Annotated in this window: 35 protein-coding genes (1 of these 35 running past the window's edge); 15 read left to right on the forward strand and 20 right to left on the reverse strand. The window is 62.5% G+C overall.

What is annotated here, in order from left to right:
- The 4 genes from Q8O69_RS17220 to Q8O69_RS17235 all read left to right on the forward strand — a co-directional run.
- Positions 1–65 carry the 3' portion of a cysteine hydrolase family protein gene (locus Q8O69_RS17220; RefSeq protein WP_305593439.1) on the forward strand. Its footprint begins 490 nt before the window's first position, so 65 of the gene's 555 nt are visible here — the last part of the coding sequence; its start codon lies off the left edge, out of view; it ends in the stop codon at positions 63–65.
- 8 nt (positions 66–73) lie between these two features.
- The gene (locus Q8O69_RS17225) at positions 74–811 is read left to right on the forward strand and encodes a hypothetical protein (protein WP_305593440.1); all 738 of its coding nucleotides are present in this window, start codon (positions 74–76) and stop codon (positions 809–811) included.
- A 73-nt stretch (positions 812–884) separates the two neighbouring features.
- Positions 885–2,336: a catalase gene (locus Q8O69_RS17230; RefSeq protein WP_305593441.1), complete on the forward strand. Its 1,452-nt coding sequence runs from the start codon at positions 885–887 to the stop codon at positions 2,334–2,336.
- A 16-nt stretch (positions 2,337–2,352) separates the two neighbouring features.
- The gene (locus tag Q8O69_RS17235; RefSeq protein ID WP_305593442.1) at positions 2,353–3,219 is read left to right on the forward strand and encodes an alpha/beta fold hydrolase; all 867 of its coding nucleotides are present in this window, start codon (positions 2,353–2,355) and stop codon (positions 3,217–3,219) included.
- On the opposite strand, the gene argE is transcribed toward Q8O69_RS17235, so the two are convergent.
- From argE to Q8O69_RS17275, 8 genes are all read right to left on the reverse strand, one after another.
- Positions 3,216–4,379: an acetylornithine deacetylase gene (gene argE, locus Q8O69_RS17240; protein ID WP_305593443.1), complete on the reverse strand. Its 1,164-nt coding sequence runs from the start codon at positions 4,377–4,379 to the stop codon at positions 3,216–3,218. The genes Q8O69_RS17235 and argE overlap by 4 nt on opposite strands.
- The gene (locus Q8O69_RS17245) at positions 4,372–5,046 is read right to left on the reverse strand and encodes a DUF1028 domain-containing protein (RefSeq protein WP_305593444.1); all 675 of its coding nucleotides are present in this window, start codon (positions 5,044–5,046) and stop codon (positions 4,372–4,374) included. The genes argE and Q8O69_RS17245 overlap by 8 nt, the downstream gene beginning before the upstream one ends.
- 113 nt (positions 5,047–5,159) lie before the next feature.
- Positions 5,160–5,579, reverse strand: coding sequence for a RidA family protein (locus Q8O69_RS17250; protein WP_305593445.1), 420 nt, complete (start codon positions 5,577–5,579; stop codon positions 5,160–5,162).
- Positions 5,580–5,651: 72 nt separating this feature from the next.
- Positions 5,652–6,971, reverse strand: a complete 1,320-nt coding sequence (locus Q8O69_RS17255) for an NAD(P)/FAD-dependent oxidoreductase (RefSeq protein WP_305593446.1) — start codon at positions 6,969–6,971, stop codon at positions 5,652–5,654.
- A 298-nt stretch (positions 6,972–7,269) separates the two neighbouring features.
- Positions 7,270–7,899: a transcriptional regulator gene (locus Q8O69_RS17260; protein WP_305593447.1), complete on the reverse strand. Its 630-nt coding sequence runs from the start codon at positions 7,897–7,899 to the stop codon at positions 7,270–7,272.
- A gap of 219 nt (positions 7,900–8,118) precedes the next feature.
- On the reverse strand, positions 8,119–9,249 hold the full coding sequence (locus Q8O69_RS17265; protein ID WP_305593448.1) for an FAD-binding oxidoreductase: 1,131 nt from the start codon (positions 9,247–9,249) through the stop codon (positions 8,119–8,121).
- Entirely contained in the window at positions 9,249–10,202 is a 954-nt protein-coding gene (locus tag Q8O69_RS17270; protein ID WP_305593449.1) for an ornithine cyclodeaminase family protein, read from the reverse strand. Before Q8O69_RS17270 ends, Q8O69_RS17265 begins: the two co-directional genes overlap by 1 nt.
- 99 nt (positions 10,203–10,301) lie before the next feature.
- Positions 10,302–11,249: a GlxA family transcriptional regulator gene (locus tag Q8O69_RS17275; RefSeq protein WP_305593450.1), complete on the reverse strand. Its 948-nt coding sequence runs from the start codon at positions 11,247–11,249 to the stop codon at positions 10,302–10,304.
- Between the two features lie 119 nt (positions 11,250–11,368).
- On the opposite strand from Q8O69_RS17275, the gene Q8O69_RS17280 reads away from it, so the two are divergent.
- The 3 genes from Q8O69_RS17280 to Q8O69_RS17290 all read left to right on the forward strand — a co-directional run bounded on the left by Q8O69_RS17280 (position 11,369) and on the right by Q8O69_RS17290 (position 13,199).
- The gene (locus Q8O69_RS17280) at positions 11,369–11,839 is read left to right on the forward strand and encodes a nuclear transport factor 2 family protein (protein ID WP_305593451.1); all 471 of its coding nucleotides are present in this window, start codon (positions 11,369–11,371) and stop codon (positions 11,837–11,839) included.
- Between the two features lie 37 nt (positions 11,840–11,876).
- Entirely contained in the window at positions 11,877–12,197 is a 321-nt protein-coding gene (locus Q8O69_RS17285) for a GIY-YIG nuclease family protein (protein WP_305593452.1), read from the forward strand.
- A 66-nt stretch (positions 12,198–12,263) separates the two neighbouring features.
- On the forward strand, positions 12,264–13,199 hold the full coding sequence (locus Q8O69_RS17290; protein ID WP_305593453.1) for a glutathione S-transferase family protein: 936 nt from the start codon (positions 12,264–12,266) through the stop codon (positions 13,197–13,199).
- Between the two features lie 33 nt (positions 13,200–13,232).
- Here the strand turns inward: Q8O69_RS17290 and Q8O69_RS17295 are convergent, their stop codons facing one another.
- From Q8O69_RS17295 to yejK, 3 genes are read right to left on the reverse strand one after another with little or no spacing between them, the layout of a single operon-like run.
- On the reverse strand, positions 13,233–13,550 hold the full coding sequence (locus Q8O69_RS17295; protein WP_304864749.1) for a glutaredoxin domain-containing protein: 318 nt from the start codon (positions 13,548–13,550) through the stop codon (positions 13,233–13,235).
- A gap of 46 nt (positions 13,551–13,596) precedes the next feature.
- On the reverse strand, positions 13,597–14,415 hold the full coding sequence (locus Q8O69_RS17300; RefSeq protein ID WP_305593454.1) for a polyphosphate kinase 2 family protein: 819 nt from the start codon (positions 14,413–14,415) through the stop codon (positions 13,597–13,599).
- Positions 14,416–14,417: 2 nt separating this feature from the next.
- Positions 14,418–15,425, reverse strand: coding sequence for a nucleoid-associated protein YejK (gene yejK / locus Q8O69_RS17305; RefSeq protein ID WP_305593455.1), 1,008 nt, complete (start codon positions 15,423–15,425; stop codon positions 14,418–14,420).
- 377 nt (positions 15,426–15,802) lie between these two features.
- Between yejK and Q8O69_RS17310 the strand changes: the two genes are divergently transcribed.
- A complete protein-coding gene (locus tag Q8O69_RS17310) occupies positions 15,803–17,413 on the forward strand; it encodes a M28 family metallopeptidase (RefSeq protein WP_305593456.1) in 1,611 nt (536 codons plus the stop codon).
- 90 nt (positions 17,414–17,503) lie between these two features.
- Here Q8O69_RS17310 and Q8O69_RS17315 read toward each other — a convergent pair whose 3' ends face one another.
- Both Q8O69_RS17315 and yjeH read right to left on the reverse strand, forming a co-directional pair.
- On the reverse strand, positions 17,504–18,829 hold the full coding sequence (locus Q8O69_RS17315) for a TAXI family TRAP transporter solute-binding subunit (RefSeq protein WP_305593457.1): 1,326 nt from the start codon (positions 18,827–18,829) through the stop codon (positions 17,504–17,506).
- A gap of 195 nt (positions 18,830–19,024) precedes the next feature.
- Positions 19,025–20,302 carry an L-methionine/branched-chain amino acid transporter gene (gene yjeH / locus Q8O69_RS17320; RefSeq protein ID WP_305593458.1) on the reverse strand — a complete coding sequence of 426 codons (1,278 nt, stop codon included), beginning with the start codon at positions 20,300–20,302 and terminating at the stop codon, positions 19,025–19,027.
- Positions 20,303–20,573: 271 nt separating this feature from the next.
- On the opposite strand from yjeH, the gene Q8O69_RS17325 reads away from it, so the two are divergent.
- From Q8O69_RS17325 to Q8O69_RS17345, 5 genes are all read left to right on the forward strand, one after another.
- Entirely contained in the window at positions 20,574–20,993 is a 420-nt protein-coding gene (locus Q8O69_RS17325) for an Lrp/AsnC family transcriptional regulator (RefSeq protein WP_305593459.1), read from the forward strand.
- Between the two features lie 2 nt (positions 20,994–20,995).
- The gene (gene sbcD / locus Q8O69_RS17330) at positions 20,996–22,216 is read left to right on the forward strand and encodes an exonuclease subunit SbcD (RefSeq protein WP_305593460.1); all 1,221 of its coding nucleotides are present in this window, start codon (positions 20,996–20,998) and stop codon (positions 22,214–22,216) included.
- Positions 22,213–25,647, forward strand: a complete 3,435-nt coding sequence (locus Q8O69_RS17335) for an SbcC/MukB-like Walker B domain-containing protein (protein ID WP_305593461.1) — start codon at positions 22,213–22,215, stop codon at positions 25,645–25,647. Before sbcD ends, Q8O69_RS17335 begins: the two co-directional genes overlap by 4 nt.
- Before the next feature lie 162 nt (positions 25,648–25,809).
- Entirely contained in the window at positions 25,810–26,601 is a 792-nt protein-coding gene (locus tag Q8O69_RS17340) for an ABC transporter substrate-binding protein (RefSeq protein ID WP_305593462.1), read from the forward strand.
- A gap of 36 nt (positions 26,602–26,637) precedes the next feature.
- Positions 26,638–27,957 (forward strand): AarF/ABC1/UbiB kinase family protein, encoded by a 1,320-nt coding sequence (locus Q8O69_RS17345; protein ID WP_305593463.1) that lies wholly within the window; start codon positions 26,638–26,640, stop codon positions 27,955–27,957.
- Here the strand turns inward: Q8O69_RS17345 and Q8O69_RS17350 are convergent.
- Together Q8O69_RS17350 and Q8O69_RS17355 are read right to left on the reverse strand one after the other, a co-directional pair.
- Positions 27,954–29,096, reverse strand: a complete 1,143-nt coding sequence (locus Q8O69_RS17350) for an ABC transporter substrate-binding protein (protein ID WP_305593464.1) — start codon at positions 29,094–29,096, stop codon at positions 27,954–27,956. The two genes, Q8O69_RS17345 and Q8O69_RS17350, sit on opposite strands and share 4 nt — an antisense overlap.
- A 121-nt stretch (positions 29,097–29,217) precedes the next feature.
- Positions 29,218–30,012, reverse strand: a complete 795-nt coding sequence (locus Q8O69_RS17355) for an ABC transporter substrate-binding protein (protein WP_305593465.1) — start codon at positions 30,010–30,012, stop codon at positions 29,218–29,220.
- A gap of 172 nt (positions 30,013–30,184) precedes the next feature.
- Here Q8O69_RS17355 and Q8O69_RS17360 point away from each other — a divergent pair, with 172 nt between their 5' ends.
- Together Q8O69_RS17360 and Q8O69_RS17365 are read left to right on the forward strand one after the other, a co-directional pair.
- Positions 30,185–31,552 carry a hypothetical protein gene (locus Q8O69_RS17360; RefSeq protein WP_305593466.1) on the forward strand — a complete coding sequence of 456 codons (1,368 nt, stop codon included), beginning with the start codon at positions 30,185–30,187 and terminating at the stop codon, positions 31,550–31,552.
- A 235-nt stretch (positions 31,553–31,787) separates the two neighbouring features.
- Positions 31,788–33,026: an SLC13 family permease gene (locus Q8O69_RS17365; RefSeq protein WP_305593467.1), complete on the forward strand. Its 1,239-nt coding sequence runs from the start codon at positions 31,788–31,790 to the stop codon at positions 33,024–33,026.
- A gap of 103 nt (positions 33,027–33,129) precedes the next feature.
- Here the strand turns inward: Q8O69_RS17365 and rlmF are convergent, their stop codons facing one another.
- The 5 genes from rlmF to Q8O69_RS17390 form a co-directional block, all read right to left on the reverse strand.
- Positions 33,130–34,149: a 23S rRNA (adenine(1618)-N(6))-methyltransferase RlmF gene (rlmF, locus tag Q8O69_RS17370; protein WP_305593468.1), complete on the reverse strand. Its 1,020-nt coding sequence runs from the start codon at positions 34,147–34,149 to the stop codon at positions 33,130–33,132.
- Between the two features lie 114 nt (positions 34,150–34,263).
- Positions 34,264–34,560, reverse strand: coding sequence for a winged helix-turn-helix domain-containing protein (locus tag Q8O69_RS17375; RefSeq protein ID WP_305593469.1), 297 nt, complete (start codon positions 34,558–34,560; stop codon positions 34,264–34,266).
- A 47-nt stretch (positions 34,561–34,607) separates the two neighbouring features.
- On the reverse strand, positions 34,608–35,981 hold the full coding sequence (nhaD, locus tag Q8O69_RS17380; protein WP_305593470.1) for a sodium:proton antiporter NhaD: 1,374 nt from the start codon (positions 35,979–35,981) through the stop codon (positions 34,608–34,610).
- 213 nt (positions 35,982–36,194) lie between these two features.
- Positions 36,195–37,658, reverse strand: coding sequence for a Na+/H+ antiporter NhaC (gene nhaC / locus Q8O69_RS17385; RefSeq protein WP_305593471.1), 1,464 nt, complete (start codon positions 37,656–37,658; stop codon positions 36,195–36,197).
- Positions 37,659–37,759: 101 nt separating this feature from the next.
- Positions 37,760–40,515, reverse strand: a 2,756-nt coding sequence (locus Q8O69_RS17390) for a valine--tRNA ligase (protein WP_305593472.1), incomplete at its 5' end; no start/stop codon positions are given.

Consider the following 40,515-nt stretch of genomic DNA (forward strand, 5'->3'; position numbering starts at 1 on the left):
TGGCGGCGCTCAGCTTCGGCTACGCGCCGGTGATTTCCACGGCTGAGTATCTGCAAAAGCTCTAGGAGACCTTATGACACACAGGACGGCTATCGCCTTGGCAGCGCTGCTGGTCAGCCCTGCCTGGGCGCATGAGGCAGGTGGTATCCATAGCGAGAAAAGTACCCAGGTCGAAGCGGCCTTCGACCTGGTGCATACCCATGTGTTCAAGGACGGCAGCGACCTGGTGTTCGAGCAACTGGTCGACGGCCAGGCCGGCAGTCGTTTGCCCACAGCCAAGGGCAGCTTTGCCGGTGCCGAGGTCTACAGCTATGTCTGGCCGACCAGCCTGAACAGCGGCGCGGTCGGCTTCGAAGACGACTCGGGCATCCTCGCCCTGGCGCTGACCTCGCATCCGGATTTCGACGACACGCCGCAGCTCGATGAGAACGGCGACGGCGACAAGGCCAACGACGGCGGCCTGTGGCACTCGCATTGGGTTGTACTGACCAAGGAACCCAGTTGCGGCCCCAGCGGCCTCAAGGTGCGCGACATTCCCGAAGGTGCCAAGCCCAAGCTGCCGCCTACCTGGCCGGGCGTGCCGATCTACATCGACTCGCCCGGCTACGACCTCAGCGTGAAAAACGATGCCGCGCAGATTCGCGTACCGCTGTCTGCGGTCGGCTTTCCCGCCAGCTTCAACTACGACGGGGTGACCGCCGCGCTGCAGGTCAATGCCAATCTGCACGACCCGCTGTTGTGCGTTTCCAGCGTTTGGGATGTGGCCTCCGGCGACCTGTCGCTGCCGGCAACCTGGAAGTCCATGGACTAAATCATTTCGCGAAGCTGCCTCTGGCCATCATCGCCGCTGGCTGTCTAGCTCAACCGTTTGAGGAGCACCTGTCGTGTCGAAGAACAAACTGACCCATGCCACCGGTGCGCCGGTGGTCGACAACCTCAATATCCAGACCGCCGGGCCGCGCGGGCCGGCGCTGCTGCAGGATATCTGGCTGATCGAAAAGCTCGCGCATTTTGACCGTGAGGTGATCCCCGAGCGGCGCATGCATGCCAAGGGTGCCGGCGCTTACGGCACCTTCACCGTGACGGGCGACATCAGCCGCTACAGCCGCGCCAACCTGTTTGCCCACATCGGCAAGCAGACGCCGCTGTTTGTGCGTTTCTCCACTGTGGCGGGGGAGCGCGGTGCGGCCGATGCCGAACGTGATATCCGCGGTTTTGCCGTGAAGTTCTACACCGATGAGGGCAACTGGGACCTGGTTGGCAATAACACTCCGGTGTTCTTCTTTCGCGATCCGATGCGCTTCCCAGACCTCAATCATGCGGTCAAGCGCGATCCGCGCAGCGGCCTGCGCAGTGCCATCAACAACTGGGATTTCTGGAGCCTGCTGCCCGAGGCGCTGCACCAGGTCACCATCACCATGAGCGAGCGCGGCATTCCGCGCAGCTACCGGCATATGCACGGTTTTGGCAGCCACACCTTTAGCCTGATCAACGCTGATAACCAGCGGGTCTGGGTCAAGTTTCATCTGCGCTGCCAACAGGGCATCGAGAACCTCAGCGATGCCGAGGCCGGTGCGGTGATCGGCGGGGACCGTGAAAGCCATCTGCGCGATCTGTATCAGAGCATTGAACATGGCGACTTTCCGCGCTGGACGCTGTGCATTCAGGTGATGAGCGAAGAGCAGGCGCAGCGTCATCCGCATAATCCGTTTGACCTGACCAAGGTCTGGTCGCATGGCGACTTTCCGTTGATCGAGGTCGGCGTGCTAGAGCTGAACCGCAACCCGGACAACCACTTTGCCGAAGTGGAGCAGGCGGCCTTTTCGCCGGCCAACATCGTTCCTGGTATCGGCTTTTCGCCAGACAAGATGCTGCAGGCGCGGCTGTTTTCCTACGGCGACGCCCAGCGCTATCGGCTGGGTGTCAACTTCAACCAGATCCCGGTCAACGCCCCGCGTTGTCCTTATCACAGCTACCACCGCGACGGAGCCATGCGCATCGATGGCAACCAGGGCTCGACCATCGCCCATTACCCCAATAGCCAGGGCATCTGGGAGGATCAGCAGGAACTGCGCGAGCCGCCGCTGCCGCTCGACGGCAGTGCAACCAACTGGGATCACCGCGTCGACGAGGATCATTACCAGCAACCCGGCGACTTGTTCCGCCTGATGAGCCCGGCGCAGCAGCAGGCGCTTTTCGATAACACGGCCAGAGCGCTCGGTGATGCACCCGACACCATCAAGCAGCGGCATATCGGCAACTGCAGCAAGGCCGATCCGGCCTACGGCGCTGGCGTGGCGAAGGCGCTCGGGCTGGCGAATCAGAGCATTCTTTGACCTGGAGCGAGCAATCATGAGCTTTTCCACTTCAGCCAGCTCAGTAGCCAATCAGTTCGTCGAGGTCGGCGGCCGCCGTCTGGCTTATCGCGTAATCGGCGAGGGCACGCCGCTGGTGCTGTGCCTGCGCTTCAGGGGCGTCATGGACGATTGGGACCCCGCCTTCCTGGATGCGCTCGCCGCGCGGGGCTTGCGGGTTTATATCTTCGACTACAGCGGGCTGGGTTGGTCCACGGGCCAGCCGAGTTATGACCCAGGTTCATTGGCCAAGGACGCCATCGAGCTGATCGGCGCGTTGCAGCTTGGCAGGGTGGTGCTGGGTGGTTGGTCAATCGGCGGCGTGGCGGCGCAACTGGTGTTGTTGCAAGCGCCGCAACTGCTCAGCCATCTGCTGCTGATTGCCACCACACCGCCCGGCCATCTGGTCAAAACCGGTGAGCCACAGTTCTACCAGCTGGCCGCTCGCGACAATGATTTCGAGGATTTCGTCAGCCTGTTTTTCGAGCCGACCTCGGCGAGCAGTCGCGAGGCAGCGCTGCGTTCGGCCGAGCGTATTGCCCAACGCAGCGAAGGACGCTGCACGCCGGTGCCTTATGCCTGGGCCGCGCAGTCCCTGGGCGACGGGCCGCGCAACCCGATGTTTCCGCTGCAGGCGGCGCTGGATGCGCTCAAGCAAACGCAAATCCCGGTGCTGCACGTGGGCGGCGACCACGACATCGTTTTCCCCGTGGAGAACTGGTACGCGCTTAATCGCACCTTGCCCACCCTGCAGCTGCTGACCTTGCCCAGCACCGGGCATGGCCCGCAGTCGCAATATCCCGAGGCCAGTGCGGCACATATCGCGGCGTTTATTTCAGGGGAGCGCGCTGCTGATCAGGCCTAGGCACTTTCCTGCAGCCAATCGGCCAAACGCGCCAACAGCGCATCGCAGCCATCGAGCTGCTGCAGGCTGACAAACTCATCCGGCTTATGGCCCTGCTCCATGCTGCCGGGGCCGCAGACCACGGTGGGGATGCCGGCCTGGTGGAACAGGCCGCCTTCGGTGCCAAAGGCCACGGTGGTGTAGTCGCGGCTGCCGCTAAGCAGCGCCAGCAGTTCGGCCGCTTCGCTATGCGGATCGGTGGCCAGGCCGGGGTAAGCCGACAGCGGCTGGAAGTCGATGGTGCTGGCGCTGCTGCGTTGACGCATCTGCGGCAGCAGTTCTGTTTCGGCGTAGGTGCGCAGTTCATCGGCGACCTGTTGCGGATCATCGCTGGGCAGGGCGCGTACCTCGAAGTCGAACTGGCAGTCGGCTGGGACGATATTCAGTGCGCGCCCGCCGCTGATCAGCCCGGTTTGCACCGTGGAGTAGGGCGGATCGAAACGCGCATCCTGATGCTCGACGGCGCTCAAACGCTGGCCGATTTCACCGAGCCGGTTGATCAGTTTGGCGGCGTATTCGATGGCATTCACCCCCTGTGGCGCGTAGGCCGAATGGCAGGCCGCGCCCTGCACCTGGCAGCGCATGGCCAGTTTACCCTTGTGGCCGAGCACCGGTTTGAGTTCGCTGGGTTCGCCAATAATGCACAGCACGGGTTTGTTGGGGCGCTGCTGCAAGTCGGCCAGCAGCGAGCGTACGCCCAGGCAGCCGACCTCTTCGTCGTAGGAAAACGCCAGATGCAGCGGCAGGCGCAGAGGCTGGGCGAGAAAGCGCGGCACGGCGGCCAGCACGCAGGCGATAAACCCCTTCATATCGGCGGTGCCGCGGCCGTACAGCTTGCCGTCGCGTTCGCTTAGCTCGAATGGCGGCAGGGTCCAGGTCTGGCCATCCACGGGGACCACATCGCTGTGCCCGGACAGCAGCACGCCGCCACGGTCCAGCGGGCCGATGGTGGCGTACAGGTTGGCCTTGCTGCGCTCGGCGTTGTAGTCGATCTCGCAGGCCACGCCGAGCTTGTTGAGGTAGTCGCGAACGAACTCGATCAGCGCCAGGTTTGAGTCGCGGCTGACGGTGGGGAAGGCCACGAGTTCGGCGAGCAGGTCACGGCTGCTTGGATTACTCATCGCCAGGTACGCCGTAGCTGGGGGCGCGGGTTGGGTCGAGGGCGCGGATTACGTAGTCCTGCATCTGCGGCCGATAGGCCTGCCAGAGGTTGTCCAATTGGCCAATCGGGTTGTCATCGGCCCAGTCCACGCGCAGGTCGATCAGCGGCCAGGTGAGGTCGTCCACCACCTTGAGCGCCGCCGAATGCACCGGTCCGGCTTCGCCACCGGCCGCCATGGCTGCGTGCATGGCCGCGAGCAGGCGGTCGGCCAGCAGCCCTTGGCTGTGTTCGAAGGCATCAATCATGGCGGCGATCACTGCGGGCGAGGCCAGCAGGTTGCCGGCCGCCACGCATTGTTCGCCGGCCAGGGCGTTATGCAGCCCCAGCGCTTCGCTGCCGGAGAACAGCGCGCTGCGGCCCTGGCTGTCGAGCAGCGCGACCTGGCGATACTGGCTGTAGCCGTTGCGACTGAGCGCCTGATCCAGCGCCGCCGCTGGCTCCAGCCCGGCTTCCAGGGCATCGAGAATCTGCGGGCCGAGGGCTGGCAGGGTGATGTTCTGGCTGGCCACCGCACCAACCCCGGCGCGCAGCCAGGGACAACGTGCGCCCACGGCAATGCTCGATGAGCTGATGGCGATGCCCAGCTGGCCGGTTTCGGCGCAGCGACCGACGATGGAAAAGGTCATTGCTTACTCCTGGGAATCTGTCGGGTGGATCGGGGCGCGTAGCTGGCGCTTTTTACGTCCACCGTATGGCCAATGGTGGATGGGTGAAGCGTCATCCACCCTACTTATCTCGCTTATGGCTGGCTGTCCGGGATGACCGCGATCACATCGATCTCCATCAACCACTCGGGCTGACCGAGGCCGCTGATCACCAGGCCGGTGGAGATCGGGAACACGCCTTTGAGCCACTTGCCGATTTCCTGGTAGACCGGCTCGCGGTAGCGCGGGTCAATCAGGTAGGTGGTGGTTTTGACGATATGCGACAGGTCGCTGCCGGCTTCTTCGAGCAGCTGCTTGACGTTCTTCATGGCCTGCTCGGCCTGGGCGCGTGGGTCGCCGAGGCCGACCAGCTTGCCGTTGAAGTCGGTGCCGATTTGCCCGCGTACATACACGGTATTGCCGGCGCGCACGGCCTGGCACAGGTCGTTGTCCAGGCTCTGGTTGGGGTAGGTGTCTTTGGTGTTGAACATGCGGATGCGGGTATGGGTAGGCATCGACGTGCTTCCTGTAAACAGAGTGGTTGAGGAGGCCCCGCAGGGCCTCGGTCGGCAAGCTGGGTAGGGCGCTCAGTCAGCGAGCTGCCGCGCGTTGCTATCGCGATAGGCCAGGTAGGTGCGCTGGGTGGCGATATGCCCGGCGACGTGTTTGGCGTCGTGCCACACGCCCCAGATAAAGCTCGAACCGCGACGCGACAGCCACGGCAGGCCGAGGAAGTACACCCCCGGCTCACTGGACACGCCGCGCTGATGCTGCGGCTTGCCCTTGGCGTCGAAGGCGTTTACCTGCAGCCAGCTGAAATCCACGGCATAGCCGGTGGCCCAGATGATTGAGGTGACGCCGGCCTTGGCCAGGTCCAGTTCCAGCAGCGGCTTGGTCACGCAGTCCGGCTCCGGATAACTGGCGCGGGCTTCCGGCTCTTCGGGCAGGTCGAGGCCATTGCGGGCGATATAGGCGTCGGCCGCGTCCAGCAGCGCCAGGTAGTTCTTATCGCCGTTCTTGAGGTTCTCCAGCAGGTCCTGCTGGAAGGTCACCACGCCGTTGTCGAAGGCTTTGGTCAGCCCGACCAGGGTCATGCCCTGATGGGCCAGACCACGAAAGTCCACGGTGTGGCCGCCACGGGTGCCGCTGACGGCGATGGTCACGTGCTCCTTGCCCGGCTGGGCGGCTTCCGCGTCCCACTCGCCGAGCACGCCAAGCCACCAGCAGAAGTCACGGTTGCGGTAGCTGCGCGGCGGGCGATCATGCGGGCCGACCGAGAGGTAGACCTTGCGCCCGGCGCGCTGCAGTTCATCGGCGATTTGCACGCCTGACGAGCCAGCACCGACCACCAGCACGGCACCGTCCGGTAGTTGCTGCGGGTTGAAGTACTGCGCGGAGTGGATCTGCGTCAGTTGCTCGTCCTTGGGCGCAATCGGCGGAATCACCGGGCGTTGGAACGGCCCGGTGGCGCAGACCACGCGGTTGGCCTGGATCACGCCGGCGGAGGTTTCAATGGTGAAGCCTGGACGGTCGCTGTTGCGCACCACGTTCTTCACTTCCACGCCGGTACGGATCGGCGCGTCGAACTTCTTGGCGTAGGCCTCGAAGTAGGCGGCCATACGTTCTTTCGGCGCGAAGGCGTCGGCGTCGAGCTCGTCGAATTCCAGCCCCGGAAAGCGGTCGTGCCAGGCCGGGCCATTGGCTACTAGCGAATCCCAGCGGCCGGTGCGCCAGGCTTCGGCGATACGATTGCGTTCCAGCACCAGGTGCGGCACGCCGAGTTTGCTCAGGTGCTCGCTGATGGCCACACCGGCCTGACCGGCACCGACCACCAGGGTGTCGATTTCTGTTCCTTCAAGGCTCACGCCGGTGTGCATGTGCAAGGCGCTTTGATTCAGGTCGGTCATGGCAGGGGTCCTCTGATTCCGATCGTTGTTGTTCTATTGCGGCTGACGGTGGGGCTTGGCCGCATTCTGTTCGGAGCAGAGGAATGGCGAAATTATGATTTTTGTAGTCGCTGGCAAGGTAAAAGCGTGCCCGCCCGCAAAGCACCGCTGCGGCTTGGTAGAGGGCTTGGGCTATAGGTTTTTTAGCGCTAGGGGCGACAAATTAGATGGTGTTGCGAGCGGCTGGCGCACTTGCCACGTTGGCCAGTTGCCGAGTGGGAGTGAGCGGTGGATCAGCGTTGCACTGATCCGTCGGGTGTTAGTCGCCCTTGATCTCTTTGAGGTGCTTGTACACCGTCGCCCTGCCCATATTCAGTACGTTGGCCACGTAGTTGGCGGCGCTTTTGCCTTTGAATGCGCCTTCGGCGTGCAGGGCTTCGACTAGCTCGCGTTTGTGATCGCGGGTCAGCAGGTTGAGGCCGAGCTGACGTTGCCGTAGCCAGCTGTGCAGGAAGGTGTTGATGCGCTCCTGCCAGTCGTCGCGGAACAGTGCGTCGGGCTGTGGCACCAGCTTGCTGGAGGAGAGAAACAGCTCCAGCGCCTGCTTGGCGGTTTCAAACATCGAGATATTCAGGTTGATGCACAGCACGGCGATGGGCGTGCCGTTGGCGTCGCGCAACACGCTGCTGACCGAACGAATCTTCTGGCCATCCCAGTTGAGCTTTTCATAAGGGCCGATGGTGCGTTCGTCGACTTCACCGCTGAGCATGTCCTCTAGCGCTGCGTCATCGCCGATCACGCGTTTGGAGATGTTATTGGCGATGTAGTCGACCTTCTGCGTGCGCAGGTCGTGCAGCACCACTTCGGCGTGGGGGAAGAACAGCGTGGCGATGGCGTCGGCGATGGTGCGGTAGTTGTCCAGCTCGGGGGCAGGGCGGGGCGGCGTCATGCGGCTAACTCTTCGGGCTTGGGAGGCGTTGCGAGTGTGCCGCAAAGTGCCCGAGGCGTCATCCTCGGGCGCTGCGAGCAGCTATCGGTGCAGGCTGTTGAAAAACGTTGGCGAGGCAGCCAGCGCAAGGCAAAAACAGGCGAAAAAGCGGAGTTTACAAGCTGTAAATGAGCATTTTGAGCCTGTTTTTAACGCCGCGATGGCCACGCAGGTAGTTTTTCAACGGCCTGCCAGGCGGGCCGGCGAAAGCATGGCCTCGGTCAGGCCGAACTGGCGCAAGTGTTCGGGCAGTGGCTCGCCACGGGCCAGGGCGGCGCAGGCCATGCCCATGGCTGCGGAGGTCTGGATGCCATAACCGCCTTGGGCGGCGACCCAAAAGAAACCCTCCACCTGCGGGTCGAAACCGCCGACCAGGTCGCCATCGGCGACAAAGGAGCGCAAGCCTGCCCAGGTATGCGCCGGGCGGCGAATGCTCAGGCTGGTGTGTTCCTCGATCTGGTAAATACCCAGGGCGATATCCAGCTCTTCCGGTTGCACATCGTGAGGTTCGACCGGATCGGCGTTGGCGGGCGAGCCGAGCAGCAGGCCGGCGTCTGGCTTGAAGTAGAAAGATTCGTCCAGGCTGACCACGCAGGGCCAGGCATGGCAGTCGATGCCTTCCGGCCCGTTAAAGGTAAAGGCCGCACGTCGTTTGGGAATCAGGCCGATAGGCGCTACGCCCGCCATCGCGGCGATCTGGTCGCACCAGCCACCAGCGGCATTGATCAGCACCTTGGCGCGGTATTGCGTGTTGCCGCAATCAACCAACCAAGCGTCGCCGTCGCGTTGGATGCGCAGCACTTCGCAGTGGCTGTGGATTTCCCCGCCCTGCTGGCGAATGCCGCGCAGGTAGCCCTGGTGCAGGGCATCGGTGTCGATATCGGCGGCGCTGGGGTCGAGCATGGCGGCCTGCACCTTGTCGCGGCGCAGCACCGGCACCAGGGCGCAAGCTTCGTCAGCGCTAAGCAGGCGCATATCCGCCACGCTGGCTTTGCCGCTGTCGAATTGACGTTGCAGCTCGGCGGCGTCGCCGGTGAAGTCCACCACCAGTTCACCACGCGGGGTCAGCAATGGGTGTTCGGCAAAGCCGGCGGGCGGCACGTCGTAGAACGCGCGGCTGGCGGCGGTTAGGGCGCGCACCTGGGTTGTGCCGTAGGCCACGGTGTAGAGCGCGGCGGAGCGGCCGGTGGAGTGGTAACCCGGCAGCTGCTCGCGCTCCAGCAGAATGGTTTTGCCATGGGCGGCGAGAAAGTAACCGGTAGAAGCGCCAGCAATACCGGCGCCGATGATCAGGTAGTCCGCCTGGTGCATCAGCAGGCCTCCTGCTTGAGCTGGTAGAGCGCGTGGGCCAGGGCAACATCTTCCAGGCCCAGGCCGATGGAGCGGAAAAATACCGAGCGGCGGTAGTCCGGGCGAGCTGCCTTACCACTGACGAGTTCGGCCAGATCACCCAGGATACTGGCACTGTTCCAGCCCAGCTCGCTGGCCAGAAGCATTTCCCCGGCGCTGTTTGGCGTGGTGGCGCGGTAGTCGCAGTAGACATCCATATTCAGCAGGCTGGCAGGCGTTACTTCATGGGCGCGCGGCGCGTTGGTGCTGATCGAGGTGATCAGCGCTGGTTTATCCAGCTCGGCTGGGTCCAGCAGCGGTTTCGCCGAGGAAGTGCAGAGCATCACCACGTCGGCATCGCGAATGGCATCCGCCTGGCTGGCGCACAGCTGGATACGTGAGTCGAGTTGCTGCAGCTTGAGTAGCTGCGCACCGGTTTTGCCGGCCAGGCCAGGCGAGTAGAGGCGGATGCTCTGCCAGGGGCGCAACTGCTTGGCGTAATGCACATGCGCCTGGGCCACTGCGCCGCTGCCGATTACCGCCAGGCGGCTGGCTTCGGGCGTGGCAAGGGCATCCACGGCCACTGCGGTGGTGGCCGCGGTGCGTGCGGTGGTCAGGCTGCCGGCATCGCACAGCAGCAACGGCTGGCCGGTTTGCATCGACATCAGCAGGGTCCAGGCGGTAATCAGCGGACCTTGCTCGCGGACGATATAGGGCGAGGTTTTCACCCCGTAAACGCCGGCCCCGGCCAGCACACCGAGGTAGTTGATAAAGTCGCCGCCGCCATTGGGGAACTCCACCAGTTGCTGCGCCGGCTGCAGCGCATTACCGGCGGCTAGCTCGCGGAACATCGCGACCATGGCCAGGTGCACATCGACCCGGGCCAGCAGCTGCTCAGCGGCGGTTTTATCCAGCACATAAGGGGTGGTCGACATGGGCAGCTCCGCAACGAATTAAACAATTAAATCCATTTTGGACTTTATGGTCTTCTTCGACAAGCGCTGGCGCGGCATCTTGATACGTTGCTGCGACGTTTAGTGTGCTTGGCGTAAGCGCTTGCGAAACGCCCCTGGGCTTTCCCCACAGAGTTGCTTGAACAGCTTGGCAAAGGTGGCGCGGTCGGCGTAACCGACCTGTTCGGCAATCTGCTCCAGCGACGCCGGGCTGCGCAGGGCACGCTGGGCGGCGCTGATGCGCACGCGCTGCAGGTAGTCATTGGGCGTCAGTCCGGTGCTGGCCTTGAAGCGCCGCAACAGGGTGCGCGATGAACAATTAGCCTGAGCGGCCAGGCGATTAAGGTCGATGGCTTCGCTGTGATGGCGGTGCAGCCACTGCAACACGGGGGTGAGTTGGCAATCACTGCTGGCCGGTGGCAGCAGCGGGGCAAAGCGTGATTGCAGGCCGCGCTGGCTGTCAAACACCAGGGCATTGGCCACCTGCTGCGCCAGGCCTTCGCCGCCATGCTGGGCGATCAGATGCAGGCACAGGTCTAGCCCCGCATGCGCGCCGCCGGAGCTGAGCAGATGGCCGTCCTCACAAACCAATTGCTCGATCTGCAGCTTGACCAGCGGAAAACGCTCTCGGAACTGGCTGGCCAGCGCCCAATGTGTGGTGGCACGGCGACCGTTGAGCACGCCAGCGGCGGCCAGGAGAAAGGCGCTGCTGCACAGGCTGGCCAGTTGCTGATATGGCGGGCGCTGCGCCAGCCAGGGCAGCAGGGCAGCGTTGTCGGCCAAAGTACTGTCGATAGCGCTGCCGCTGGCGGCGAGCAGAATCAGGTCGGAGTGTTCGGCCAGACTCAGGTCGCCATCGACCTGGATTTGCGCAAAGCCCAGATCGACCGCTTGCCCATCCAGGCTGATGCGCTGCAGCTCGAACAGCCGCTGCTCGGCCAGGCGGTTGGCCAGGACAAAAGCGTCCATGGCCATGCTTAGGCTGGAACATACGGTTTGCGGGCAAACGTACAGGGCGATCTTCAGCATGAGGTGCTCAGGCGTGATGAGGTTTGGCGATTATTGACACAAGTATGTCTTTTGCGCCAATCGCGCAGTGGCGATTTAACGACAATACTGCTCGCACGTCCCCTATCGGAGTTCGCCCCATGAGTCATCCCAACGCCGCGCTGATCATCCGTTTCTACCAAGCCTTCCAGCAGCTGGATGCCGAGACCATGGCCAGCTGCTACAGCGCGGACGTACAGTTCAGCGACCCGGTGTTTACCGACCTGCGCGGTGCGGCGGCCGGCGATATGTGGCGCATGCTCTGCGCCAAGGCTCAGGGTTTTTCCCTGACGTTTGATGGCGTGGCGGCGGATGATTATTCCGGGCGGGCGCGCTGGGTGGCGACCTATACCTTTAGCCAGACCGGCAATCAGGTGGTCAACCATATCGAGGCCAACTTCCGCTTTCGCGATGGAAAGATCAGCGAGCACCGCGATCACTTCGATCTGTGGCGCTGGGCCGGCCAGGCGCTGGGTCTTAAGGGTCGCCTGCTGGGCTGGGCGCCGTTTGTGCAGAACGCCATTCGCCAGCAGGCGGGGAAAGGGTTAGCGGCGTTCCAGAAGAATCGCTAAGCTCGGCGGCCGTGTTAATTACCTGCCTACTCGACTGATGCCTGACTCTTCTAACGCGCCTGAGACACCTGCCGCCAAGCCCTGGTTTGTCTACCTGGTGCGGGCGGCCAATGGCGCGCTGTACTGCGGCATCAGCGACGATCCGCACAAGCGTTTTGCCAAGCACCAGAGTGGCAAGGGCGCACGCTTCTTTTATTCCAGCCCGGCGCAGGCGCTGGTGTATATCGAACCTTGTGCCGGCAAAGGCGATGCGCTGCGCCGCGAGCGGGCGATCAAGGCCTTGAGCAAGTTGGCCAAGGAAACCCTGGTGGCCGCCGCGCCTGTTATCGCTCTAGCTGATAACGCGCCATCAGGCTAAGCGGGTAGGCCGCAACGCTGTGCAGGGTTAAGCTGGCTCCTTTATCTGATTGCAGCGGAGCCTGTTATGCACGAGTTGATCCTGCACCATTACGATGCCTCACCGTTTGCCGAGAAGGCGCGCCTGATGCTGGGCTTCAAGCAGCTGTCCTGGCGCTCGGTGGAGATTCCGCGAATCATGCCCAAGCCCGATCTAGTGGCGCTGACCGGTGGCTACCGCAAGACTCCGGTGCTGCAGGTGGGTGCCGATATCTACTGTGATACCGCGCTGATTGCGCGTCGCCTGGACGCGGAGAAAGCGACTCCAGCGCTGTTCCCGGAGGGCCAGGAGTTCGTCGCGGCGAGCTTTGCCCAGTGGGTTGATTCGCTGATATTCCAGCATGCGGTGAGCCTGGTGTTTCAGCCGGAGTCGGTCGCAGTGCGTTTCGGCAAGCTGCCGCCCGAGGCGGTTAAGGCCTTTGTCGCCGACCGTGCCGGGCTGTTCAGTGGCGGCAGCGCCACGCGTTTACCGGTGGAGGTCGCCAAACACAACTGGCCGTCGCTGATGGCACGGGTGGAACAGCAACTGGCGCGCGAGGAGGGCGATTATCTGTTCGGTGAGCCGTCGATTGCTGACTTCTCCCTGGCCCATTGTCTGTGGTTCCTCAAGGGCACCGCGGTGACCGCGCCTCTGGTCGACGCCTATCCAAATGTCAGCGCCTGGCTAGGCCGCGTGCTGGGCTTTGGTCATGGCGCGTCCAGTGCGCTGAGTGCAGAAGACGCTATCGCCATCGCCCGTGCCGCGACGCCGGCGGCCTTGCCGGCCGAGCAGTTCGTCGAGCCCAATGGCTTCGCGGTCGGTCAGCGGGTGCAGATTGCCGCCACCGATTACGGCGTCGACCCGGTGGAGGGCGAGCTCGTGTTCGCCGGTGTTGAAGAACTGATCCTGCGCCGCGAGGATGAACGTGCCGGCACCGTGCACGTGCATTTCCCGCGTCTGGGCTTTGCCATCAAGGCGCTGTAAACACGTTTTTACGATCTGTTGCGCGCCGAGGTTTCAGTACGCGGCGCGCATCGCCTGTGGGTCGTAGCCGTGAATAAGGGTGCCCTTGATATCCAGCAAGGGCACGCCGCGCCCACCCAGGGCCTTGAAGGTCGCCTGGCCGGCGGGGTCTTTCTCGATATCGATTTCCCGGTAGGCAATCTGATCCTGCGCCAGTTGCTCGCGGGTTTTCGCGCAGTAGCCGCACCATTGCGTGGCATACAACACCACTTCGCCTGGTCGTTCGGCCAGCGGCGGTTGCAACCAGCGTTGCACAGTGTCCCAGTGCTGGAACAGTGCCAAGGCGCATAGCAGCAGGATGACTTTCTTCATGGGCGTTCCTTTGCCTTCTTGTGTTGAGGGTCTAGTGAGCCGTGCGCTAACTGCGCTGCAAATCTTCCAAGCTGAACGGCAGCGGGGTATTCGGCCAGTCCAGTTGCAAGCGTTCAAGCTCGCGGGCCAACAAGCTAGCCACCAGCCAGTCGCGCAGCCAGCGATGATCCGACGGAATCACATACCAGGGCGCGGCGTCGCTGTGGCTGGCGCTTAGCTGTTCGGCCCAGCGCTGTTGGCGCAGGTCAAATTCGCGATAGGACTGCAGGTCACTGCTGTGCAGTTTCCAGCGTTTATGCGGGTGTGCAAGACGCTCTTGCAGGCGGTGTTTTTGTTCATCTCGGGATAGCTGCAAAAAGCATTTCAGCGGCTGAGTCGACTGGCTGATCAGCTGCGCCTCGAAGGCCTGAATCGCCAGCTGGCGCGCGGGAAGTTCGGCGGCGCTGCACAGGCCATCCAGCGGATCGCTGATCAACCCTTCGTAGTAGCTGCGGTTGAATACCCCGAGCAGGCCCAGCCCAGGCAAACGCCGCTGGTAGCGCCAGAGAAAATCATGGCGCTGTTCGCAGGCATCGGGCTTTTGGAAGCAGTGGATACGCAGGCCCTGGGGATCGAAGCTGCTGATCACCCGGCGAATCACGCCGTCCTTACCGGAGCAATCGGTACCCTGCAGGATCAATAGCAGGGCATTACGCCGGTTGGCCCAGAGCATGCGTTGTTGCTGGTTGAGCCAGGGCCGCAGTTCGGCCAGGGCCAGTTTGGCCGTCTGTTTATCCAAGCCGAAATCGCGCGCCGGGTCCTGGGCAAAGGGTGCTGCCGGATCGCAGCGGCAGGCATCCAGCAGGCTATCCGGCAGGCGGCTCATGGTTAGTTCTTGCGGCGCTTAAGCTGATCGGTGAGCTGCGTCGGTAAATTGCGGATTACCAGGGTGTCGGTGCTTTCGTCGTACTCGATCTTCGAGCCGAGCAGGTGCGCCTCGAAGCTGATCGACAGGCCTTCGGCGCGCCCGGTAAAACGCTGGAACTGGCTAAGGGTGCGTTTGTCCGCCGGAAATTCCGGGGCCATGCCGTAATCCTTGTTGCGGATGTGATTAAAGAAGGCCTTGGGCCGTTCTTCGTCGATCAGTCCGGAGAGTTCGTCGAGGGTAATGGGCTCACCTTGTTTGGCCTGGTTTGCGGCGTAGCTGACCAAGGTCTTGGTCTTCTCGCGGGCCTGTTCTTCGGGCAGGTCTTCGCTTTCCACAAAGTCGCTAAAGGCTTTCAGCAGGGTGCGGGTTTCCCCCGGGCCGTCGACGCCTTCCTGGCAGCCGATAAAGTCGCGGAAGTATTCCGAGACCTTCTTGCCGTTCTTGCCCTTGATAAACGAGATGTACTGCTTGGAGTGGGCGTTGTTGCGCCACTCGGAGATGTTGATGCGAGCGGCCAGGTGCAGTTGGCTGAGGTCGAGGTGTTTGGCGGCGGTCACGTCGAGCGTGTCAGTAACGGCCACCCCTTCGCTGTGGTGCAGCAGGGCGATGGCCAGGTAATCAGTCATGCCCTGTTGGTAGTGGGCGAACAGCACATGGCCACCGGTGGACAGGTTGGATTCTTCCATCAGCTTCTGCAGCTGCTCGACGGCCTGGCGGCTGAAGGCGGCAAAGTCCTGTTCGTCGTCCAGATAGCGCTTCAGCCAGCCGCTGAACGGATAGGCCCCGGATTCCTCATGGAAAAACCCCCAGGCCTTGCCCTGTTTGGCGTTATAGCTCTCGTTAAGGTCGGCGAGCATGTTTTCGATGGCCTGGGATGCGGCCAGCTCGGTGTCGCGGGCGTGCAGCACGGCGGGGGTGCCATCGGGCTTTTTGTCGATCAGGTGGACGATGCAGTGGCGGATCGGCATGGGGCTAGGTCTTCAATTCAGTCGCAGGGGGATGGCTCCTGGGTTGTTGGCGAGGCCAATACGGAGCCGATCTACAAAATGTGCGCAGAGTTTACCTGAGTACGGGGCTCTCTCCATCTGTCCACGCGCCACACCGGGCTGTTAACGCCCTGGCGCCAGTTATTGCAGCCCGACAGGCACGGCGGGCGATGCTGGCCAATTGCTCCCATGTTCGTCGATAAGTTCTTATTTTCAAGAAATTTGTAGATATCGGTTCGCGAAGATGAATATCCACGTCTAGGTTATGTAGCGTCCACACGACGCAGTAAAGGGACGTATCGCGGCGGTGTCACAAGCGCTGCCGCACCTAAAAACTCCATATATGGATTGGAGGCAGCATGCATAACAAGATTGTGAAAAGCGGTCTGATTGTTGGAAGCCTACTGGCGGCGATCTCGGGTGAGGTGCTCGCAGAGTCGAACAAAAGTAGCAGCCAACTGTTCAATGCGTTTTGGAGCCCGGCCCGCTTGGGTCCTCTGGAATGTCGTTTTGGCCTGCTCAACAGCACTACATTGGGGTTGCCGCGTTGTATGCAGGCGAGCAACACCTCCATTCACCTGCAGATGTTCAAGGACATAGCCCAGGCCAATGGCGGCAATCGCGCTGCGGGCTTGCCCGGTTACCAGCGCTCAATCGACTACGTGAAATCCACCCTGGAAAGTGCCGGGTATCGCGTAGAGGTTCAGCCATTCCCCTTCACCGCCTATTACCCACAAGGGCCCGGCGAGCTGCAGGCTTTGGCGCCGACGCCAGCGGTGTATGAGTGGGATGTGGACTTTACCTACCTGTCGCAAACCGAAGACGGTGACGTCAGTGCGCCAGTGGCGGCTGTGGATATCGCACTGGGCGCGGGCAACCTGTCCAGCAGTGGTTGTGAGGCGGAAGACTTTGTCGACTTCCCCTCCGGTTCCATCGCCTTGTTGCAGCGCGGCAGCTGTAACTTCCAGCTGAAAGCGGAGAACGCTGCTGCGGCTGGTGCCTCGGGTGTGATCATTTTCAACCAGGGCGACACCGAGGACCGCAAGGGCCTGCTTAACGCCACTCTGGGTGATAGCTATGCCGGCGGTATCCCGGTGTTCTTCGCCACCTACGATGTCGGGGTTGGCCTGGCGCAGAGCGCAGAAACCCGAGTGCGTATGCTGGCTGATGTGGTGCGCGAGCGCACGCAGACCTTCAACCTGATCGCCGAGAGCCGTTATGGCAATGCCAACAATGTGGTGATGGCTGGGGCTCACCTCGACTCGGTGTATGAGGGCGCGGGCATCAACGACAACGCCTCCGGTAGTGCCGCGTTGCTGGAACTGGCGCTGCAGCTGCAGAAGGTGCGGCCGAAGAACAAGCTGCGTTTTGCCTGGTGGGGTGCCGAAGAGTCTGGGTTGGTTGGTTCGACTTATTACGTCAATCAACTCCCGGCCGAGCAGAAGAGCAAGATCAAGACGTACTTGAACTTCGACATGATCGCTTCGCCAAACTTCGCCTACTTCATCTATGACGGCGACGGTTCTGCGTTCGGTCTGCAAGGCCCACCCGGTTCGGCGGCCATCGAAAAACTGTTCGAGGAGTACTACAAGTTGCGCGGCCTGCCTTCTGAGGGCGACGAGATCACTTTCCGCTCGGATTACGCGCAGTTCTTCCTTGATGGCATCGCCTTCGGTGGTTTGTTCACCGGGGCCGAGGTGTTGAAGACCCCGGAGCAGGCAACCCGTTATGGCGGCACGGCGGGTATCGCGCTGGACCCTTGCTACCACGCCAGTTGCGATGACTTAAACAACATCGCCCAGCGTGCTCTGGAGATCAACGGCGACGCCATGGCCTTTGTGACCAGCTGGTTATCGTTCTCCACCAAGGTGGTGGATGACCAGATCGAAGCCGCCAAGACCGAGCGGAGTGTGGCGCGTAGTGCACAGAGCTACGACATCACTCACTGGGGCAAGCACTGGATCAAGTAATCGGCTGAAATGCAAAACCCCGCCAGGGCTCAGCTCTGGCGGGGTTTTCTTTGCCTGCAATAAATGTGGCTGGCGGTTTGCTCTAGCGGCTTAGCTGGCCGTCAACTGGCGCTGTTTTAGCGCATGCAGCCGCTCGATCATATAGCGCAGGTGCATGTGTAGTTGGTACAGCTCGCTGGAGTAAGACAGTGGCACTTCGACCCGCGCCAGTTCGTCTTCCAGGCGTTCCAGGCGGGCAATCTCAGCGTCCAGGTCGCTGGGCAGCTTGCCTTTGTAGAGCTGCTGGTCGATCTCGCGCAGGTGCTTGTACCAGCGGTAGATGCGTGCGCGGATGCGCCACTGGTAGATCGGTCCCACGGCCTTGAACAGTGGGAACAGCAGCACCAGCAGCGGGATGGCCAGGATGATGTAGCGGTCGGCCAGCGAGGCGATACGGAACGGCAGGTAGCGCTGCAGAATCGGCAGGCCCTTGTCGTAGTAGTAATCGGCTTCGCCCAGAGTGTTCAAGGACAGTGGCGGCTTGGCCGGGTAGCTGCCGGCTGGGTCGAGCAGGCTGCCGTTTTTCAGCACAGTCTTCGCTGCTTCGAGAATCAGCGGGGTGAGTGACGGGTGGAATTCTTCGCCGGCGACCAGGGTGGCGACCGGGCCGAGGGTGACGATGTCGCGATCCGGGCTGTTGTGTGCCATATCAAGCATGCCTTCGCCCACCTGTAGCTGGCTCAGGTACGGCAGGCGCGCCAGATAGGCTTCGGTGCGGCGCAGGCTGACCAGGCGCACCTTGGGTTCAGCCGCCAGGCGCTGAATTAGCGCATTTTCGGCGGGGCCGATAAAGAAGGCGGCGTCCAGTTGGCCGGCAATCAGCGCGTCGGCGGCGCGGCTGCCGCCCAACTGCTGCCAGCGCTCGGGGTATTGCGTCGGCTCGATTCGATTGGCTGCAAACAATGCTGCAGTCACGGCCTGGGTGCCGCTGCCCTGGGAGCCAACCGCCAAGCGCAGTTTCATCAGGTCGCTCAGGCGCTCGAATTTGACCTTGTCGCCGAGAAACAGCCACAGCGGCTCGCGGTACATCACGCCCAGGCCATTGAGCTTGCCGCGCGCCTCGTCGCTCAGGGTCAGTTCCTGGCCGCTCTGCACCAGCGCCAGTTCCACCTCGCCGCTGCCAAGTTTGTTCAGGTTATCTTCGGAGCCGGCACTCTCAACCAGCTCCAGGCTAAAGCCTTGCAGTTCCAGCTCAGCCTGCAGACGCTGGCCAAACGCATGGTAGCCACCACCCACCGCGCCGGTCGCCATACGCGCGTGCATCGGTGGCGGCGGCGCGGCGAAATAGAACAGCGCGCCGACCAAGCCAGCCAGCACCGGCACAATCCACAGGTTGGTAAGGATAAGGATTTTCAGGTCATGGAGAATGCGGCGCATGGTCAGTCCTTGTCATTAGCTGGGCTCAGAATAGCCGCAATGACTGGCCAAGCTAAATGCCCGCTTACGATCTGCTGCGCGTCGGCCCTGCTGCGTTAAAAACAGGCTCGGAATGCTCATGTACAAAAGTACACTCCGCTTCCTCGCCTGTTTTTGCCTTGCATGGCTCTAGCTCGCGAGATCGTAAAACTGTTCCTAAATGCCCTGCGTCTTCGGATCGGCCAGACGCATGCTGCGTTGCTCACGCCAACGATCCAGCAAAGCGAGCACCACCAGCAAGCCCAGGGCGTACCCGGCATCCATGCCCAGCATCAGCAGCACCAGGCCGCACAGTAGTGCACTGAATGCGGCCAGCCAGCGCCAAATGCCGCGCAGCAGTACCGCGCCTGCGGCCATGCTCAGCAGGTAGATAACTACGAAGTTGCCGTTGGCGTAGCGGATCAGGTCATCCACTGTCAGCTCGAGCATGCTGGCCAGGCTGGCGCATAGGGCGCAGCTGAGGATCACCAGCAGCAGGGCGCGTGCTGGTACGCCGTGCGGGTTGCGCTGCGCCAGGCTGGCGGGGAGTTTGCCTTCGTCGGCCAGGCTCCAGATCAGCCGGGCAAAGCCTTGCATATACACGTTCATCGAGGCAAAACAGGCCAGGTAACCCACCGTGGCGGCGATCCAGCGTGCCTTCTCGCCCAATAGCAGATCGAGCATGCGCGGCAGGGAGGCAGCATCGGTCGTCACATCGCCATAGCTATGCAGGCTCAGCACCGCCACCGAACAGGCCCAGTACACCAGGCCGGCCAGCAGCACGCCGAACAGCAGGGCCAGGGGGAAGTCGCGCTCGGGGTTCTTGAATTCTTCGCCCATATGGGTAAAGGCCTCTATACCGACAAAACACCAGAACATTACGCCCAGCGCTGCCGGCAGCAGATGCCAGGAACCGCTGATCGTAGGCAGCAGCGGCTGGCTGCTGATGGGTAGATCACCCACCCACCAGATCAGCGCGATGGTGGCGATAATCGCCACGGCAATCGCCCCCTGAATCATTCCGCTGGCCTTGGCCGGACGCTGACCGAGCAACAGCATGGCGACCAGGGTGGCCAACTGGATCGCCAGGGCCTGGCCACGGCTGAGATCAAACAGACCCTGCCAGAAGCCGCTGGCAATATTCAGCGCCGCCGGTAAACCCACCGGCAGCACAGCCAGAAACAGCAGCGCACTCAAGCGCTCCATCCGCGCACCAAAGGCGCGGCCAATCAGATGTGGCGCGCCGCCGGCATGGGGGAAGTGGCGGCCCAGCTGAGCGAAGGTAAAAGCCACCGGCAGCACCAGGGCGATCAGCAGCATCCAGGCCCATAAAGACGCCTCGCCGGCAGCGGTGGCGGCCAGCGCTGGGATCACGAAAATCCCGGTGCCCAGCAGCGAGGTACTCAGCAGGCCAATCCCTTGCAGCAGGCCCAATTCCTGGTTCAGACGACTCATGTTGTATGCTCTGGCGTTTTGCCGGCTATGGTAGGGCGCAGCCCTGCAAAACACCGCCGTAGAAGCGTCGGCGTTAACCGGCAGAATGACGGAATTGGCCGTCAAATTGCCTCGGACCTACTCACAGGCTGCTGCGCTTCGGCTAAACGGCGTTGAAAACCGCCTCGGAATGCTCATGTACAAAAGTACACTCCGCTTCCTCGGCTTTTTCGCCACCGCTTATCTCTAGCTCGCGAGCCTCTGAACAGGTCCTTATTGTCGAGAAAGACCTGTGGACAAGTTCGATCAGCAGATACTCGCCCTGTTGCGCGCCGATGCGCGTATGCCCGTCAGCCAGATCGCCCGCGAGGTCAACCTGTCGCGCTCGGCCGTCAGCGAGCGCATTCGTCAGCTGGAGCAGGCCGGTGTGATCAGCGGCTATCACGCCCAGGTGACGGCGCCGGGCGATGGGGCGATCAAGGCCTATCTGGAGCTGTTCTACCAGGGCGGGCGCTGTGAGCACTATGTCGAGCTGATGCGCGTATTTCCCGAGGTGCGCCGCTGCAGTGGCATCAGTGGTGAGACCGATATGTTGGTGTCCATTGAGGCCGCGTCGATGCAGCGCTTGAGCGAGATTCGCGGCGAGATCGAAGACTTTCCCGGTATGCAGAAAGTGAAGACCCATATGGTGGTTAAGGATTGGGTGTTCTAAACATGCGCATTCTGCATACATCCGACTGGCACCTTGGCCAGCACTTTATGGGCAAGACCCGTCAAGCCGAGCACCAGGCCTTCTGCGCCTGGCTGATCGAACAGGTACGCGAGCAGGCGGTGGATGCCGTGCTGATTGCTGGCGATATCTTCGACACCGGCGCGCCGCCCAGCTATGCCCGCGAGCAGTACAACCGCTTTATCGTCGAGTTGCGTGGCACCGGCTGCGAGCTGGTGGTGCTCGGCGGTAACCATGATTCGGTGGCTATGCTCGGCGAGAGTAAGACGCTGCTGGCGCAGCTCGGTACGCGGGTGATTCCCGGCGTCTGCGAGCAGCTGGATGAACAGCTGCTGGTGCTGCACCAGCGCGACGGCCAACCAGGGGCGATTCTCTGTGGCATCCCCTTTATTCGCCCGCGCGATGTATTGCTTAGCCAGGCCGGGCAGAGCGCCCAGGACAAGCAGCAGTCGCTGCAACAGGCAATCCAGCAGCACTATCAGAATCTCTATGCCCTGGCCGAAGCGAAGCGCGCTGAGCTGGGCGGCGACCTGCCAATTATCGCCACGGGGCATCTGACCACAGTCGGTGCCAGCGCCAGCGATTCGGTGCGCGAGATCTATGTCGGCAGCCTGGAGGCCTTTCCCACCAGCGCCTTTCCGCCAGCGGCCTATATCGCCCTGGGGCATATCCACCGGCCGCAGAAGGTCGGTGGCCTGGAGCATATCCGCTACTGCGGCTCGCCCATTGCCCTGAGCTTCGATGAAGCCAGGCAGCAGAAGGAAGTGCTGTTGGTGGAGCTGGATAGCAGCGCCTTGCGCCAGATCACCGCGCTGCCGGTACCGCGTTTTCAGCTGCTGCTATCGCTGCGCGGCTCGCTAAAAGAGTTGGAAGTGCAGATCAAGCAAGCGGCGGAGCAGGGCCGCGCCGAGCAGCCGGTTTGGCTGGAAGTGCTGGTCGGCACCGACGATTACCTGAGCGACTTGCAGCTGCGTATCGCCGCGCTGTGTGAGGGCCTGCCGGTGGAGGTGCTGCGTATCCGCCGCGAGCGCGGCAATGCCAGCGCCAGCCTGCAGGGCCAGGCCAAGGAAACCCTGGATGAGCTAAGCGTCGAGGATGTTTTCGCCCAGCGGTTAAGCAGCGAAAGCCTGGATAACGCCGAGCAACAACGCTTGCTGGGGCTGTATCAGCAAGTGGTAAGCGAGCTGCGCGAGGGCGAGCTATGAAGATCCTTAGCCTGCGTCTGAAAAACCTTAATTCGCTCAAGGGCGAGTGGAAGATCGACTTCACCGCCGAACCCTTTAAGGATAACGGCCTGTTCGCCATTACCGGGCCCACCGGAGCGGGCAAGACCACGCTGCTCGACGCTATCTGCCTGGCGCTGTACCACCGCACGCCGCGTATGAGCACGGTGTCGGCCAGCGCCAATGAACTGATGAGCCGGCACACTGCCGACTGCCTGGCCGAGGTCGAATTCGAGGTCAAAGGCGTCGGTTACCGCGCCTTCTGGAGCCAGCGCCGCGCCCGCGATAAAGCCGATGGCGCGCTGCAGGCACCCAAGGTTGAACTGGCCGCTGCCAGCGGTCAGATCATTACCGACAAGATCAACGAGAAGCTGCGCGAGACCGAGCGTCTGACGGGCCTGGATTTCGAGCGCTTTACCAAGTCCATGCTGCTGGCCCAGGGCGGTTTTGCTGCCTTTCTCGAAGCCAACGCCAACCAGCGCGCCGAGCTGCTGGAAGAGCTGACCGGCACCGATATCTACGGGCAGATTTCCCAGCGGGTGTTTGAGCAGTGCCGCGAGGTCAAGGTCGCCCTCGATCAGCTGCGCGCCAAGGCCGAAGGCGTCGAACTGCTAAGTGATGAGCAGCGTATTGAGCTGCAAACGCAGGCCGAGCAACTGGCTATGGATGAAGCGGCGCTCGGCACACAACAGGCCGAGTTGCAGCGCCAGCGCCGCTGGTGTGAGGAACTGAGCAAGACCCAGGCTCAGTTGCACGCCAGCCAGCAGGCCGAGCAGGCGGCGCAGCATGAGCTGCAACTGGCCCAACCGCAGCTGGCACAACTGGCCGCCAGCGAGCCGGCACTGCGTTTGCAGCCGCTGCACCATGACTGGCAGCAGGCCCGCCAGAGTCTGACGCAGACCGAACAGGGCCTGCAACAGAATGCCGCCGAACAGTGCCAGGTTGAGCAGGCGATTGCCGATCAGACCTGGCAGGCCCGCGAACATAGCGCGGCGTTGCTCGCTGACTGCCAGGCGCAGCGCCAGCAGCTGGCCGAGCGCCTGCAGCAGGTACAGCAACAGCTGTCCGCGCAGCTGCAGCATGGACGGCTGGGTGAGCAGCTGGGCAGTTGGGGCGAGCAGCTTAAGGCGCGGCAGCAGCTGGCTGAAGAAATCGCCCAGCTGCAACTCAGTCAACAGCAGCTGCAAGAAACCATCACCGCGGCGCAGACGCAACTGAGCCAGCAAACTGAGCAACTTGGCGCCGAACAGCTTCGTCTGCAGCAGGCGCGCGAACAGGAAAACGCCGCGCAGCAGCAACGCGATGCGCTATTGGCCGGGCGCAGTGAGGCGGCCTTACGTGAGCGCTGGCAGCAGCTGCATATCCAGGGCGGTGTGCTGACCCAGCTGGGTGAGTTGGCCGTGGCCCAGCAGCGCCTGACGGCTGAGCAGACCCAGCTGACAACCGCCCTGATTAGCTTGCGCGAGCAGCATCAGGCCAAGGCTGCCGAAGTGGCGCAGTTGCGCCTGCGCTACAAGGACCTGCAGCAACAGGTGCAGGCCCAGGAGAAACTGCTGGAGCAGGAGCAGCGTATCCAGGCCCTGGAAGCCCATCGTGCTCAGCTGCAACTCGGGGAGGCCTGCCCGCTGTGCGGTTCCGAGTCGCACCCGGCGATCAGCGCATACCAGGCCCTGGATGTGTCGGCGACCAAGGCGCTGCTCAATAGCAAGCGCACTGAGCTGGAGGCCCTGACCGAACAGGGTCGGCAACTGGCCGGCGAGCTGGAAAAGCTCGCCGCCCGCCTGGAGCAGCAACAGCAGCAGTTTGAACGGGGCCAGCAGACCCAGGCCGAGCAAGGCGAGCGCTGGCAAGCGCTTAGCGCGCAGTTGGAAACCCCGTTGGCCGATGCCGTTGCCCTGGCTAAGCAGCAGGCGCAACAGAACATTGAACTTCAACAACTGCAGCAGCAACTTGAGCAGCTGCAACAGCTCAATACCATTCTTGAGCAGCGCCAGCAGGCGCGCCTAAATCTGCAGCAGCGCTGCAGTGAACTGGAGCAACAGCAGGCGCTCAATCATCTGCAGCTGCAGCAACGCCAGGAGCAGACTAAGCAAGGCCGGTTACGTCTGCAGCAGCTGCAGGACGTTGCGCACAAGCGCAATGAAAGCCTGAGCCAGGACCTGGCCGAGTTCGGCTATCAGCTGCCGGACGACGCCAGCGCCTGGCTTGCCGAGCGCCAGGCCGAGTGGCAGCGCTGGCAACACAATCAGCAGCAAAGCCTGGATTTACAGCGCGAGCTCAGTGAGCTGGACCATGGCCTGCAGGCTGCTGTGCAGCAGGCGGCGCTCTGGCAGCAGCGTTGGGATGCATTGGGCCTGGCCGATCAACCGGCCTCGGCCAAACCCGCCGATGCGCAGGCGGCTTTGCAGCAGGCGCAGATTCAACTGGAAGAGACGCAGCGCCGTCAGCAGCAGTTAGCCGGTAGTCGTCAGGCTCTGGCCAGCCGCTTGCAGGATGATCAGGCGCGCCTGCAACAGACCGAGCAGCAGTGGACGACCGCTCTAAGCGCCAGCCCCTTTGGTGATGAGGCCGCTTACCTGGCCGCGCTGCTGGATGAGACCCAACGCACCGCTCTGCAGCAGTTGCGTCAGCGCCTGGACAAAGCCTTGAGCGATGCCCAGGCCCTGGCCAGTGCTGCCGCGCAGCAGCTTGAGGCTCTGCAGGCTAGCCCGGCTACCGCCTTCAGCCTGGCGCAGTTGGATGAACAGTTGCTGGCCCTTAACGCCCAACTAAAAGCCCTTAGTGAACGCCAGGGCGAAATCCGCGCCCAGCTGCAGGGTGACGACGCGCGCAGGCAAGGCCAGCAAAGCCTGTTTGCCGCGATCCAGACCAAGCAGGGCGAATACGATCTATGGCAACAGCTCAACAGCCTGATCGGCTCGGCCGATGGCGCCAAGTACCGCAAATTCGCCCAGGGCCTGACCCTGGATCATCTGGTCTACCTGGCCAATCAGCAGCTCGAACGCCTGCATGGCCGTTACCAGTTGGCGCGGCGCAGCAGTGGCGAGCTGGAGCTGGAAGTGATCGACACCTGGCAGGCTGATGCGGCGCGCGACACCAAGACCCTGTCCGGCGGCGAGAGCTTTCTGGTCAGCCTGGCATTGGCCCTGGCGCTGTCCGATCTGGTCAGCCACAAGACCAGCATCGACTCGCTGTTTCTCGATGAAGGCTTCGGCACATTGGACGGTGAAACCCTGGAAGTGGCTCTGGACGCCCTGGATAACCTCAATGCCAGCGGCAAGATGATCGGCGTGATCAGCCATGTCGAGGCGCTCAAGGAGCGCATTCCGGTGCAGCTGAAAGTCCACAAGGGTGTCGGTATGGGCTACAGCGGCCTGGATAAGCGCTTTGCGGTGAGTGCGCGGGACAATTGATCTGCGCCAGCGTTGCTTGGGCAATGCCTACCTATACTGAAGCCTAGGAGTCTGTCGGGCTTTTCCTCGCTACGAACGGTTAAGCCCGACAGGCTCCTAGCGCGCAGGAAGCCGCACTCTCCATCAGGGAACGACGCTCTCCACTGCCTCGGAGCATTGCACTTGGCCAAGTTGTTGATCTGCCTGCTGTGCTGCTATTGCCTGGTTGTTGATATCCATGCAGCCCCGCGCTCGGCCGAGGCCTTGACCCTCTGTTATGAAGATCAGAACTCCTACCCCTGGGTGATGACCGACGGCAGCGGGCTCAATCTGCAGCTGTTGCGCCTGGTCGCTGATGCTTTGCCACTGCAGTTCAGCTTTGTTGCGGTGCCCTGGAAACGCTGCCTGTCTGGGCTTGCTCAAGGTACTTATGACGGCGCCTTTGCCTCCAGCTTCAAAGAGGAGCGTTTGCTTCTCGGCCGCTACCCACAGGATGCCGATGGTCGCCTGGATGAGCGCAAACGCCTGCACACCTCGATCTATGCCCTGTACCGGCGCAAGGGCAGCCCGGTGAGCTGGAACGGCGAGGAGTTTCGCCAGTTGCACGGGCAGGTGGGATCTCTGAGCGGCTTTTCGATTGTCGATTTTATTCGTGCTCAGGGCGCCGAGGTGGATGAAACCAGCCGCGATCCGCTGGCGCTGTTGCAGATGCTTAGCCATAAGCGCATTGAAGCGGCGGCGCTGCAGAGCCTGCGCGGCGATTTCGTGCTGCAGAGCAATCCTGAGCTGGCAGCGCGGCTGGAGAAGGTCAAGCTGCCGCTGGAAGAGAAGGCTTACTACCTGATGCTGTCCAACGCCTATGTGGCGACCAACCCGGAGCAGGCCGCGCGCATCTGGGATGAAATCGAACATCAGCGCGAGTCGGTGACCTATCAGCAGCAGGTGCGGGAGTTTCTGGCACGTTCGCAGCCCTGAGCCGGTTAATGCTTGGTGCCTGCCAAGCGCAGGCGCATGATCGTGCTTCGCCTCGATGAGTATTACCGCATGGCCAAGCCTCCCGCCGCTCCACCGTCTGCCTCTGCGCTTGGGCGCTTTCTCACCTTGGCCGGCACTGCCACGCGCATCGGCGGCAGCGTGCTGGGGCAGAGCCTGCGACCAGGGCGCAGCGGGATTGATTGGCAGCCGGTGGGTGACTTGCTCACCGATGTGCTGGGTGAGATGAAAGGCCCGGTGCTGAAACTGGGGCAAATGGCCTCGCAGTGGCAGGGGGTATTGCCTGAGCCGGTGGCCTTGGCGTTGGCTTCTCTGCAGAACCGCGTGCCGGCCTTGCCCTTCAGTGCGCTGCGCGGGCATTTGCAGCAGGTGTATGGCGCGGACCTTGGGCAGTTCTTCCAGCAGATCGATGAACAACCCTTTGCCGCAGCATCCCTCGGTCAGGTTCATCGCGCTATAGCGGCAGATGGCCGGGCGCTGGTGCTCAAGGTGCAATACCCGGGCATCGCCGAGATCTGCCAGGCGGATCTGCGTCAGCTGCGCCGTTTGCTACCGCTGGGGCGCTTGTTTCGCGCGCCGGCTGAGCAGCTGGAGGGCCTGTATCAGGAACTGGCGGCGGTGATTGAGGCCGAGCTGGATTACCCGGCGGAGATGCGCCGCCTGCAGGATTTTCGCGCGCATTTCGCCGATTGGCCGGGCTTGCGCCTGCCACAACCGCAGGAAGACCTGTGCCGCCCTGGCGTGCTGGCGCTCAGCGAGGAGGCTGGCTTACCTTTTGCCGAGGTCAGCCAGGCCAGTGCCGAAGTGCGTGAGCGCCTGGCCCTGACCCTGGTGCGCTGGCTGAGTGCCCAGGCTTTCGAACTGGGCCTGCTGCATGCCGATCCGCATCCGGGCAATTTTGCCTACACCGCCGCCGGTGAGCTGGTGGTGTATGACTTCGGTTGCGTGCAGGCGCTGTCCGAGCCGTTGCTGGCAGCCTATGTGAAAACTTACAAAGCCCTGCAGGCCCGCGATGGCGAGCAGTTGGAGCTGGCCTTCCAGGCCCTCGGCACACGCCAGCCGCAATCCACCACGCCCTATGGTTTGTACCGTCAGCTGCATGGCCTGCTTGGCCCGCTGCTGCAGCCCGGGGTGCACTGGGATTTTGCCGCCACGCCGCTGCATGAACAGGTGCAACGGCTGCTGCCTGATGTGTTGGGTGCCTTGGGCAGCCTGCAACCGGCACCGGCCACCTTGCTGGTCAATCGCACGCTGGAAGGGCATTACTGGAACCTCAGTCGCCTCGGCGTGGCGCTGCCGGTGGCCGATCTGTTGCAGGGGCAGCTGGCCGGGCGCTAGCGCATGCGGGTGACAGGAACAGCCTGGCCCTTCTCGATACGGGTCAGGAATACTGCGCTGGAGCCCTGGTGCTGGCGGCGCGAGAACGCCACCTTGAAGCCGCCAAGGTCCGTGTTGAGGTGTTCCAGTGCGTCAAGAAACGCCTCCCGCGTCGGCTCAGCGCCAGCCTTGCGCAGCGCCTGGGTAAACACTGCCGCGCCGATATAGCCCTCCAGCGAAGCATGGTCAAAGTCGCCGGGCTGCATATCGGCCTGATAGGCGCGTACCAGCGCCCGCGAGCTGTCGTGCGGAGAGGGCACCACCTGGGAGATATACACCCCGTCGCCGTCATTGCCAGCCTCGCGGATAAAGCCCTCGGTGCCGATAAATGACACCGTCATAAACCGCGTGTTGAAGCCCAGCGCTTTCGCCTGCTTGATCGCGGCGGCCAGTTGCCTGTAGGTGCCGACAAAGAACACCGCTTCCGGTTGGCTGCGTTGCAGCGTCTTGATGGCTGCCGCCACGTCCAGTGAGTTGCGCTGGATGTGCGCCTGGGCATAAATCGTCAGCTCACGCTTGAGCAGGGCGCCGTTGAGGCCGCCCTTGACCGCTTCGCCGAACGAGTCGTCCTGCATCAGGATGGCGATCTTGCTCAGCTTGAGGTCTTTGGTCACGCGCTCGACCAGGTGCTCGGTTTCCTCGATATAGGAGGCGCGAATATTGAACACCCCAGGTTTTGTCGGTGTGCGCAGAAACTCGGCGCCGGTAAAGGGGAACAGGTAAGGCACCTGCGCCTGCTGCGCCAGGGGCAGGGCGGCGCGTGAGGTGGGCGTGCCGACATAACCGAGCAGGGCGAACACCTGTTGGGTTTTCAGCAGTCGGCGGGTATGTGCGGCGGTCTGGCTGGGCTCGTAGCCATCGTCCCGGCTGAGCAGGTTGATCCGCCGGCCGTGCACCCCGCCTTCGGTGTTGACGCGCTTGAAGTAGGCCTGGGCGCCATTGAGCATGCCCAAACCCAGGGCCGCCGCCGGGCCGCTCTGCGCGTTGACCATACCGATCCGCACTTCATCCGTGCTCAGGCCTGGCTCCGCTGCGCTGGCAAAACCCGGCGTCAGCAGGCAGCTGAGCACCAGGCCGCGCAGCAGCTGTCGAGAGGTCATCGATAAGCTCCTTGCCATGATCGCAGGCCACTGCAGGGCCCGCTCGTCCATTTCTTCTTATTCTGGGTATGCATGTGATCCTCTAAGACACTCTAGTCAGTTGTGCATAAAAGACCGGGCTTTACTCGCTTGCCGGTGATGCTGACGGCTCCTGCTGGTACTTGCCTTGCTGTAGATCATCGAAATAACGCTGATAACGGCCGCTGTCACGGTAGAGCTGCAGACGTTTATTGAAGCGTTCGAGCAGCGCCGTGCTGCCTTCCAGGCTTTTCGGCAGCATCAGGTAGCTGAGGTTGACCAGCAGCGGTTTCGGGTGATGGGTGATCTTGGCTTGATCTTGCGCACTGAAGTGGCTGCGCAGGGCGGCGTAGCCGACGTTCATCTCCTGCGGGTAGAGCACCACACGCTCCTTGAGCAGTTTTTCGAAGTTCTGCTGGTCGTTGGAGACGCGCTCGATCTTCACCTTGTTCTCGGCGAGAAAGGCATCGAACTGCGGGCCGTAGCTGTATTCCAGGCCACCGCCGAGGGTCATGCCGGTGAGGTCGTCAAAGGTCTGCCAGTCGAAGGGCAGGCTTTTCAGGTGAAAGAACACGAATTGCTCATCGAGCAGTGGTGCGCTAAACAGAAAATCCGCCTCGCGTTCGTCTTTGTGCATCCACACGGCGGTGCCGTCAAAGCGCCCGGCCGCAGCGGCAGAATAGGCGCGTGGCCAGGGCAGAAACTGAAAGGTGACGCGATAGCCCTCATCGGCCAACAGGTCGCTGATCAGGTGGGCGATCACCCCGTTGTGTTGCAATTCGCTGGACAGATAAGGCGGCCAGTCGCCGACGCTGATCTTCAGTTCCGGCTGTTCGCTGGCTTGCGCGGGCAGCCCCAGCAACAGGCAGAACGCGACGAACAGGTTTTTCCACTTCATTAAAACCCCTTAGTGACAACCGGGAATAGCGCATGCGCGTGGTAATGGCCCAGTAATACCACTGCGCAGGCGCAGATAAAACGCCATTAATAGTTCATCAAAATGTCATTGCGTGAATGAAGACTGCTGCGGATTTGTTCAATCCCCATGTCTTTGCATAAGGATAGTTGCTGTGCTGCGAATCCCGACACTTTGTGCGCTGTTTGCCCTGGCTCCATTGGCTTCGGCACTTGAGCTTAAACCCCTGGCGCTGTACGAGAGCGGCTTTGCTGCCGGCACTGAAATTGTCAGCGCGCAGGCGTCAAGCATGCGGGTGATTGTCTCCAACAGCGCCGAAGGCTTGGTGGATGTGCTGCAGCTGGACCCGGCCAAGGGCCTTAACCGCATTGCCCGGCATAAGCTGGTGGCTGAAGGTGCGGGGGAGATCACCTCGGCCATTTTCCACCCCAGCGAAGACCTGTTTGCCGTGTGCATCCGCAACAGCGATGGCTTGAAAAACGGCCGCGTCGAGTTGCGTGCGGCGGCCGATGGCAAGCTGCTTAACACTGTAGAAATTGGCATCTGGCCGGACAGCCTGGCGTTTTCGCCGAAAGGCGACTTCATCGTGGTGGCCAACGAAGGCGAAGGCTATGTGCGTGACGGCGAGGGCTTTCGCAGCGGTGAAGGCTCGATCAGCCTGATCGACCTGCGCGGCGGCGTAGCAGCGGCCAAGCACAGCCTGATCAAACTGCCGGACCTGGCAGGTGTCGAGGGTGCCACCCAGGCCGAGCATCAGCGTTTGCTGGAGCGGGTGATCGACGGTGAAGAGCTGAAAGTGCCGTTCGGCACCAGCCCCGAGCATATCGAGCCGGAATACGTGACCTTCAGCCCGGACGGCGCGCGCGCCTACGTCAGCCTGCAGGAAAACAACGCGATTGCCGTGATCGATGTGCTGCAGGGCAAGCTGGACAAGGTATTTGGCGTCGGCACCGTGCGCCATGCGGCGGATATTGTCGATGACGGCAAGTATCAGCCGACTGCCGAGCTGTTCGCCCTGCGCGAGCCGGATGCCCTGGCGGTCAGCGCCGATGGTCGTTACCTGATCAGCGCCGATGAAGGCGATACCGATCCGAAAATCGCCAAGACCAAAGCCGGCCTGCCCAGCGGTGGTGGGCGTACGGTCAGCGTGTTCGATGCCATAAGCGGCAAGCTGCTCGGCGACACCGGCAGCCAACTCGATGATATGGCGGCCCAGGCCGGCGTTTACCCGGATGCGCGCAGCCCCAACAAAGGCAGCGAGCCAGAAGGTGTGGTGAGTTTTGATGCCTTCGGCAAGCGCTTGGCGGTGGCTACCCTGGAGCGTGCGGATGCGCTGGCGCTGATTGATCTTGATCAGCCGGAGCAACCCAAGGTGCTGCAGGTCGTCGGTGCCGGCGAAGGTGCCGGTTCCGGCAAGCTGGCGCCGGAAGGCCTTGCGCATGTCGAGCACAAGGGGCGGCACTTCCTGGTCACCGGTCTGGAGAAGAGCGGCAACGTCGCGCTGTTCGAATTGCTCAAGTAACTAGGGGCTGTTGCCGGTCAGACGCGCTGCATGCGTCTGGCCGAGTGCCAAGCAAGCCGGCCAGTGTGCCGGCTTTTTATGGCCTGCCATTCCTGGCAGCCACCTTTCGGGTTGTCGCTACGCGACGTTGAGAATTGCTCCTGGCGCTTTTTTCTTGGTGGCCAGTTCCCCGCCGGCCTTTGGCCCTTTAGAGTGCTGCAGCGCAATCGCGCGGGTAACAAAGGATGGCCGCGGCATGACCTTATGGGTCGTTTCAACTCTGTTTGTATTGACCTACCTGGGCATGGCTGCAGGGGGCATTCGTGGCCTGCGTGTTGATCGCAGCTGGATTGCCGGCTGCGCGGCGGTATTGCTGCTGGTTAGCGGCGCGCAATCACCTGCTGATGCGGCCAGCCACCTGGATGCCGGCGCACTGTTGCTGCTGCTGGCGCTGATGCTGATCAGCGCGCAGTTCGACTTCTCCGGCGTGTACGCCTGGCTTAATCAGCAACTCAGTCACTATGCCGAGCAGCCAGCGCTGCTGCTGTTGGGCGTGGTGCTGCTGGGCGGCGTGCTGTCGGCGTTGCTGGTCAATGACATCGTCGCCTTTGCCCTCACCCCGTTGCTCTGCCATAGCCTGCTGGCCCGTGGCCTCGATCCGCGGCCGTTTCTCCTGGCGTTGGCGCTGTCGTGTAATGCCGGCTCCAGCGCCAGCCTGATCGGTAACCCGCAGAACATTTTGATCGGCCAGGCCGGCGGCCTGGATTTCTGGTCTTACACCTTTATCGCCGGCCCGCCCGCGCTGGCCGCATTGGCTATTACCTACGCGGTGATCTGGCTGCAATGGCGCAAGCGCTGGGGTACGGCCAAACCAGCAGTGCAGGAAGAAACCCCGGTTGAGCGCATTTACGGCCTGCGCAGTTACCTCAAGCCGCTGCTGGCCAGCCTGGTGCTGCTCGGGCTGTTTTCCACCAGCATGCCGCGCGAAATTTCCGCGCTACTGATTGCCGCGTTGGTGATGATTTCGCGGCGGGTGGACAGCCGCGACTATGTGCAGAAGGTCGACTGGAACCTGTTGCTGCTGTTTGCCGGGTTGTTCATCGTCACCGGCGCGGCGATGAGCCTGCCGCAGGTCGCCGGTATGGCCGGCAAACTGGCCGAGCTGGGCTTGCTGCCGCATGGGGTGATCACCCTGGCGAGCCTGTCCCTGTTGGCCGGCAACCTGATCGGCAATGTGCCTTACGTGATGTTGCTGCTGGGCGTGTTGCCGGATGCCAGCGAAGCCTTGTTGGTGGGCCTGGCGATCATGTCGACGCTGGCCGGCAACCTGTTGCTGATCGGCAGCGTGGTCAACCTTATCGTCGCCGAAAGCGCGCGGCGTCAGGGCGTACCGCTGAGCTTTGTCGACTTTGCCCGCAGCGGCGTGCCGGTGACCTTGCTGAGCATGGGCGTGGCGGGGTTGTGGCTGGCGTTGGGCGGTTGGCTGCCCTGGTAGACGTAAGCCGTAGCCCGGATGCAATCCGGGGCGCTTTGCTGGCCGCAAGATACACTCCCGGATTGCATCCGGGCTACGTGCATCGCGCTATCGCGTTGCCAGCCTACGACCAGCGGGCTGTGCGCCAGGCCTGCTGCTGTTCCGCCGTCTGAAAGGTCCAGGCAACAAAGCGGCTCTGCTTCTGGCCCTGGGCCATTTCCACGGTTTGTACCTGGAGTGCGCCGGCTTTCTTCAACTCGCTGTAAACGCCCGGCAGGTTGCCGGCCTTGGAGATCAGGCTGCTAAACCACAGCACCTGCTGACCCACCGCGACACTTTCCTTGATCAACTGGCTGACAAACGCCGCTTCGCCACCCTTGCACCACAGCTCTGCCGCCTGGCCGCCGAAGTTCAGCACCGGCAGTTTGCGTTTGGGGTCGAGTTTGCCGAGGTTGCGCCATTTACGTTTGCTACCGCTGCTGGCTTCTTCCGCGCTGGCATGGAAGGGCGGGTTGCACAGGGTCAGGTCGAAGCGCTCATCGCTCTGTAGCAAGCCCTGGAAGATATGCGCGCTGTCGCGCTGCTGGCGCAGCTCGATGGCCTCGCCCAGGCCCGGATTGGATTGCACTATGGCTTTGGCCGAGGCGATGGCATTGGCGGCGATGTCCGAGCCGAGAAACTGCCAGGCGTATTCGCGGTTACCCAGCAGCGGGTAGATGCAGTTGGCGCCCACGCCAATATCCAGTGCGCGCACCTTGGCCCCGCGCGGGATCTGACCGCCATTGCTGGCGGCCAGCAGGTCGGCCAGGTAATGCAGGTAATCGGCGCGGCCTGGAATCGGCGGGCACAGATAATCCGCCGGAATATCCCAATGCGCGATGCCGTAGAACTGCTTGAGCAGCGCCCGGTTGAACACCTTAACCGCCGCCGGGTTGGCAAAGTCGATGCTCTCATTGCCATAGGGATTAATGATCACAAAGGCTGCCAGCTCGGGGCTGGCCTTGATCAGCGCGGGGAAGTCATAGCGCCCCTGATGACGGTTGCGTGGGTGCAACTGGCCCTTGGCTGCATCAAGCTTGCCTGCAGCAGGTTTGCCAGGCGCAGGGCTGGGTTTACGGTTAGGGCGTTTCGGCGGCAGGGACATGGCAGGCGGATCTGAGGCTCGGGGCGCGGGATTTTCCCACAGCTGGGCGCGGCGTGCTTGTCGATAGCAGTAAATCAGCTGCGCGGCGGGTTACACCTGGCCTGACAGTTTCGTTCAGGGATAACCGAGCACGGCCTTGATTTGCGCCAGATTGGCGGCAATCCACTGTGGGTTGATCGCGCCCCAGTCACGAATTTCATAGTGCCCGGCGTTATTGCGTTCGCCGCTTTGCTGGGCGAAGGCGCAGTTGATATCCAGCTCGGCCAGGGCACTCAGGGTGTCCTGGGCGGTGCGCCGCGGCATGCCGGTGGCGGCCATCAGCGCCGGGACGCTGGTGGCGGCGCCGCTGTCGATCAGCCAGGCCACATACAGACGGCGGTAGAAGCTGCTGCGGGTTTTGCTGACGTCCATAAGGGCTCCTGCGCGAGGCGGTTGCAACAACCGCCGCATTGCCTGACTTACATGGCGAAGAGTGCGATATAGCTTAGGGCCCCGGCGATATAGCCGGCAAAGGCCAGGCCGCTGATGTACTTCACGTACCAGATAAAGTTGATCTTCTCCATGCCCATGGCGGCCACGCCGGCCGCCGAGCCGATGATCAGGCAGCTACCGCCGGTGCCGGCGCAGTAGGCGAGCATTTCCCAGAAGTTGCCGTTGACCACAAAGTTGCTCAGCCAACTGCTTTCGCTACCCGCCAGGGCCAGGGCTTCAGGGCTGACCAGTGGGTACATCTTCATTGCACCGGCGACCATTGGCACGTTATCCACCACGGCGGAGAGCAGGCCGATGGACATGGCGATGGTGTAGACGTTGCCCAGGCTGTCTTTCAGGTAGGTGGCCACATCGATTAGATGGCCTGCGGTGGACAGGCTGGACACCGCCAGCAGGATGCCGAGGAAGAACAGCACGCTGGTGACGTCGATGCGGCGCAGTACGCCGACCACCGAGAGCGGGTCCTTGTCTTCGCTGTTCTTGCTGCGGTGGATGATTTCAGTGGTGACCCAAAGCACGCCAAGGCCGAACAGGATGCCCATGTATGGCGGCAGGTGGGTGATGGTCTTGAACACTGGCACGAAGATCAATGCGCCGAGGCCCATAACAAACACCAGGTTGCGCTCGAAGGGCGTGGTCGGGTCGCGACGGCTTTCGCGGCTTTGCTTGGGCTTGGGCGGGGTGATTTCACCCTTGAGCACGAAGCTCATGATGGTCAGCGGCACCAGCAGGCAGATCAGGCTTGGGATGATCAGCTTGACCACGATGCCGCTGGCAGTGACCTGGTTACCGATCCACAGCATAGTGGTGGTCACGTCACCAATTGGCGACCAGGCGCCGCCGGCGTTGGCGGCAATCACCACGATGCCGGCATAGAACCAACGCTCCTTCTGGTCGTCGATCAGTTTGCGCAGCAGCGAAATCATCACGATGGTGGTGGCCAGGTTATCCAGCGCCGCCGAGAGGAAGAAGGTGATTACGCCCACCAGCCACAGCAGGTGCACGCGCTTGTTGGTGCGAATGCGGTCAGTGATGACTTTGAAGCCTTCATGGGCGTCGATCAGCTCAACGATGGTCATGGCGCCCATCAGGAAGAACAGAATCTCGGAGATTTCGCCCAGATGATGGCGCAGCTCTTCGGTGACGTGATGGTCATTGCCACTGGCGCCTGCGGTGGCGGCACCGATCAGCGGCAGAATGCTGTCCGCGCCCAGTACCAGCAGAGTCCAGCAAATTACTGCAGTCAGGATGGCCGACGCGGCTTTATCAATTTTCAGGGGGTGTTCGAGGGCGATACACAGGTAGCCGAAGACGAAGGTCAGTGCCATCAACGCGTACATGATCAGAATTCCAGATTCAGGGCTTTTTTATTGAGTTGGAGGTGCCAGAGGCATCTAGATGCGCCGACGAAGATGCCTGATTTGCGTGGAAATTGGCAGCGGATTTATCGCCAGGCCAGGCTGTGTGCTTGTCTGCTGGCTATTTATGGGCGAGCGGTTAGCCCTGGCGCGCCCGAACTACGCGGTGCTGCGCAGTTGCGGACGGGGTTGGGCTCAGGCCTGCGACAGGTCGTCGCGTTCCGCGTTGGCCGGCACAACGGGTTGCGGCGGGAAGATAAAGGCCAGTGTGATTGCCAACAGCGGCATCAGCAGGTTGAAGAAGCAGTACGGCAGGTAGCTTAGGGTCGCCACGCCCAGAGTGGCGGCCATATAGGCGCCGCAGGTGTTCCACGGCACCAGCACCGAGGTCAGGGTGCCGCCGTCTTCGAGGGCGCGCGACAGGTTGACCGGGGCCAGCCCGCGCTTTTCGTACTCGGCGCGGTACATACGGCCTGGCAGTACCAGGGCGATGTACTGGTCGGCGGTGATGATATTGGTGCCGATGCTGGTGGCAATGGTGCTGGCGATCAGGCTGCTGGTGCTTTTCGCCAGGTGCAGGGTGCTTTGCAGCAGGCGCTGCAGCAGTCCGAGTTTTTCCAGCACGCCGCCAAAGCACATGGCGCAGATAATCAGCCACACGGTGGTGAGCATGCTGGCCATACCGCCCTTGGACAGCAGGCCGTCCAGCGCCGGGTTGCCGCTGCTCGATTCATAACCGGCAAACAGCGCGCTCCACACGGTTTTTAGCGGCGCCAGGCTGCCGGCAGCCGGATCGGCCAATCGCGCCATCACCTCGGGCTGAAACACCACGGCGAACACGCCGCCGAGCAGCGCGGCGACAAACACCGCCGGGAAGGCTGCCCACTGGCGCACGGCAAGAAACAGCAGCAGGGCCACCGGCAGCAACAGGTGCCAGCCCAGGCTGAACTGAGCTTCCAGCGCCTGCAGCACTTCGGCGATACGCGCGGTGTCGTGGCTGTTGCTGGCTTGCTGGCCGAGAACGAAGAAAATCATCAGGGCAATCAACAAGGCCGGTGTCGTGGTGCGCAGCATCAGGCGGATATGCGCGAACAGATCTGCCCCGGCAGCGGCAGGTGCCAGGTTGGTGGTGTCTGACAGCGGCGACAGCTTGTCGCCAAAGTAGGCGCCGGAAATGATCGCCCCGGCGGTAATCGCCGGGTCCAGGCCCAGGCCTGCCGCCACGCCCATCAGGCCGATGCCCAGGGTGCCGGCCACTGTCCAGGAGCTGCCGATGGACAGCGCGGTGAGGGCGCAGATCAGGCAGCTGGTGACGTAGAAGTATTCCGCCGAGATCAGCTTGAGGCCGAGCCAGATCATGGTTGGCACGGTGCCGGCGAGAATCCAGGTGCCGATCAGCGCACCGACCGCCAGCAGAATCAGGTTGGCCTTCATCGCCATATGGATGCCGGCGAGGATGCCTTCCTCGATCTGCGCCCACTGCAGGCCATTCTTCAGGCCGACCAGGCCGGCGACAAAGGCCGCGCTCATCAGCGCGATCTGGTTTGGCCCGCTGGAGGAGCTGTCGCCATACAGGTAAACGGAAAGGCCCAACAGCAGCACCAGTACGCCAATCGGCAGCAGGGCATCGAGCAGGGAAGGGGAGCGTGTATCAGTCATGGGTGTACCGGTCGATCAATGAAACTGTGGCTGGAAAGCCCAACCCAGAAAAAACGAAACCCGCGCCGGTAAGGGCGCGGGCTGCGGGTGTTGCCAGTGGATCAGAGTGCGGCGATCTTGCCGCGCTGCTCGACCATCTTGCTCAGGGCCTGTTCGGCCTCGGCCAGTTTGGCGCGCTCTTTATCGAGCACTTCGGCCGGCGCCTTGGCGACGAAGCCTTCGTTGCTCAGCTTGCCGCCGACGCGCTGCACTTCACCGGAGAGGCGGGCGATCTCTTTATCCAGACGCGCGAGTTCCGCGTCCTTGTCGATCAGCCCGGCCATCGGCACCAGCACCTGCATCTCGCCAACCAGGGCGGTGGCGGACATCGGTGCTTCTTCGCCGGCTTCCAGTACGCGTACCGACTCCAGCTTGGCCAGCTTATTGAGCAGCGGCGCGTTGTCGGCCAGGCGGCGGCGGTCTTCGTCACTGGCGTTGGCCAGGATGATGTCGATGCGCTTGGCCATGGAGATTTTCATCTCGCCACGGATTTGGCGCAGGCCGAGCATCAGCTGCTTGACCCACTCGATATCGCCTTCGGCGGCGGCATCGATGCGGCTTTCATTGGCCACCGGCCAGGCCTGCAGCATGATGGTTTCACCACTGACGCCGGCTTGCGCCTTGATGCGCTGCCAGATTTCTTCGGTGATAAACGGCATAAACGGATGGGCCAGACGCAGCGCCACTTCCAGCACGCGAATCAGGGTGCGGCGGGTGCCGCGCTGGCGTTCGATTGGCGCGGTTTCGTCCCACAGCACTGGCTTGACCAGCTCCAGGTACCAGGCGCAGTACTCGTCCCAGATAAACTCGTAGAGCGCCTGGGCGGCCAGGTCGAAGCGGAAGGCGTCGAGCTGGCGGGTGACTTCGGCTTCGGTGCGCTGCAGGGCGGAGATGATCCAGCGGTCCACCGAAGACAGTTCGACCGGCTCGCCATTGACGCCTGTGTCCTGGCCGTCGGTGTTTTCCAGCACGAAGTTGGCGGCGTTCCAGATCTTGTTGCAGAAGTTGCGGTAACCCTCAACGCGGCCCATGTCGAACTTGATGTCACGACCGGTGGAGGCCAGCGCCAGGTTGGTAAAGCGCAGGGCGTCGGTGCCGTAGGCGGCGATGCCCTCGGGGAACTCGGCGCGGGTCTGCTTGGCGATCTTCTCGGCGAGCTTGGGCTGCATCATGCCGCTGGTGCGTTTTTCCAGCAGCTCGTCCAGGGTAATGCCGTCGACGATATCCAGCGGGTCGAGCACGTTGCCCTTGGACTTGGACATCTTCTGGCCCTGGCCATCGCGCACCAGGCCGTGCACATAGACGGTCTTGAACGGGATCTGCCCGGTCAGGTGGGTCGACAGCATGATCATCCGGGCGACCCAGAAGAAGATAATGTCGAAGCCTGTTACAAGAACATCCGTGGGGTGGAAGGTCTTCAATTCTTCAGTTTGCTGCGGCCAGCCGAGGGTGGAGAAGGTCCACAGGCCGGAGCTGAACCAGGTGTCGAGAACGTCCTCGTCCTGGCGCAGGTTGGCGTCGCCGAGGTTGTGGGTGGCGCGTACTTCTGCCTCGTCGCGGCCGACATAGACGTTGCCGGCATCGTCGTACCAGGCCGGGATTCGGTGGCCCCACCAGAGCTGGCGGCTGATGCACCAGTCCTGGATATCGCGCATCCAGCTGAAGTACATGTTTTCGTACTGCTTGGGCACGAACTGGATCTCGCCGCTTTCGACCACGGCGATGGCTTTTTCCGCCAGCGGCTTGGTGCTGACGTACCACTGGTCGGTCAGCCACGGCTCGATGATGGTGCCGGAGCGGTCGCCTTTCGGCACTTTCAGGGCGTGGGCGTCGATGCTTTCCAAGAGGCCTGCGGCCTCGAAGGCGGCAACGATCTGTTTACGCGCTTCAAAACGATCCAGGCCGGCGTATTCGGCCGGCAGGCTGCAGTCGATCTGGCTATTGACGCTGCCATCGACATTGAACGCCTGGACCTGTGCGAGCACGGCGGCGTTCTTGTCGAAGATATTCAGCAGCGGCAGGTTGTGACGCTTGCCGACTTCATAGTCGTTGAAGTCGTGGGCCGGGGTGATTTTCACGCAGCCGGTGCCGAACTCGGGGTCGCAGTAATCGTCGGCGACGATCGGGATACGCCGGCCAACCAGCGGCAGCTCGACGAAGGTGCCGATCAGGGCTTTATAGCGCTCGTCTTCCGGGTGCACGGCCACGGCGCTGTCGCCGAGCATGGTTTCCGGGCGAGTGGTGGCGACGATCAGGTAATCCTTGCCGTCGGCGGTCTTGTTACCGTCAGCCAGCGGGTAGCGCAGGTTCCACAGGCTGCCTTTCTCGTCGTGATTTTCCACTTCGAGGTCGGAGATGGCGGTGTGGAACTTGGTGTCCCAGTTGACCAGGCGCTTGCCGCGGTAGATCAGGCCGTCTTTGTGCAGGCGCACGAAGGCTTCTTTAACCGACTCGGACAGACCTTCGTCCATGGTGAAGCGCTCGCGCGACCAGTCCACCGATGAGCCCAGGCGACGTATCTGCCGGGTGATGGTGCCGCCGGACTGCTCCTTCCATTCCCAGACTTTCTCCAGAAACTTCTCGCGGCCCAGATCGTGGCGGCCAATGCCGTCGGCGGCCAACTGACGCTCTACCACCATCTGGGTGGCGATACCGGCGTGGTCGGTGCCCGGCTGCCACAGGGTGTTGCGGCCCTGCATGCGGCGGAAACGAATCAGCGCATCCATTATCGAGTTATTGAAGCCATGGCCCATGTGCAGGCTGCCGGTGACGTTCGGCGGCGGGATCATGATGGTGTAGGGCTCGCCGGAACCTTGCG

Source organism: Pseudomonas sp., assembly GCF_030690725.1.
Lineage (GTDB): Bacteria > Pseudomonadota > Gammaproteobacteria > Pseudomonadales > Pseudomonadaceae > Aquipseudomonas.

Excerpts from the sequence above, each read along its gene's own strand:
- Q8O69_RS17225 (WP_305593440.1), top strand. The coding sequence starts at position 74 with ATGACACACAGGACGGCTATCGCCTTGGCAGCGCTGCTGGTCAGCCCT.
- Q8O69_RS17235 (WP_305593442.1), top strand. The coding sequence starts at position 2,353 with ATGAGCTTTTCCACTTCAGCCAGCTCAGTAGCCAATCAGTTCGTCGAG.
- argE (WP_305593443.1), bottom strand. The coding sequence starts at position 4,379 with ATGAGTAATCCAAGCAGCCGTGACCTGCTCGCCGAACTCGTGGCCTTC.
- Q8O69_RS17245 (WP_305593444.1), bottom strand. The coding sequence starts at position 5,046 with ATGACCTTTTCCATCGTCGGTCGCTGCGCCGAAACCGGCCAGCTGGGC.
- Q8O69_RS17250 (WP_305593445.1), bottom strand. The coding sequence starts at position 5,579 with ATGCCTACCCATACCCGCATCCGCATGTTCAACACCAAAGACACCTAC.
- Q8O69_RS17255 (WP_305593446.1), bottom strand. The coding sequence starts at position 6,971 with ATGACCGACCTGAATCAAAGCGCCTTGCACATGCACACCGGCGTGAGC.
- Q8O69_RS17260 (WP_305593447.1), bottom strand. The coding sequence starts at position 7,899 with ATGACGCCGCCCCGCCCTGCCCCCGAGCTGGACAACTACCGCACCATC.
- Q8O69_RS17265 (WP_305593448.1), bottom strand. The coding sequence starts at position 9,249 with ATGCACCAGGCGGACTACCTGATCATCGGCGCCGGTATTGCTGGCGCT.
- Q8O69_RS17270 (WP_305593449.1), bottom strand. The coding sequence starts at position 10,202 with ATGTCGACCACCCCTTATGTGCTGGATAAAACCGCCGCTGAGCAGCTG.
- Q8O69_RS17275 (WP_305593450.1), bottom strand. The coding sequence starts at position 11,249 with ATGCTGAAGATCGCCCTGTACGTTTGCCCGCAAACCGTATGTTCCAGC.
- Q8O69_RS17280 (WP_305593451.1), top strand. The coding sequence starts at position 11,369 with ATGAGTCATCCCAACGCCGCGCTGATCATCCGTTTCTACCAAGCCTTC.
- Q8O69_RS17285 (WP_305593452.1), top strand. The coding sequence starts at position 11,877 with ATGCCTGACTCTTCTAACGCGCCTGAGACACCTGCCGCCAAGCCCTGG.
- Q8O69_RS17290 (WP_305593453.1), top strand. The coding sequence starts at position 12,264 with ATGCACGAGTTGATCCTGCACCATTACGATGCCTCACCGTTTGCCGAG.
- Q8O69_RS17295 (WP_304864749.1), bottom strand. The coding sequence starts at position 13,550 with ATGAAGAAAGTCATCCTGCTGCTATGCGCCTTGGCACTGTTCCAGCAC.
- Q8O69_RS17300 (WP_305593454.1), bottom strand. The coding sequence starts at position 14,415 with ATGAGCCGCCTGCCGGATAGCCTGCTGGATGCCTGCCGCTGCGATCCG.
- yejK (WP_305593455.1), bottom strand. The coding sequence starts at position 15,425 with ATGCCGATCCGCCACTGCATCGTCCACCTGATCGACAAAAAGCCCGAT.
- Q8O69_RS17310 (WP_305593456.1), top strand. The coding sequence starts at position 15,803 with ATGCATAACAAGATTGTGAAAAGCGGTCTGATTGTTGGAAGCCTACTG.
- Q8O69_RS17315 (WP_305593457.1), bottom strand. The coding sequence starts at position 18,829 with ATGCGCCGCATTCTCCATGACCTGAAAATCCTTATCCTTACCAACCTG.
- yjeH (WP_305593458.1), bottom strand. The coding sequence starts at position 20,302 with ATGAGTCGTCTGAACCAGGAATTGGGCCTGCTGCAAGGGATTGGCCTG.
- sbcD (WP_305593460.1), top strand. The coding sequence starts at position 20,996 with ATGCGCATTCTGCATACATCCGACTGGCACCTTGGCCAGCACTTTATG.
- Q8O69_RS17335 (WP_305593461.1), top strand. The coding sequence starts at position 22,213 with ATGAAGATCCTTAGCCTGCGTCTGAAAAACCTTAATTCGCTCAAGGGC.
- Q8O69_RS17345 (WP_305593463.1), top strand. The coding sequence starts at position 26,638 with ATGATCGTGCTTCGCCTCGATGAGTATTACCGCATGGCCAAGCCTCCC.
- Q8O69_RS17350 (WP_305593464.1), bottom strand. The coding sequence starts at position 29,096 with ATGACCTCTCGACAGCTGCTGCGCGGCCTGGTGCTCAGCTGCCTGCTG.
- Q8O69_RS17355 (WP_305593465.1), bottom strand. The coding sequence starts at position 30,012 with ATGAAGTGGAAAAACCTGTTCGTCGCGTTCTGCCTGTTGCTGGGGCTG.
- Q8O69_RS17365 (WP_305593467.1), top strand. The coding sequence starts at position 31,788 with ATGACCTTATGGGTCGTTTCAACTCTGTTTGTATTGACCTACCTGGGC.
- rlmF (WP_305593468.1), bottom strand. The coding sequence starts at position 34,149 with ATGTCCCTGCCGCCGAAACGCCCTAACCGTAAACCCAGCCCTGCGCCT.
- Q8O69_RS17375 (WP_305593469.1), bottom strand. The coding sequence starts at position 34,560 with ATGGACGTCAGCAAAACCCGCAGCAGCTTCTACCGCCGTCTGTATGTG.
- nhaD (WP_305593470.1), bottom strand. The coding sequence starts at position 35,981 with ATGTACGCGTTGATGGCACTGACCTTCGTCTTCGGCTACCTGTGTATC.
- nhaC (WP_305593471.1), bottom strand. The coding sequence starts at position 37,658 with ATGACTGATACACGCTCCCCTTCCCTGCTCGATGCCCTGCTGCCGATT.